This is a genomic window from Micromonospora sp. LHW51205 (assembly GCF_003315815.1).
Taxonomy (GTDB): Bacteria; Actinomycetota; Actinomycetes; order Mycobacteriales; family Micromonosporaceae; genus Micromonospora; species Micromonospora chalcea.
Window position 1 is genome coordinate 57,374 of the sequence record NZ_QMEZ01000011.1, and the last position, 55,226, is coordinate 112,599.

The window sequence follows — 55,226 nt, forward strand, 5'->3', positions numbered from 1 at the left end:
CCCGCCGGCGACCGGCGAACTGGCCCAGGCGGCGGCCCGGGTGCAGACCGCGATCAGCGAGGTCAAGGCCGCGCAGGCGTCCGGCGACTTCGAGCGGTACGGGCGCGCGCTGAAGGCGCTGGACGAGGCGATGAGCGCGTTCCAGCAGGCACAGTCCGCGGCCGGCGGCTCGGGCAACCCGGCGCCGTCGGGCAGCGCCTCACCGCCGGCGCCCACGTCGCCCGCGCCCACGCCGAGCGGCTGACGCCGAGCCGACACCACGAGCCCGTGGTCCGGGACCGCAACGGTCACCCGGACCCGGGCTCGTGTCGTCTTCCGGACTCCCCGCCCGCAACCCCGGACCGCACTGCGCCGTCAACAGTGCAGGTGGACGTGTGGGGGCGGGAGGGCACATGCGGGACGCGAACAGCTTCGACGACTTCTACCGCAGCACGTCGGGGCGGGCCATCCGGTACGGCTACGCGGTGGCCGGCGACCCGGCCGAGGCCCAGGACCTCGTGCAGGAGGCGTACGCGCGGGCCTGGCGGCAGTGGGCGAAGCTCGCCGCCCATCCCGCTCCGGAGGCGTGGCTGCGGCTGGTGATCAGCCGGCTGGCGGCCGACCGGTTCCGGCGGCTGCGCGGGTGGCGCCTCGCGGCCAGCCGCACCGGGCCGCCGCCCGACGTCGGGCCGCCGGGCGAGGACACCGTGCTGCTGGTCGGGGCGCTGCGGCAGCTTCCGCCCCGGCACCGGCAGGCGCTCGCCCTGCACTACCTGTTCGACCTGCCGGTGGAGGAGATCGCCCGGGAGGCCGGGGTTCCCGCCGGCACTGTGAAGTCCTGGCTGTCCCGGGGACGGGCCCGGCTGGCCGAGCTGTTGCCCGGCGTCGCCGCCGAGGAGCTGGAGGTCAACGATGTCGCCTGAACTGCACCGCTACTACCGGTCCCTCGCCGCCGACACGGACGAGCGGGTGCTGCCGGCGCCGGACCGGCTGCGCCGCAGCGCCGACCGCTGGGCCCGCCGCCGGGCCGCGCTGACCGTCCTGGCCGCCGCCGGGCTGGTCGCGGGCACGGTGGCCGGCAGCCAGCTCGTGCTCGCCGCCGGGCCGGGCCCCGACCCGGCTCCACCGCCCGCGGGTACGCCCACCCCGCGGCCGTCGTCCGTCGCGCCTTCGGCCGCGCCGTCGTCGCCGCCCCCGCCGTCGCCGTCCGTCGGCCGTACCCCCGGCTCGCGCAGCCCGGTCGTGACCACCACGCCGCCGGCCGCGAGTACCCCGACCAGCATCCCGGACCGGGCGTTCTTCGTGCTGCCCGCCGCGAACGACGCCGGTACCGGCAACTACTTCGGCCCGGGGCCGGTGCTGCCGGTGCTCTGCGGCGCGAGCCCCGGCGACGAGCGGGTGGTGGCGCGGCGGGCCCGGTCGCTGCCGTACCGGCGGGCCGGGGCCTCGGCCGACGAGGTGCCGTCGGGCAACTACCGGCACAGCATCACGATCTACCGGTCCGGCGGCGCCGGCGCCGCGCTGGCCGAGCTGCGCGCGGCGGTGCGGGCCTGCCCCGAGCAGCCCGCCCGGGGTACGCCGCCGGTGACGGTGCGGCAGCGTCTGCTGCCCGACAGCGGGTACGGCGACGAGTCGGTGCTGTTCGAGACGCGGACGCCGTACCGGGACGCGAACGGCGATCCGAGCGGCGGCGACGAGGTGCACCTGATCCGGGCGGTCCGCGTCGGTGACGTGGTGTCGCTGCTGTGGGAGCAGGGCTGGGAGAGCACCTCGACCGAGCGCGCCCAGTTCGACGCGGACAGCCGCCGGGCGGTCGAGGCGGTCCGGCGGTGGCTGGACTGAGTACCCGTTTTGCGCCTCCCCGGGTCGGTGCGCTACGGTTGTCGAGCCGACGCGGGGTGGAGCAGCTCGGTAGCTCGCTGGGCTCATAACCCAGAGGTCGCAGGTTCAAATCCTGTCCCCGCTACTCGTGACGAAGGGCCCCGGAGTTCTCTCCGGGGCCCTTCGCCGTTTCCGCCTGCCGCCGGTCCGCGCGGGCCGGCGGCAGGATCGGGGACCCGGCTGATCTCCGGGATCGGAGTGCGATAAGCTTTACGAGCCGACGCGGGGTGGAGCAGCTCGGTAGCTCGCTGGGCTCATAACCCAGAGGTCGCAGGTTCAAATCCTGTCCCCGCTACTCGTGACGAAGGGCCCCGGAATTCTTTCCGGGGCCCTTCGCCGTGTCCGGCGACATCCGCCCTCATCCACTGTGCCCCGGTTGCGGGTCTCGGCGAGGATGGGGGGCATGTCTGCATGGAACAAGTGGTGGGGCCGCCTGGGCGCGGTCCTCGGTACGGTCGTGCTCTCGGTGTTCGTGCCGGTCGCGGCCTGGGCGTCGTCGGGCACCGGCGAGATCGTGGTGGAGGCGGCGCGCCGGCGCGGCCGCGGCGGGTTCGGCTTCCTCGGCCTGCTCTGCTGCCTCGTGGTGGTCGGCGGCATCGTCCTGCTGGTGCTGCTGCTCACGCGCGGACGCCGCAACCGCCCTCCGCGCTGACCCCCGGGCCCGCCCGCCCCGGCTGATCATGAAGTTGGCGGTGCGCCGCGTCCGATTTGTCGCCGCCAACCTCATGATCGCCGGGCAGGGCGGTCGGTCGGGCGCGGCGGGCGGGTCAGCTCGCCAGGGCGGCGTTGGCCTGGGCCATGAAGCGCGAGGTGGCGGTGCGGGCGCCGGAGCGCTTGCCGCGGATGCTCTCGGCCGCGTCGATCAGCAGGGTGCGGACCTTGGCGTGTCCCTTGGGCGGCGGCGCGGGTGACGGACCGGCCAGCCCGTCCAGTTCGGCGCCGAGCGCGGCCATCCGCTTCTCGGACCGGTCGGTCAGCTCGCCGGCGACGAACGAGCGCACCTGCTTGCTGGCGTTGAGGCCGCGCTCCACGCCGAGGAGCCGGCCGGCCGCCACGTTCGTGGTCAGGAAGTCGATCACGTTCGCCACCACCTCCGGGTGGCGGGTGCCCTGGAAGCCGGCCCAGTACATCGACGCCCGGGGCCACTGGGCGGCGGGCGTGCCCGGAAAGGCCACCGCCGCCAGCTCGTCGTCGGTCAGGCGTTGCAGCTCCGGCAACTGGTGCGACCAGGCGAACGAGGCCGCTGTGTGCCCGGTGACCACGAGCTGGCGGGCCAGCTCGCCGCTGTCCGCCTGCTCGACCAGCGCGGCGCTCGGGGTGGCCCGGCCGAAGCGGGCCACCTCCCAGAACTCGAACCAGTCGAGCAGCTCGGCCGAGCTGAAACCGAGCTGCCGCCCCCGGTACATCTCGCTGCCCTGGCCGCGCAGCCACAGCCAGAGCGCCCGGTAGTCGCCGGAGGCGTCCATGGTGCCAGCCACCCGGTTGCCGGAGGCGCGGGTCACGCGGGCGGCCCAGGCGACGTACTCCTTCCAGGGCATCCCGGTGCGCGGCTCGGGCTGGCCCAGCCGGCGCAGCAGCGCGCGGTTGAACACCAGCGCCGCGCTGGTCTGCGCGGCCGCCACGCCCACGGTCCGCTCGTCCACCTGGCCGTAGCGGGCCAGCTGCGCCGGCACCTCGCGCAGGTCGATCCGCCCGTCGGTGGCGTACGGGCTGAGGTCGAGCAGGATGTCCCGGCCGGCGTACTCGGCGAGCAGCGTGTCGTCGATCTGGAACAGGTCCGGCGGGTTGCCGCCGGTGGCCTGGGTGGCCAGCCGGTCGTAGTAGCCGCTCAACCCCTGCCAGGTGACCCGGAAGCTGACCCGGGGGTTCTGCTGCGAGTACAGGCGCAGCGCCTGCTCGGTGGCCGCCGCCCGCCGGTCGCCGCCCCACCAGAACACCGACAGCTCGACCGGGCCGTCGTCGACGGCCGCCTCCTCCGGGCTGCACCCGGCCAGTGCCGGCAGCCCGCCGCCGAGCAGCGGCAGCCCGGCGAGCGCGCCGAGAAGCCGTCGCCGGTCCAGGCCGGGACGGGGTACGGACTGCGCAGCGGGCACGGATCTCTCTCCGAACGTCGGTGGACGGATCATTTCACCGGCCCCTACGGCGGGGTGTCAACGCCGGGCGGGACCTCCGGTGGGCGCGCCGGGCGGCCCTCGCCGGTCATGGTGTACTAGCGCCGTGGAACTTCTGCATTCGGGCAAGGTCCGGGACGTCTACGCCGACGGCGAGGACCTGATCCTGGTCGCCACCGACCGCGTCTCCATCTACGACGTGGTGCTGCCGACCCCGATCCCGGACAAGGGCCGCCTGCTCACCGCGCTGTCGCTGTGGTGGTTCGAGCAGCTGTCCGACCTGGTGCCGAACCACGTGATCTCGGCGACGGACGTGCCGGCGGAGTTCGCCGGCCGGGCGATCCGCTGCCGCCGGCTGGACATGGTGCCGGTCGAGTGCGTGGCCCGGGGCTACCTGACCGGCGGCGGCTTCGCCGAGTACCAGCGCACCGGCTCGGTCTCCGGGGTGCCGCTGCCGCGCGGCCTGGTCGAGGCGTCGATCCTGCCCGAGCCGATCTTCACGCCGTCGACGAAGGCGCCGAAGGGCGAGCACGACGAGCCGATCACGTACGAGCAGGTGGTCGATAAGGTCGGCCCGGAGGTCGCGGAGCGGCTGCGGCAGATCACCATCGACGTCTACCGGCGCGGCGCGGAGATCGCCGCCGAGCGGGGCATCCTGATCGCGGACACGAAGCTGGAGCTGGGCTGGGCGGCGGACGGCACGCTGGTTCTCGGCGACGAGGTGCTCACCTCCGACTCGTCCCGGTTCTGGCCGGCCGAGTCGTACCAGCCGGGCCGCGCCCAGTTCTCCTACGACAAGCAGTACGTGCGGGACTGGGCCACGTCCAGCGGCTGGGACAAGCAGCCGCCCGCGCCGGAGGTGCCGGCCGAGGTGATCGAGGCGACCCGGGCCCGCTACGTCGAGGTGTACGAGAAACTCACCGGCAACCGCTGGGACTGACGCTCACTCGGCCCAGTCGAGCGTGCGCTGGACCGCCTTGTGCCACTGACGCAGCTCACGCTCCCGGTGCGCCGGGTCCATCGTCGACTCCCACTGCGCGTCCGAACGCCACTTCTCGCGCAGCGTGGCCAGGTCCGGCCAGAACCCGACGGCCAGGCCGGCGGCGTACGCGGCGCCGAGGCACGTCGTCTCGGTGATCCGGGACCGTACGACCGGCACGGCCAGCACGTCGGCGAGGAACTGCATGAGCAGCTCGTTGCCGGTCATCCCGCCGTCGACCCGCAGCCGGCGCAGCGCCACGTCGGAGTCGGCGTTCATCGCGTCGACCACCTCGCGGGTCTGGAACGCTGACGCCTCCAGCACCGCGCGGGCCAGGTGCCCCTTGGTGATGTAGCCGGTCAGCCCGGCGATCACGCCCCGGGCGTCGCTGCGCCAGTGCGGGGCGAACAGGCCGGAGAAGGCCGGCACCACGTAGCAGCCGCCGTTGTCGTCGACGGTGCGGGCCAGCTCCTCGACCTGCGGGGCGGTGGAGATCAGGCCGAGGTTGTCGCGCAGCCACTGCACCAGCGAGCCGGTGACCGCGATGGCGCCCTCCAGCGCGTACACAGCGGGCTGGCCCTCGATCCGGTACGCCACGGTGGTGAGCAGGCCGTGCCGCGACGGCACCGGGCTGGCCCCGGTGTTGAGCAGCAGGAAGCTGCCGGTGCCGTAGGTGCACTTGGCCTCGCCGGGCTGGAAGCAGGTCTGCCCGAACAACGCGGCCTGCTGGTCGCCGAGCGCGCTCGCCACCGGCACCCCGGCCAGCACCCCCTGCGCGGTGCCGTACACCTCGGCCGAGCTGCGGATCTCGGGCAGCACGGCGGCCGGGACGCGCAGCGCGTCGAGCAGCTCCGGGTCCCAGTCGAGCGTCTCCAGGTCCATCAGCATGGTGCGGCTGGCGTTCGTCACGTCGGTGACGTGCCGGCCGGTCAGCTTCCAGATCAGCCAGCTGTCCATGGTGCCGAACAGCACCTCGCCGCGCTCGGCCCGCTCGCGCAGCCCGTCGACGTGGTCGAGCAGCCAGCGCAGCTTCGGCCCGGCGAAGTAGGTGGCCGGGGTCAGGCCGGTGCGGGCCCGCAGCCGCTCCTGGTCGTACGTCTCGGTCAGCTCCCGCAGCAGCGGGCCGGTGCGGGTGTCCTGCCAGACGATCGCGTTCGCCACCGGGCGGCCGGTCTCCCGGTCCCACACCACAGTGGTCTCCCGCTGGTTGGTGATGCCCACCGCGGCCAGCGACTCGGTGCCGATGTCGGCGCTGGCCAGCGCCTCGCGGACCACGTGCTCGACGTTCGTCCAGATCTCCTCGGCGTCGTGTTCCACCCAGCCGGGCCGGGGGAAGATCTGCCGGTGCTCGCGCTGGGCCACGGCGACGACCTCGCCGGCCCGGTCGAAGACGATGCAGCGCGACGACGTGGTGCCCTGGTCGATGGCGGCGACGAACTCTGCGGTCACGGCAGCACCGTACCCGCCGCGAGTGTCCACCGTCTCCTCCCGGCGGCCCGTACGATCATCAGACGTGCGTGACATTGCCGTGTTCAGCGGGTCGGCCCATCCGGTCCTCGCCGCCGAGATCTGCGCCCACCTCCACGTCCCGTTGCATCCGGTCCGGGTGTCCCGGTTCGCCAACGACTGCCTGGAGGTGCAGTTGCAGGCGAACTGCCGGGAGCGCGACGTCTTCCTCATCCAGCCGCTGGTGCCGCCGGTGCAGGAGCACCTGGTCGAGCTGCTGCTCATGATCGACGCGGCCCGGGGCGCGTCGGCCGCCCGGATCACAGTGGTGCTGCCGCACTACGCGTACGCCCGGTCGGACAAGAAGGACGCGCCGCGCATCTCCATCGGCGGCCGACTCGTCGCCGACCTGCTCACCTCCGCCGGCGCGCACCGGGTGCTGGCCATGACGCTGCACTCGCCGCAGGTGCACGGCTTCTTCAGCGTCCCGGTGGACCACCTGCACGCGCTGCGGGAGCTGGCCGCCCACTTCAAGGGGCACGACCTGGGCAACGCGGTGGTGGTCTCGCCGGACCTGGGCAACGCCAAGGAGGCCGCCGCGTTCGCCCGGATGCTGGGTACGCCGGTGGCGGCCGGCGCGAAGCAGCGCTTCAGCGACGACCGGGTGCAGATCAGCACGATCATCGGCGACGTGACGGACCGGGACGTGATCGTGCTGGACGACGAGATCGCCAAGGGCAGCACCGTGATCGAGCTGATCTCGCACCTGCGCGAGCGGCGGGTCCGTTCGATCCGGCTGGCCTGTACGCACGGCCTGTTCTCCAGCGGGGCGCTGGAGCGGCTCAGCGGGCAGGAGGGCGTACTGGAGATCGTCTGCACCAACACCGTGCCGATCCCGGCGGAGAAGCGGGTGCCGAAGCTGGAGGTGCTGTCGGTGGCGCCGGCTCTGGCCGAGGCGATGCGGCGGATCCACAACGGGGAGTCGGTCAGCGCCCTGTTCGCCTGACGGTGGCGAGCGCGGCGGTGATCCGGACGACGGTGCCGGCGTCGCCGGTCTCCACCTCCATCGTGTCGCTCAGCTCCCGGGCCAGCCAGAGGCCCCAGCCGCCGGCGGTGTCCGGCGCCGGCCGGTCACGGTCGCGCAGCCGCCGCTCGCTGATCCCGGGCCCGTGGTCGGCGACCTGGCAGACCAGCTCGCCGTCGCGCTGCCAGAGTCGCAACCAGCCCTGCCCGCCGCCGTGCCGCACCGCGTTGGTGATCAGCTCGTTGACCGCCAGCACGAAGTCGTCCAGCCGTTGACCGGACAGGCCGGAGTCCTGCGCGCAGGAGGTCACCGAGTGCCGCAGCTCGGTCACCTGCGCCTGACCGAAGGCCGTGGCGAGAAGGAGGGAAGGTTCGATGGGCACAACCGTACGCGGTGCGGGGAGTTCTGCGTCTGTCATGACCCCGTCCCGACGATGGCTCTCGACGACTTTCGCGGCATTTCAACCGTACGTCAGGGTTTCTCGGGCCGCACCGGCCGGGGTCCCCTCGACCGGCTGTGACAGGGTGACGCACATGCCGTCGTCCTCCGGCCTCGAGGGCCCGTTCTGGCGCTCCATCGCGGTGTTCCGGTTCGCCGCGCTCGCGTACGTCGGGCTGGTCGTGCTGCGCGACGCGGACCGCTACGCGCACCCGGTCGCCGCGGGCGGCGTCCTGCTGGCGATGCTGGCCTGGAGCGGCGTGACGGCGGCCGGCTACGGCCGCCCGGCCGGGCGGCGCTGGCCGCTGCTGCTGGCCGACCTCGGCGTGGTGCTGGCGATCATCCTGGTCACGCCCTGGGTGGTCGGGCGCGCGGCGCTCGCCGCCGGCGTGCCGATGCTGACCGCCGCCTGGCTGGCCGGGCCGGTGCTCGCCTGGGCGGTCTCCGGCGGGCGGCGGCGCGGCGCGGTGGCCGCGCTGGTGCTCGGCGGCGCCGACCTCGCCACCCGGGACCGGATCAGCCCGTCCGCGCTGACCGGGGCGATCCTGATGTTGCTCGCCGGTGTGGTGGTCGGGCACGTGGCGCGGCTGGCGGTGCAGGCGGAGGAGCGGTTGCAGCGGGCGGTGGAACTGGAGGCGGCGACCCGGGAACGGGAGCGGCTGGCCCGCGACATCCACGACTCCGTGCTCCAGGTGCTCGCGCTGGTCCGGCGGCGCGGCGCGGACCTGGACGGCGAGGCGGCCGAGCTGGCCCGGCTGGCCGGCGAGCAGGAGGCCGCGCTGCGGGCGCTCATCGGCCGGGCGGGCGCGCCGCCGGACCCGGCCGGGGCCGAGCAGGACCTGCGCGACCTGCTCGACAGGTACGCCTCGGCCACCGTCGTGGTGTCCGCGCCCGCCACCCCGGTGCCGCTGCCCGCGCGGACCGCCGGTGAGCTGGGCGCGGCGGTCGGCGCGGCGCTGGACAACGTGGCCCGGCACGCCGGTGGGCGGGCCTGGGTGCTGATCGAGGACGAGGAGGAGACGGTGACCGTCTCGGTACGCGACGAGGGGCCGGGCATCCCGGACGGGCGGCTGGCGGAGGCCGCCGCGCAGGGGCGGCTCGGGGTGGCGCAGTCCATCCGGGGCCGGGTGGCCGACCTGGGCGGCGAGGTGCGGATCGCGTCCGCGCCGGGCGCCGGCACCGAGATCGAGCTGATCGTGCCGAGGAGCCGCGGGTGAGCATCCGGGTGATGGTGGTCGACGACCACCCGATGTGGCGCGAGGGCGTGGCCCGCGACCTCACCGAGGCGGGTCACCAGGTGGTGGCGACCAGCGGCGAGGGGCGGCAGGCGGTACGGGTGGCCGCGGCGGCCCGCCCCGACCTGGTCGTGCTCGACCTCCAGCTGCCGGACATCTCCGGCGTCGAGGTGATCCGGGGGCTGCGCGCGGCGTTGCCCGAGGTGCGGGTGCTGATGCTCTCGGCCAGCGGCGAGCCGCAGGGCGTGCTGGACGCGGTCAAGGCCGGCGCCACCGGCTACCTGGTCAAGTCGGCCGCCCCGGCGGAGTTCCTGGACGCGGTGCGCCGCACGGCGGCCGGCGAGCCGGTGTTCACGCCGGGCCTGGCCGGGCTGGTGCTGGGGGAGTACCGGCGGCTGGCCGCGGCGCCGCCCGCCCCGGACGACGACGCACCCCGGCTCACCGAGCGGGAGACCGAGGTGCTGCGCCTGGTCGCCAAGGGGCTGTCCTACAAGCAGATCGCCGACCGGCTGGGCCTGTCCCACCGGACCGTGCAGAACCACGTGCAGAACACCCTGGGCAAGCTCCAGTTGCACAACCGGGTCGAGCTGACCCGGTACGCCATCGAGCGGGGCCTGGACGGCTAGCTAGCGGGCGTCCGGAGGGCGGGTCTCGTGCACCGCCAGCTCCTCCGCGCTGGCCCCGCCACCGGCCGCGCCCGCGTCGTAGGCGACGTTGTCGGTCTCCTGGTCGGTGTGCGCGCCCTCGTCCGGCTCGACCAGCCGGCCCACCTGGTGGTCGGCGACGGTGCCGAGCTGACCGTGGTCGTACACGGAGACGGGGGAGTCCGGGTCGGATACCGGGCCCGGGTCGATCACGTCGGCGTCGAGCTGGGCCTGCGCGGCGGCCTCCTCGCTGTCCGCCTCGGCGGCGATGTCCGGGTCGACCGGGCCGGCCAGCGGGTCGTCGGCGGGACGCTCGTACTGCTCGCGCTGGAGCTTGTAGTCCAGCGACTCGCCGTCGAGCTGCTCCTCCGCCGTGGTGCCGAACTCGTCCACCGCGACCGGCGTGCGGTCGCCGGGGAGCTGGGCCGGCTCGGGGCCGTCCGCCTCGCGCCCGGTCAGCACGTCGTCGTTGGCGGTGGAGTCGTCGTCGGCGGTGTCGGGCAGGCCCGCCGCCTCGGGATCGGACACGGGGGTGGGGTACTCGTCGTCGCGCATGCTCGGGAACTACCCACTGCGCTCCCCGCCCTAACCGCAACCGGCCGGGTGGATCGGGAGCAACAGGGCGAAAGGGCGCCTCAGTTGCGGACCGCCGCCTCGTCCTCGACGTACAGCACGCACCACACCACCTTGCCGTCGGGCAGCGGAGTGCTGCCCCAGCGCCGGGCCACCGTGTCGATGAGCAGCAGCCCGCGCCCGCCCAGCGCGTCCGCCGCCGCCGGACCCGCGTACGCGGGCTGCCCGGCCGAGTGGTCGCGGACGGCCACGTGCAGCGCGTTGCCGCGCGGCGCCAGCCGGAGCGTCATCGGGGTCAGCGCGTGCGCCACCACGTTGTTGACCATCTCGGTGACCGCGATGCAGGCCGGTTCGACCAGCTCCGGCAGGCCCCACCGGAGGCACCCGGCGGAGACCAGCGACCGTGCCTCGCGCGCGGCCTCGACCACCGGGGGCAGTTCGACGCCGAGCGGGTCCGGCGGCGGGTCCGGCGGCGTGGCGTCCGGGTCGAGCAGCATCTCGCTGGCCGGCCAGTCGGACACCGCCCGGCAGACCTCGTCCAGCGCGTCGCGGGCCAGCGGGTCGGCGATACGCACCCCGGACAGGTCCACGAGCAGTAGGCCGGGGCGCTGCCACAGCCGGGCCAGCAGCGCGTCCCGCACGGCCTCCACCTCGGCCCGGTCGAGCACGCCGGTCAGCCGGACTCTCGCGGAGGAATCGTCGGTCTCCACCAGGCAACGCGCATCCGTCGGCATGATCGCCCCATTGTGCACCTCGGCCGCCGCCCGCGCACCGGTCCGGTCGGCGGGACTCACGGCCGGCCCGTCCGGGACCGGCGGCTGATCGCCGCCGCCGTGCCGACAGCGGTGCCGGCCGCCAGACCGACGGCCGCGGTGAGCCGCAGCAACTGACCCCGCCGCCCGGACCAGCCGTCGGTCCGCTCCGCCGCCGCGCCGGGGGTGAAGACGGCGCCGGTGGAGTCGGCGCGTACGCCGGGCCCGAACTGGGTGCGCGCGGTGTACCAGCCCATCACCCGCTCGGCCAGCGCCGGGGCGAGCCGCCACTGGAGCCCGATCAGCCGGGCCGCGCCGCCCGCGTACGCCTCCCGCCGGGGCCGGCGCAGCAGCTTCACGATCGTCTCGGCGACCATCTCCGGCGGGTACACCGGCGGTGGCGGGGTCAGTTCCCGGCCGGTGTGGTTGGCCGCGTGCCGGAAGAACGGCGTGTCGATGGTGGCCGGCAGCACCGTGCAGATCGAGATGTTGCCCCGCCCGGTCACCCGCAGCTCCTGCCGGACCGTGTCGGCCAGCCCGCGGATCGCGTGCTTCGTGGCGTTGTACGCCGACTGGTACGGCATCGCCACCTCGGCCAGCACCGAGGCGTTGTTGACCAGCACCCCGCCACCGGCGGCGGTCAGCCAGGGCAGCGCCGCGCGTGTCCCGTACACGGCCCCCAGCAGGTTCACGTCCACCACCCGGCGGAACTCGGCCACCGGGATCTCGTCGAACAGTCCCACGGTGCCGACCGCCGCGTTGTTGACCCAGGCGTCGATCCGGCCGAACTCGGCCACCGCCCGCGCCGCGAGCTGCTCCACCGCCTCCGGGTCGGTCACGTCGGTGGGCACCACCAGGGCCCGTCCGCCCAGTTCCCGGCAGCTCGCCGCCACCCGGCGCAGCGCCGACCCGGTCCGGGCGGCGAGCACCACGTCGGCGCCCCGCTGGGCCAGCGCGTACGCGGTCGCCGCGCCGATCCCGCTGGAGGCGCCGGTGATGACGACCGTGGCGTCGGAGAGGCTGCGGGTGAGCGGCATCCTTTGGCGGTACCCCCGGGCCGCCCGGTCATGCCGACCGATTTCGACGGTGATCGGGTTCGGTCGGCCGTCCCGCTCGCGGGACAGCGGTGGCCCGGTGACCCCGATCTGCCAGGTTTGGGCGCGCCGGACCTGGGTTAATGGGACGCTCTGACCGGAGACCCCGCTACGCGAGAAACGCATGGAGGTGCACCATGCGCGTCGGCCTTGTATGCGCGCACGCCGGCTCGTCCACCGACGGTCCCACCGTCGGGACGCAGGAGCACATTGCGCGCGTGGCGGCGGAGCTCGCCGCCCGGGGTCATGACGTCCGCGTGTACGAGCGCCGTGCCGCCGCCGCCCAGCCCGCCCTGACCGAACTCGACGGCTACCGGGTGGAACGTGTGCCGGTCGGCCCCCCCGACGTGCTCTCCACCGCCGAGCTGGTGCCCTTCGTCGCCGAGTACGGCCGCTGGCTGGCCGGGCAGTGGGCCGGTGACTGGACCCCCGACGTGGTGCACGGCCACTACTGGGTCGGCGGGCTGGCCGCCGCCCACGCGGTACGCGCCACGGACATCCCGGTGGTGCAGACGTTCCACTCGCTCGGCGTGGAGCAGCTTCGGCACCTCGGGCCCCGGTACGGCGGCCCGGGCGAGCGCATCCCGCTGGAACGGGCGCTGACCCGGGCGGTGGACGTGGCGGTGGCCCAGTGCAACGACGAGGTGGACGAGCTGACCCGGATGGGCCTGCAGCGCACGTCGGTGGCGATGGTGCCGACCGGGGTGGACACCGGCCAGTTCCATCCGGACGGCGAGGCGGCGCCCCGCGACCAGCGGGCCCGGATCCTCTCCGTCGGCGGGCTCGCCCCCGGACACGGGCAGGACGACCTGATCCGGGCGATGCGGCTGGTCGGCGACGCGGAGCTGGTGATCGCCGGCGGCCCGCCGGCCGAGCGGCTGGACGGGCACGCCGAGGCGCGCCGGCTGCGGGAGCTGGCCGAGCGGGCCGGTGTGGCGGAGCAGGTGAAGCTGGTCGGCGCGGTGCCGCACGACCAGATGGCGACCTGGTACCGCTCCGCCGACGTGGTGGCCTGCACGCCGCACTACGCGTCGGCCGGGCGGGTGTCGCTGGAGGCGATGGCCTGCGGCGTGCCGGTGGTCGGTTACGCCATGGGCGGCATCGCCGACGCGGTGGTGGACGAGGTGACCGGCAAGCTGGTGCCGCCCGGTGACGTACGCACGCTCGGGGTCACGCTGCGCCGGCTGCTGTCGGACAACGCCGGGCGGTTCGCGTACGGGCACGCCGCGGTGGACCGGGTCCGGTGCAGCTACACGTGGGAACGTACCGCGGCCGCGCTGGAACGTCTCTACGAGCGGGTGATCGGGCGTCGCCGCCCGGCCACGCCGATCGAGCCGACGCCGGTCGAGGTGACGCCGCCGGTCGAGGTGGCCGTCTCGGAACGGGGACCGGTCGAGGCGGCCTGAACCGGCACCATCCCGGCGCCCACTATCGCCTTCTGGCGGGCGCTGGCGTGGTGGTGCTGCGGTTCGGCGTACCGGGTCAGGCCGACCACCGCCGCGAGCGTGACCAGGAAGCCCAGACCGGCCAGCCACTCCCGGCCGGGCCAGATCTTGTCGTTGAGCAGCAGCAGGCCGACGATCGCCGCGGGCACCGCCCCGGCGGCGTCCATCGCGGCCACCGCCGCCGTGGTCGACCCGCGCTGCATGGCCAGGCCGAGCAGCAGCTGGCCGATGACCGAGTGCACGATCAGCAGGTAGAGCAGCGGGTCGCGGACGAACGCCTCCACCGATCCGGCCGAGGCGAGCGGGCGGGCCGCCACCGCGGCGGCGGAGAACGCCATCCCGGCCAGCGAGCCGAGCACCACCGACCCGAGCGCGCCGTGCAGCCGGGCGGCGAAGAACCCGGACCCGGCGATCGCGAACACCGCCACCGCCAGGCCGACCAGCCCGGCGGTGCCGAGCTGCCGCGACGGCGCCGGCTGGGCCGACAGCACCAGCGCGGTGATGCCGGCGAACAGCAGCACCAGCAGCACCACCTCGGCGGCCGGCAACCGCCACTTGAGCACCAGCACGCCGAGTACGGCGGTCACCCCGAGCCCGGCCGCCACGCTCGCCTGCACCAGGAACAGCGGCAGGTCGCGGCGGGCCAGGAACGCCAGCACGAAGCCGACCACCTGGCAGGTCAGGCCGATCAGGTACGTCCGGTGCCCGGCCAGGCGCAGCAGCAGCCCCGGGTCGAACGTGTGGTGCACGGTTGTCCGCGCCGCGGCGACCGACTGGAGAAGGTTGGCGAAGCCGTACGCGACGATCATCGCTGCCAGGAAGCACCAACCGGAGGAAACCACCTGGCGAGGATAGAGGCTCTTCCCGGTTCAGCGCTCGGCTGGACGGCCGAGCCGGGCCAGGATGTCGTCGTGCAGCGCGCCGTTGCTGGCCACGGCGCTGATGTCGGCGGAGTCCGCGCCCGCCGGGGCCGGCCGGCCGGCCAGATCCGTGATCACGCCACCCGCCTCGGTGACGATCGGCACCAGCGCGGCGATGTCCCACAGCGACAGCTCCGGCTCCACCATCACGTCCAGCGCGCCCTCGGCCAGCAGCATGTAACCGTAGAAGTCGCCGTACGCGCGGCTGCGCCAGGTGTCCCGCATGAGCTGGAGGATCGCGTCCAGCCGGCCGGCCTGCTCCCACCCGGTCAGCGACGAGTAGCAGATGCTCGCGTCGCCGAGCGCGGTGACGCCGGAGACCCGGATCGGCGTGCCGTCCGCCGGTCCGGCGCCGGCGAATGCGCCCGCGCCGAGCGCGCCCCACCAGCGGCGGGCCAGCGCCGGGGCGGAGACCAGGCCGAGCACCGGCCGGTCGTGCTCCAGCAGCGCGATCAGGGTGGCCCAGACCGGTACGCCCCGGACGAAGTTCTTCGTGCCGTCGATCGGGTCGATCACCCAGCGCCGCCCGTCCGGCCCGGCCGGCGGCTGCTCGCCGTACTCCTCGCCGAGCAGGCCGTCGCCGGGACGGTGGGTGGCCAGCAGCGCGCGGATCTCCCGCTCCACGGCGGTGTCCGCGTCGGAGACCGGGGTCAGGTCCGGCTTCGACTCGACGCGCAGGTCCAGCGCGCGGAACCGGGCCGAGGAGACCGCGTCCGCGGCGTCGGCGAGCAGGTGGGCGAGGGCGAGATCGTCGGCGTACCCGGTCATGACGGACACGCTAGTGGCGTGACCACGACCGTCGGTCGTCGGGGCGTCACCCGAGCGCTGTCACCGCCTCAGTCGGGGCCGACCAGGAGGACGAAGGTGCGTGCCAGGCCGAAACGGTCGGTGCGCGGCCAGTCCAGAGCGGCGAGCGCGGCGACGGACGGCTCGTGCCGCCGGCCGTTGATCCGCACCTCGCACTCGGTGACGTCACCACCCTGGCCGACCAGCATGCGAACGCCGTTGAGATGTGGACGGTCCAGCCCGGCCGCGATCACCGGCGCCAGGGTCGACCACGGCATCGCCTCGGCGAACCACTCCTGCTTGTGCTGCGATCCGTCGGCGGACCATCCGGTCACGCCGCCGACGATCGCATGCCAGCCGGCGAACCCGCCCTTGTCGCCCGACCTGAAGTGGCTCGCCAGCCGCCCTCGCTGCTCGATCATCTCCAGGACCGTCACCAGGCAGGTCTCGATCCACGCCCCGATCGCCTGACGGGCCGCCTCGACCGGGTCGGCCGCCAGGCCGAGCGTGCAGTCGACGATCGTCGGCACGTCCGGCCGGTCCGCGTTCAGCAGGAGTTCCAGGTCCAGGTGGCGGTAGTCGTCGCTGTCCGGTGGAAGGACCCGGACGCCCAGCGATCCCGACCGCAGCATCGGCCCGTCGGTCATCCGCCACTCGCCACCCACCTCGGCGAGCATCGGCGCGGCCAGCTCCAGCACCCGCTCGGCGGGCAGAGGCCGTGGGGTCGGCCGGGGATCGATCATGGTGGGTCAGCGTACCGGTGAGGCCCGGCGCCGTGGGCCCGGCCGGCGACGCCGGTCAGGACCCGGCGAGCGGATCGCCGGGGTTGCGCTCCGGCTCGCGCGGGTCGCCCTCGCCGCTGCGGGAGGCCAGCAACCGCCGGTACGAGGCGAGCCGGCGCGCGTCCGCCTTCCCGGCGGCCACCCAGGCGTCCAGCGCGCAGTCCGCCTCGTCGGCGGTGTGCGGGCAGTTGGCCGGGCAGTCCACCGTCGCCTCGACGAGGTCCGGGAAGCCGTGCAGCAGGCTCTCGGCGGACACGTGGGCCAGCCCGAAGCTGCGTACCCCCGGGGTGTCGACGATCCAGCCGGTGTCGCCGTCGGCGCCGGGCTCGGCGGGCAGCCGCAACGCCACCGCGCTGGTCGAGGTGTGCCGGCCCCGGCCGATCGCGCTGACCGTGCCCACCGCGCGTGCGGCGTCCGGGACCAGGCGGTTGACCAGCGTCGACTTGCCCACGCCGGAGTGACCCACCATCACCGACACCCGGCCGGCGAGCAGCGCCCGCAGCGCGGCCAGGTCGGAGTCCGGGCGGATCAGCACGTACGGCAGCTCCAGCTCGGTGTAGTAGCCGAGCACCGCCTCCGGGCCGCCCAGGTCGGCCTTGGTGAGGCAGAGCAGCGGCTCGATGTCGGCGTCGTACGCGGCCACCAGGCAGCGGTCGATGAACCCGGTACGCGGCGGCGGGTCGGCGAGCGCGCTGACGATCACCAACTGGTCGGCGTTCGCCACCACCACCCGTTCCAGCCGCCCCTCGGCGGTGGTCTCGTCGTCGTCCGCGGTACGCCGCAGCACCGAGGTCCGTTCGGCGATGCGCACGATCCGGGCCAGCGCGCCCGGCGCGCCGGAGGTGTCCCCGACCAGACCCACCCGGTCACCCACCACCACCGACTTGCGTCCCAGCTCGCGGGCGCGCATGGCGGTGACGAGCGGGGCATCCGGCCCGGCCCCGGGCAGCACGCAGGTGTAGCGGCCCCGGTCGACGGCGATGACGAACCCGTCGACGGCGTCGGCGTGCCGGGGGCGGGTGCGCGTACGCGGCCGCGACGACCGGCCCGGTCGGACCCGGACGTCGTCCTCGTCGTACTCGCGCCGCTTCGTCGCCAGGACGTCCCCCCCGCTGTCAGTTCTTGCCGGTCACCATCCCCGACCATAGTGCCGGGAACTCCGGCATGGTCTTGGAGGTGCACGCCACGTCGTCGACCTCGATGCCGGGGACGGCCAGCCCGGCCACCGCCGCGGCGTGCGCCATCCGGTGGTCGGCGTACGTGCGGAACGTCCCGCCGCGCAGCGGGCGGGGCCGGATGTCCAGCCCGTCGGGGGTCTCGGTGATGTCCGCGCCGAGCGCGGTGAACTCCTTGGCGAGTGCGGTGACCCGGTCGGTCTCGTGGCCCCGGATGTGGCCGATGCCGGTGAGCCGGGACGGGCCGTCGGCCAGCAGCGTGAGCGCGGTCAGCACCGGGGTCAGCTCGCCGACGTCGGAGAGGTCGGCGTCCAGCCCGCGTACCGTGCCGGTGCCCCGCACGGTCAGGCCGTCGGTGCCGAGCGTCACCTCGCCGCCCATCCGGTGCAGCAGCTCCCGCAGCCGCTCGACCGGCTGGAGGCTGCTGCGCGGCCAGTCCTGCAACGTCACCTCGCCGCCGGTGACCAGCGCGGCGGCGAAGAACGGCGCGGCGCCGGAGAGGTCGGGTTCGATCTCCCAGCCCCGCCCGGACAGCGGGCCCGGCTCGACGGCCCAGACGTCCGGCGTGGTGTCGTCCACCGCGGCGCCGGCGGCGCGCAGCATCTGCACCGTCATCCGCAGGTGCGGCGCGGACGGGACCGGGGGACCCTGGTGCCGGACCACCACGCCCCGGTCGAACCGGGGCGCGGCCAGCAGCAGCCCGGAGACGAGCTGGCTGGACGCGGAGGCGTCGATGACCACGTCGCCGCCGGTCACCTGCCCGGCGCCGAGCACGACGAGCGGCAGGCTGCCCGTCGGCGGGGCGTCGATGCGGACGCCGAGCGCCCGCAGCGCGCCGATCAGCGGGCCGAGCGGGCGCGTGCGGGCGTGCGGGTCGCCGTCGAACGTGACCCGGCCGGCGGCCAGCCCCGCCACCGGCGGCAGGAAGCGCATCACCGTGCCGGCCAGGCCGACGTCGACGTGCGCCGGCCCGGCGAGCGGATGCGGGCGGACCAGCCAGCGGTCGTCGTCGGAGATGGACATGTGCGCGCCCAGCTCGCGCAGGCCGCCGGCCATCAGCTCGGTGTCCCGGGCGCGCAGCGGCCGGGACAGTGTCGACGGCCCGCTGGCCAGCGCGCCGAGCACCAGGGCCCGGGCGGTCATCGACTTGGAGCCGGGCAGGCGCAGTGTCGCGGCGACCGGGTCGCTGGCGGTCGGCGCGGTCCACGGTTGCGGCTGACGGGTAGCGATCGGATTCCCCACGGTCACATTCTGCCAAGTTCCCGGCCCGGTGGAACCGTCCGTGGCCGCTGCTCCCGTTGGGCGGGACAGCCGAAACGTCCGGATGGGGCTAGCGTGGGCGCCATGTGCGGGAGGTACGCCACGACCCGGAGCGCCGGTGACCTGAGCGCGCTGTTCTCCTCGGCTGACGAGACCGGCGGGGTGGCGCCGGACTTCAACGTCGCCCCGACCGATCCGGTGCCGCTGGTCCGGCTCGCTCCGGAGGGGCACCGGCTGCTCTCCCTGGGCCGCTGGGGGCTGTTGCCGGGGTGGTCCCGCAGCGCCGCCGGCGCCGCCCGCATGATCAACGCGCGGGCCGAGACGGTCGCGACCAGCCGGGCGTACGCGCCGTCGTTCGCCCGGCGCCGGTGCCTGGTGCCGGCCGACGGGTGGTACGAGTGGGTCCGGCTCGCCGGTGGCGGGCGGCAGCCCTACTTCATGACGCCCCGGGACGGCTCGGTGCTCGCCTTCGCCGGCATCTGGTCGGTGTGGGAGTCGGCCGGGGTGGCCCGGCTCACGTTCAGCGTGCTCACCACCGCTGCGATCGGCGAGCTGGCCGAGGTGCACGACCGGATGCCGCTGCTGCTGGCGCCGGATCGCTGGGCGGATTGGCTCGGCCCAGCCGACGACCCGGCCGGGTTGCTCGCGCCGCCCGACGCCGGCCTGCTCGCCGGGCTGGAGATCCGCCCGGTCTCCCGGGCGGTCGGCGACGTCCGCAACGACGGTCCCGAGCTGATCGCGCGGGTGTCTCCGGAGGGCGTGGAGGCGGTCTCCGGGCCGACCCTGTTCTGATCACGCTCCGCCACATCGACGCGCCCCGTTTGCCGGGGTTGCGCCGGAAAAGTCGCCCGGACGTTCAGTCAGTTTCATTGAAGACTCTTGTCCTTACGTATGCGAATGCGATAGAACACAGCGCCGGTGATGGGCGTTGGTTCGCACGGGGCGACGACACCCATCGATCTTGCTGAAAGATCTCTGCCGGTCCCACGGGGGAGGTGGGTGTATTGACACGGGCACGCATGCCCCGCCCGCACGAGGTCGCCGCGGCACGGCGCGACCCACGACTGCTGCGGGCTCTGCACGAACGACGCCAGGACGAGGCGTGGCGCACCAGAGGCACCTGTCAGAACGTCGATCCGGAGACGTTCTTCCCGGCGCCGAACGAGCCGGCCGACGCGGCGGTGGCGCTCTGCCGCACGTGCGACGTCCAGGGCTCCTGCCTGGCCTGGGCGCTGGAGGTGGGCGACTGCCACGGCGTCTGGGGCGGCACCACGCCGCGCGAGCGCCGAGCCATGCTCGTGGCCTGGCGCAGCGAGGTGCAACCCGATCCGGACGCGATCGACGACGCCGGCCCGCCGGTGCGTGACCGCCTGCTCACCCTGGTGCCGCTGAGCTGATCCCTCGTCGCCCGTGGCCCGTCCGCGGGCCACGGGCGACGACCGGTTCGGCCCGTCCCGGTGCCGCCGGCCGACCGGCACGCGCAGAATGGGCCGGTGCGGCACGACGACGAGATCGACACACTCCGGGGACGGGCCCGGTTCCGCTTCCACCCGCCCGCAGACGGCGCGACAGTGCTGGTGCTGGGCCACGGGGCAGGCGGCGACGTGGACGCGCCGGACCTCACGGCGGTCCGGGACGCGGTGCGCGATGCCGGGGCCGGGGTGGCCCTGGTGACCCAGCCGTACCGGGTCGCCGGGCGGCGCGCGCCCGCTCCCGCCGGGCACCTCGACGAGGCGTGGACGGCGGTGCTGGCCGAGCTTCGCCGGCGCGCCCCGCAGGTGCGCGACTGGGTGGTCGGCGGCCGGTCCAGCGGCGCCCGGGTGGCCTGCCGCACCGCCGCCGCCGTCGGGGCGGCCGGAGTCGTCGCGCTGGCGTTCCCGCTGCACCCGCCGGGCCGGCCGGAACGCTCCCGGGCCGCGGAACTGCTCACCGGGCTGCCCACGCTCGTGGTCAACGGCGACCGGGACCCGTTCGGCGTGCCCGAACCCGGCCCGGGGATCGAGGTGGTGGTCCGGCCGGGACAGCGGCACGACCTGCGGGGCGACCCGGCCGGCACGGCCGCCGTGGTCCGGGACTGGCTGCGCGTACACGGATGGTTGTCCTGAGCGGCGGCGCGCGCCGTGACCGTCGCCCGCGGCGGGTCGTTGCACCGGTTGGTGCCGGCCGCCCGGTTCGGGTGCGCCGGGGCCACCCTCCCAGGCCCTTCCTGGTCCCAGCGGCGGTCGCGGCCGCCGCCGGGGCCAGGATCGGGTGGGACCTGTGGAATGCCGCACCCCGTACCTCGCGTTACCTCCCTGTGGACGACGACAGTGCCAGCGCGAGGGGGGTGACCGGTGCCGATACAGACACGGAGCCGGGAACGGGACGAACGGGACGAGCGGCAGCTCAGGCGGCTGCTCGATGCGCCGGAGTGGCCCGCGGCGCCGGTCGTGAGCACCGGCACAGACTCCGGAAGTGAATCTGCCGGAAAGTGGGTACGCGTATCCTCAGCGGGAAAGCATCCGACGCGAGGGGATGTGCGGTTGACCACCGAGAAGACGGACGAGCGCAGGGCCCGCTTCGAGCGGGACGCTATGCCCTTCGTCGACCAGCTCTACGCCGCCGGTCTGCGGATGACCCGCAACCCGGCCGACGCGGAGGACCTGGTTCAGGAGACGTACCTGAAGGCGTACGCCGCCTTCCACCAGTTCGAGCAGGGCACGAACCTGAAGGCCTGGCTCTACCGGATCCTGACCAACACCTACATCAACACCTACCGTAAGCGGCAGCGGCAGCCCATTCAGGCGCCGACCGAGGAGATCACCGACTGGCAGCTCGCCGAGGCCGAGTCGCACACCTCCAGCGGCCTGCGCTCGGCCGAGACGGAGGCGCTCGACCGGCTCCCGGACAGCGACGTCAAGGAGGCCCTCCAGCAGTTGCCGGAGGAGTTCCGCCTGGCCGTCTACCTGACCGACGTCGAGGGCTTCTCCTACAAGGAGGTCGCCGACATCATGGGCACGCCGATCGGCACCGTGATGTCCCGTCTGCACCGTGGCCGACGTAATCTGCGGAAGCTGCTCGAGCAGTACGCGGCGGAGCGCGGTTTCAGCGCCGCCTCGTCGAAGAAGGGTTCGACCGCCGCCGCCAGCCGGGAGGTGTGACCGTGAGCTGTGGACAACCGCACGAGACGGACTGCCGCGAGGTGCTCGCCGAGGTCTACCTCTACCTCGACCTGGAGTGCGGCGAGGAGCGCCGGCTGCTGATCCGGCACCACCTGGACGAGTGCGGGCCGTGCCTGCGCGAGTACGGCATCGAGCAGGAGGTCAAGGCGCTCGTGGCCCGGTGCTGCGGCAACGACTCGGCGCCGGAGAAGCTGCGTGAGCGGCTGCGTCTGCGGCTGACCGAGCTGGTGGTCTTCGAGACCACCGAGTCCCGCGAACTGGCCGACTGAACAAGCGACGGAACGGCCCGGGTCCGAATGATCGGACCCGGGCCGTCACGCGTTTCCGGCAGGTGCCGCGCTGTTCCCGATGATCAGGAGTTGGGGCGCTTGCCGTGGTTGGCGCTGCTCTTCTTCCGGGCCTTCTTCTTGCGGGCCTTCTTCGCCATGCTCTGCCTCCTTGTGCTGGTCACGGTTCCGTCCGCGGCTGGCCGCGGCGGAGGTCGCGGTGTGGCTCCCCGGCTCGCCGGTGGCCGACCCGCACGATGCTAGTGCCGACGCAGCCCGCCGGAGCGCGGTGGGGCGCATCGCGTGCCCGGTGGTGCGCGGCCCGGCGTGACCGGCGTCATGATTGGATACCGTTCGCAGGACTGTCGGGGAGTCGTCGGGGAGAGGGAGGGCCGGAAGATGGCCGAGGAGATCCGCGCCGAGATGGTGGCGAACGTCTGGAAGGTCGTGGTGTCGGCCGGCGACACCGTGTCCGAGGGCGACACGCTCGTCATCCTGGAGTCGATGAAGATGGAGATCCCGGTGGTCGCCGAGTCCGACGGCGTGGTGCAGCGCCTCGCCGTCAACGAGGGAGACGTGGTGCAGGACGGCGACCTGATCGCGGAGATCGGTTGACCGCCTTGCTGGTGCGCCGCGCCGAGCCGGCGGACTTCCCGGCCGTGGCGCGGCTGACTGTGGCCGCGTACGAGGCGGACGGCCAGCTCAAGGACGAGAGCGGGTACGCGCCGGTGCTCGCCGACGTGGCCACCCGCGCCCAGACCGGCGAGGTGCTGGTGGCCGTCGACGACACCACCGGCCAGGTGCTCGGCGCGGTGACGTTCGTGCTGCCCGGCACCCCGTACGCCGAACTCGCCGGCCCGGGCGAGGCGGAGTTCCGGATGCTCGCGGTGGATCCGGCCGCGCAGGGCCGGGGCGCCGGCGCCGCGCTCGCGGCCGCGTGCGTGACGCGCGCGACGGAGCTGGGATGCACGGCGGTGGTGATCTGCGTACGCGCCGGGATGGCGGCGAACGCGCACCGCCTCTACGAGCGGCTCGGGTTCGTCCGGCTGCCGGAGAAGGACTGGTCGCCGCTGCCCGGCATCGACCTGCTCGGTCTGCGACTGGACCTGACCGCGGCGGGCTGAACCGGCTCAGCCCTGGCCGGTCTCGCCGATCTTGGCGAGCAGCTCGTCGGCCACCTCGAGCGCGATCCGCTTCCGCTCGTCGTCGGTGATGCCGGGCGCGCGGACCGCGAACCAGCTGGTGTGCACCGCGAACAGCGTCAGCGTGGCGCGCAGCTGGGCGGCCGGCGAGTCGTCACCCCGGCACAGCTCGTGGGCCAGCCGCATCATCCGGTCCCGCATCTGCTGGCCGGCGACCAGGCTCTTGAGCACCGTCTGGTTCTGCTCGAAGAAGCGCATCACCTGGGGCAGGTCGCCGGCGAACATGCTGTCGGCGTACCGCCCGAGCAGGGCGCGCCGGGTCGCCAGGGTGGGTGGCTGGTCGGCGGCCCAGGCGATCAGCTCGTCCATCCGGCGCAGCCGGTCGTCGACGAAGCTGGTGACGATCTCGTCCTTGCTCTTGAAGTGGTAGTAGAGCGCCGCCTTCGTGACGCCGAGCCGCTCGGCGATCTCCCGCAGTGACGTCTTCTCGTAGCCCTGCTCGGTGAAGAGTTCCAAGGCGACGGCCTGGATGCGCTGCCGTGTGCCTCCTGTGGTCTCCCTCACCAGCCGACTTCCTTCCAATCCGCTTGACGTCCGACCGTCATCAGCTTACCGTCCGGCTAGTAAGCAAACTAGCCGGGCGGCAAGTAAGTTGATCACATGATCTGCGGGGGAGCCTACCGATGAGTCAACAAGCCCCGGTCGTCGCGAGACCGAACATCCGCGTCGTCCTGTTCGGCCTGATGATCGCGATGATGCTCGCGATGCTCGACAACATGATCGTCAGCACCGCGCTGCCGCGGATCGTCTTCGAGTTCGGGGGCGCCGACCACTTCACCTGGGTGGTCACCGCGTACGTGCTGGGCACGACTGTCTCCACGCCGATCTGGGGCAAACTCGGCGACCTCTACGGACGCAAGGCCGTCTTCCTCACCGCCGTCGTCGTGTTCCTGGTCGGCTCGGCGCTGTGCGGCATGTCCGGCTCCGGAGTCTTCGGCGGCGCCGACAGCGGCATGATCGAGCTGATCGCGTTCCGCGCCGTGCAGGGCCTCGGCGCCGGTGGCCTGATGGTCGGCGTCATGGCGATCATCGGTGACCTGGTGCCGCCCCGCGAGCGGGGCCGCTACCAGGGCATGATCGCCGGCATCATGGCCATCGCCATGGTCGCGGGGCCGCTGGTCGGCGGCTTCATCACCGACAACCTCTCCTGGCGCTGGGCGTTCTACGTCAACCTGCCGCTGGGCGGCGTGGCGCTGCTGGTCCTGGCCACCACCATGCACCTGCCGAAGTACCGTACCGAGCACAAGATCGACTGGCTGGGCGCGGCGCTGCTGTCCGTGGGCATCACCGCGATCGTGCTGGTCACCACCTGGGGCGGCAACCAGTACGACTGGGCCTCGCCGCAGATCCTCGGCCTCGCCGTGCTGGCGGTGGCCGCGCTCGGCGTGTTCGCTCTCGTCGAGCGGCGCGCGCCCGAACCGATCCTGCCGCTGAGCCTGTTCGCCAACCGCAACTTCGCGCTGATCTCGGTGATCGGGTTCCTGCTCGGCTTCGCCATGTTCGGCGCGATGAACTTCCTGCCGCTCTACCAGCAGACCGTCCAGGGCGCCTCGGCCACCAACAGCGGCCTGCTGCTGCTCCCGCTCATGTTCGGCATGCTCGTGGTCTCGCTCGTGGTCGGCCGGACGATCACCAAGACCGGCCGCTACCGGGCCTTCCCGATCGTCGGCGGCGTCGTGATGGCCGCCGGGATGGGCCTGCTCAGCCTGCTCGACGTGGACACCAGCAAGGCGCAGTCCTCGCTCTACATGGTCGTGCTCGGCGTCGGCATGGGCTTCCTGATGCAGACCTCGATGCTGATCGCGCAGAACAGCGTCGAGCAGAAGGACCTCGGCGCCGCCAGCGGCGCCGCCACGTTCTTCCGGTCCATCGGCGGCTCGTTCGGCGTCTCCCTCTTCGGCGCGATCTTCGCCAACCGTCTCGCCGACTCGGCGGCCGGCCCCGCGTTCGCCGGCTCGGGTGGCGGTGAGGGCGGCGCGATGAACCTGGAAGCCCTCAAGAAGCTCACCGGCCCGATGCGCGAGGCGGTGCTCGGCGGTCTCGCCGACGCCATCTCGCACGTCTTCTTCTGGGCGGTCCTCTTCACCGTCGCCGTGCCGGTGCTCGCCTGGTTCATCAAGGAGGTGCCGCTGCGCGCGACGAACGACGTGCGGCCGGCCGGCCCCACGCCGGAGGACGAGGCCGAGGCCGCGCTCGGCAAGGCCCCCGTCGCCTGACTCACCCGCCGCGGCCCCGCGCCCCCACCCCGGGGGTACGCGGGGCCGCCGCGTCTCCACTCCAGCGAGGCACCCGGTGCCTTCCGCCCGCTGCCCGCCACATCGGGGGAGTGGTGGGGTCGGAGGGGAGTTGATCGCGCCACCTCGGCGAAGTGGCGGCGCTCGGCTGGGTGGTGGGGGCCGGGGAGCCGGCCGGAAATGGGGCCCCGGAACGGTCCCGGCGCTCAGCCTCTGCGGAACAGGGCGGTGAGGCGTCGCCAGAGGCGGCGCAGCGGGCCTCCGCCGGCGCCGGCGATGAGCGAGTCGGCGGTGGCGCGGGCGGCCGGGTCGAGGGCCGGGGTCGCCCGCGCCAGATAGGCGAGCGACACCGCCACCGGGGTACGCCGGGCGGCGCCGGATGCCACCTCAGTGAGCCGTCCGGCCACCACGGCGGCCACGTCGGCGCGGGTGGCCGGGTCCACCCAGGCGGCGGTGACCAGGGCGAACAGCGCCGCCTCGGCGGCCGGGCCGGGATCGGTGGCCAGTTCGTGCAGCACCCGCCGCCGGGTCGACGACTCCCACGGCTCGTCGGTGCGGTGGTGCAGCAGGCCGAGGCAGGCCCAGACCTGCGCGCAGCGTCTCCACAGTGCCGGGTCCTGCCCGCCGAGCACGCGGCCCAGCGCGGTGGCGGGTGCCTCCGGCGGGTGCGCCAGCAGTGCGAGCAGGTCGGCGAGGTCCAGTGTGGCCAGCCCGACGGCGGCGTCGTACGCGGCCGGGGGGTGCGCCCACGCCGGGTGCGCCAGGTGCTGGAGGCGGCGTACCGCGGCTGCCGAGGGGGCGGGCCCGTCGGGGGACGGGAAATCGTCGTCTGCCGGTGTGACCTGACCCAGCCAGGGCCGCCCCCGGCAGCATTCGGCGAGGTCGCCGTGCTCGTGCGTGTCGTCCGGATGTTCCCGGACGAAGTCGGCGAGCGCCACCAGGTGGTCCACGTCGCCGTCGCGCAGGTAGCGCAGCCGGTGCGCGGTGTGCACGGCACAGTCGAAGGTGGGGTCCTTCGCCAGCGCCCGGTCGATCCAGCCCAGCGCCGCGTCGAGCCGGCCGTTGTCGGCGAGCGTGCCGGCGATGTCCGCGTAGACGGCGAGGTCGTCGGGGTCGAGCGCGACAGCCCGTTCCAGCGCCGCCAGCGCCTCGCCGGTGCGGCCGGCGCTGCGGTACGCGTACCCGAGCCACACCTCGCCGAGTTTGGTGGGCTGTGCGCGTACCCCCCGGGTGGCCCAGGTGACGGCGAGGGTGACCTCGCCGAGGCGCCGGGCCAGCGCGGACGCCGCGCCCAGCAGCAGCGGGTGGGCCGGATGCACGGTGATCGCGTTGCGGGCCAGCGTGAGGTACGGCGCCAGCGGCTCGCGCAGCCGGCGCGGCGCGGGGTCGGGCGCCGCCGCGCAGACCTGCATGAGGATCCGGGCGGTGCGTTCGGGGTCGAGGCGTTCCGGCAGGTCGGTGGCGGTCACCCAGGGCACGGCGGCCCACGGCGCGGCGGGCGCGTAGCCGGTGGCGGCGGCCAGCAGGTCGAGCCCTTCGGCGGGCCGGCCGGCGGCGGCGAGCAGGTGCGCGCGGGCCACCACGGCGCCGACGAACGCCTGCTGACCGAGCGGGAAGAGGTCCAGGTCGCCGCCGCTGGCCGCGTCCAGCCGGGCGAGCGCTTCGTGCGCCTCGGGCAGCGTGGGGGAGCGGACCAGCGCGGCGGCGATGTGGTCGGCGGCGTGCCGCAGGTCGCCCTCGCCCAGCGCCAGCCGGGCCAGCGCGAGTTCCTCCTCCGCCGAGAGCGCGGCGTCGTCCTCGGGCACGTCGTCCTTCCGCCGGTCGGGGTCGGTCAGCCGGGCAAGCCTAGGGGATCTTCCGTCAATTAGTGATCCACTGCGCACTCCTGCTCGTTGCGTTGATTGAGGCTGCTGAAACGTGCAAGACTGAGCATCGAACGCGCGAGAAACGCGCAGAAGGAGGTCTGGAGTGACGCGAGCAGGGGCCGGTATGGCCGCCGACATCGACGAGCAGCCGGCCGGTTACGAGCGTCTGCTCTCCGCCGAGCACGCCGCGGCGATCGCCGAGGTCGCGGCCGTCGTCGCGCAGCGGCGCCCCCGGCACGTGGTGTTCACCGCGCGGGGCACCTCCGACCACGCCGCGCTCTACGCGGCCTACCTGACCGAGATCCGCCTCGGGCTGCCCGCCGGGCTGGCCTCGCCCAGCGCGATCACCGTCTTCGGCGCCCGGCCCGACCTCTCCGACGCGCTCGTCGTCGGCGTCAGCCAGAGCGGCGGCTCGCCCGACCTCGCCGAGGTGCTGCGGGTCGCCCGCGCCTCCGGCGCGCTCACCCTGGCCGTCACCAACAACCCCGGCTCGCCGCTGGTCGAGACCGCCGAGCTGAGCGTGGACATCGCCGCCGGCCACGAGCGGGCGGTCGCCGCCACCAAGACCTACACCGCCGAACTGCTCGCGCTGCTCATGCTGATCGAGGGGGTACGCGCCGGCGACGGCGTGCTGCCCGCCGAGGAGCGCGCCGCGCTGAGCCGGCTGCCCGAGCTGGCCGCGCAGACGCTCGCCGACGACACCCCGGCCCGGCTCGCGCCGCGCTACCGGTTCGCCGCCCAGCTCGTCACCACCGGCCGGGGGTACGCGTACCCGACCGCGCGCGAGGCGGCGCTGAAGCTGATGGAGACCTCGTACCTGCCGGCGCTCGCCTTCTCCGGCGCCGACCTGCTGCACGGCCCGCTCGCCATGACCGACCCGGACGTACCGGTGCTCGCCGTCGTCGGCTCCGGCCCCGGCGGCACGTCGATGCGCGAAGTGCTGCCCCGCCTCGGCGAGCGCCGCGCCGACGTGGTGGTGGTCGGCTCCGCCGACGTCGGCGAGACCCGGATGGCGGTGCCCGAGGTCGACGAGCGGTACGCGCCGCTGCTCGACATCCTGCCGCTGCAACGGCTCGCGCTGGCCCTGGCGCTGGCCCGGGGCGAGGACCCGGACGCGCCGCGCGGCTTGAAGAAGGTCACGGCGACGATGTGAGGCCCGGCGTGGCACGCTGTGTGGCGTGTCCACCCTCCGTGACCTCGCCGAGGAGCACACCGCGCTCCGCCCGGCCGACATCGACCACCTGCACCGGATCGCCGGCGACTGGCAGCTGCTGTCCGACCTGTCCTTCGCCGACCTGCTGCTCTGGGTGCCGGTGGACGGCGACGGCACGTTCCTCTGCGTGGCCCAGGTCCGTCCCACCACCGCCCCGACCGCCTACCTGGACGACCAGGTCGGGCGGATCGTCGGCGGGGCCGAGGTGGCCCACCTGGAGGTGGCCTACCGGCAGGGACGGATCTGGCGCGAGGGCGACCCGGTCTGGTACGGCGACGTCCCGGCCCGCCACGAGGCGATCCCGGTCCGGCTGCGTACCGGCGACGGTGAAGCCGGCGAGGTGATCGCCGTGGTGGGCCGGGACACCAACCTGTCCACCGCGCGCACCCCCAGCCAGCTGGAACTGAACTACCTGACCACCGCCGACGACCTGGCCCAGATGATCGCCGACGGCACGTTCCCGCCGCCCCGGCACCCCGGCGAGACCACCTCGGCGCCCCGGGTCGGCGACGGCCTGGTGCGGCTCGACGCCAACGGCAAGGTCACCTACGCCAGCCCGAACGCCCAGTCCGCGTACCGCCGCCTCGGCTACGCCTCCCACCTCGTCGGCGAGGACCTGGCCAAGCTGCACCGCCGGCTCGCCGGCGACCCCCTCGAAGGCACCGACGCGGGCAACGCCGTGCTCGCCGCGCTGCGCGGCGAGGCGCCGCCCCGGCGGGAGATCGACGCCCGCGGCGCGACCATGCTCACCCGGGCGCTGCCGCTGATGCCCGCCGGAGTGCCGATCGGCGCGCTGGTGCTGGTCCGCGACATCACCGAGGTACGCCGCCGCGACCGCGCCCTGATCACCAAGGACGCCACCATCCGGGAGATCCACCACCGGGTGAAGAACAACCTCCAGACCGTCGCCGCGCTGCTGCGCCTGCAGGCCCGGCGGGTCTCCATGCCCGAGGCCCGGGTCGCGCTGGAGGAATCGGTACGCCGGGTCGCCTCGATCGCGCTGGTGCACGAGACGCTCTCCATGTCCAGCGACGAGGCGGTCGAGTTCGACGGCATCGTGGACCGGGTCGCCAGCGCCGCCACCGAGGTCGCCGCCACCGAGGTGAGCGTCGGCATGCGCCGCCGCGGCACGTTCGGCGTCCTGCCCGCCGAGATCGCCACCTCGCTGGTGATGGTGCTCAACGAGCTGCTGCTCAACGCCGTCGAGCACGGTTTCCCGTCGGCCGAGGAGGAGGCGGCCGCTCCTCCTGTGGACGTGCCCCGGCCGGAGGCGGGGGTTTCCGCGCCCCGGCCCGAGGTTGTGGTCTCCGCGCACCGGGCGCGCAAGCAACTGCACGTCACGGTGACCGACAACGGCCGGGGGCTGCCCGAGCAGTTCGACGCCGAGCGCGGCGGCAACCTGGGCCTGCAGATCGTCCGGGCGCTGGTCACCGGCGAGCTGCGCGGCACCATCGAGCTGCGTAACGGCGCCGACGGCGGCACCGAGGCGGCCATCGTCGTACCGCTGGCCCGCGGCACCACCGACCGCCTCACCGGACGAGCAGGGCCACTGTGATCCCCGGACGCGGCCACACCTGCCGCACCGTGTAGCCCGCGCGCAGCGCGTCGCCCTTCGCACCCGGCACCGCCGCCAACGGGTCCGCGCGCCGGCCGGTGACCACCAGCCACACCCGGTCCACCCCGGCCAGGCACCGCGCCGGGTCGTCGCACTCCACGGCCCAGAGGCTCGCGTCCTGACGCTGGTCGCGGACCACCAGCACGTCGCGTGGCAGCCTCGACCCCAGGTGGTACGCCATGCCGAGATCCGGGAACAGCCAGCCGTCCCGGGGCGAGTAGACGATCGCGTCGCCCGGCCGCTGCCCGGCGCGGATGATCCCGGCCGCGCCCGCGTAGTCGACGGGTGCGCTGCGCGGCCACTCGTGGGTGCGGCGCAGCGCCACCTGATCGGGCAGCCCGAGCAGTCCGGCCAGGACCACCACCGCGATTCCCGCCGCGACCCGTCCGCGCGGCGACGTCGGCCCTTGCTCTGCTTCCGTGGGCGCGGCAGTGCGGCCGGCTGCGGCGGGTGTCGCCGTGCGCGCTGGTCCAGCGGGCGTTGCTTCAGCGGGCGCTGGTTCAGCGGGCGTTGCTGTTGCCGGCGTTCGGGCCGGTGCGGGAGTGACCCGTGCGGCAGCCAGCGCGGCGCCGGCCAGTACGCAGGCGAACGGCACGGTGAAGACCAGGTAGCGGGTCACCCAGAGCGGCACCATCGTTCCGGCGGCGAACATCAGCAGCACCGGCAGCAGCACGGCGGCGGCCGGCAGCAGCGCCCGGCGACCCAGCCGGGCCACGCCGAGCGCCGCGAGCGCGAGCACGAAACCGCCGACGACGCCGCTCTGCGCCAGCGCACCCGGTAGCGCCGCCAGGTCGGGCAGGCGCGCCGGGTCGACCCAGTCGAGCTGTCGACCGCGCTGCCCCCGGGCGACGAGTGCCAGTGGGGTGACGAGCACGACGGCCGGCACCAGCGCCAGCAGCCACCAGGCCAGCGCCTCCCGAGCCTCGCCGGTCACGTACTGCGGTTCCGCTTCCGGCGCGTCCGTGCCATGCTCCCTGCTCCCGGGATGCGGTGACACCCGTGGCGTTCCACCGGCGTTCGATCTCGTGGCTGGGTGGAACGCCGTGGGTGTCTGCGGGGCGTCGTGACACCCGTGGTGTTCCACTCGCGCTCGATCTCGTGGCTGGGTGGAACGCCACAGGTGTCTGCGGCGTGGCCGGCTCGCGTCGGGCATCTGGGCTCGGGACTGGCCGGGCGGATCGACGACCCCCGCAGGGCCATGTGCGGCGGTCAGCAGCACCACCACGGCGTGCGCGGCGAGCAGGGTGAGCGCGACCAGGTGGAGCAGGCCGAGCGCGGCGACCGCAACGGCGTACCCGGCCCAGCGTCGCCAGGTCGGCCGGCGCAGCGCCTCGACCAGCAGCAGCGTGGCCAGCACGGCGAGCAGCGTGGCTAGGGCGTACGGGCGGGCCTCCTGCCCGTACCGCGAGGTGACCGGCAGGACCGCGAACAGCAGTCCGGCCAGCAGCCCGGCGCGACGGCCGACCAGCACCGCGCCGAGGCGGGCGGTGAGCGCGGCGGCCACGGCCATGGCCAGCGCGGAGGGCAGTCGCAGCGCCGTCGGCGACGTGCCGGCAATCGCCGTCCAGCCGTGCATGAGCAGGTAGTACGGCCCGGTGGCGGCGTCGATGGTGCGGGTCATCCGGGCCAGGTCGGATAGCGGGCGGGTGGCCGCGCTCCAGGTGGCCAGCTCGTCCCGCCACGGCTGGGCGTGCCCGATCCCGGCCAGCGTCACCACGAGCGTGAGCAGCCCCGGCGTCACCCACACCGCCCAGCCGGGAAGGGCGCGAACAGACGCGGGCCCGAACCTCCTCACCCCCGCAGCGTCACACGCCCGCTCCCGCTCACCCCCCAGCTCCCCCATTTCCCACCCACCCGGCCCACCCCACCCCGGCCCCCGCCCCGTCGATCATGAGGTTGACGGCACTTACCGTCCCTTTTGTCCCTGCCAACTTCATGATCAACGGTGCGGTGACGGGGGTGGACGGGGACCGGCGGTGTCGACCAAGGAGATTGCGGCCTGATGTGGCGGGTTGGGGGACGTCAACTCCTTGATCAACGGGAGAGGGCGGGGAGGGGCGGCGGGGGCAGGGATGGGAGTCGATCCCGGTTGGGGCCCGTGATGTGGGATCACAGTGCGGAGCTGTGGTCCGGCCGGGCGTGGTGTGGCAGCATGAGGCACATGACCGCCGCTGTCGTCCGCCGCTTCGTGGCTCGCCGCCACGTCGATTACGGCCGCGTGCGCAGCGCGATCTGTCCGGCCCACTGACGACGCCCGACCCTTCCGTCTCGGGCGCGCACTCGCGCCGGCCGTCATCGACATCGCCGTCCACGGCCCACTCCCGGGCCGGCCGCCGCGTCCGCGCTCGCAGGCACCGCAGCAAGCAATGGAGGACGCCGCGATGGCGGTCAGCAGCACCCCGACCCGTCCCGACTCCCCGGCGCCCGCCGCCCGTGCGCCCCGCCGGCCACGCGGCGAGGGCCAGTGGGCGCTCGGGCACAAAGAGCCGCTCAACCCCAACGAGCGGATCAAGAAGGACGACGACCCGCTGAACGTGCGGGACCGGATCGAGAACATCTACGCCCATCGCGGTTTCGCCTCGATCGACCCGCAGGACCTGCGCGGCCGGTTCCGCTGGTGGGGCCTCTACACCCAGCGTAAGGCCGGCATCGACGGCGGGCGTACCGCAGTCCTGGAGCCGCACGAGCTGGAGGACGAGTTCTTCATGCTCCGCGTCCGGGTGGACGGCGGCCAGCTCAACCTGGCCCAGCTCCGCGTGATCGCGGACATCTCCCGCGAGTTCGCCCGGGACACCGCCGACATCACCGACCGGCAGAACATCCAGTACCACTGGATCCGGGTCGAGGACATGCCGGAGATCTGGCGCCGGCTGGAGGCGGTCGGCCTGCAGACCACCGAGGCGTGCGGCGACTGCCCCCGGATCGTGCTGGGCAGCCCGGTCGCCGGGGTGGCCCGGGACGAGGTGCTCGACCCGACTCCGGCGATCGACGAGATCGTCCGCCGGTACGTCGGCGACAAGGCGTACTCCAACCTGCCCCGCAAGTTCAAGACCTCGATCTCCTGGCTGGTCGACACGCCGTACGAGGCGAACGACATCGCGTTCCTCGGCGTGGAGCACCCGGAGCACGGTCCCGGCTTCGACGTCTGGGTCGGCGGCGGGCTCTCCACCAACCCGATGCTCGCCAAGCGGCTCGGCGTCTGGGTGCCGCTGAACGAGGTGCCGGACGTGTGGGCCGGTGTGGTCGGCATCTTCCGCGACTACGGCTACCGCCGGCTGCGTAACCGGGCCCGGCTGAAGTTCCTGGTCGCCGACTGGGGCGTGGAGCGGTTCCGGGAGGTGCTGGAGAAGGAGTACCTGGGCCGCACGCTGCTGGACGGTCCGGCCGCGGAACTGCCGGCGAAGCCGGTCGACCACATCGGTGTGCACGCCCAGCGTGACGGCGCGAACTACGTCGGCGCGGCCCCGGTGGTGGGCCGGGTCTCCGGCACCCAGCTGGCGCAGCTCGCCGACGTGGTCGAGGCGCACGGCAGCGGCCGGGTGCGGCTCACCCCGTACCAGAAGCTGCTGGTGCTCGACGTGGCGCCGGAGCGGACCGAGGAGCTGGTCACGGCGCTGCGCGGGATCGGCCTGGAGGCCCGGCCGTCGGCGTGGCGGCGCGGCACGATGGCCTGCACCGGCATCGAGTTCTGCAAGCTCGCCATCGTCGAGACCAAGCGGCGCGGCGAGGAACTGGTCGCGCGCCTGGAGGAGCGGCTGCGCGACTTCGACGCGGACATCTCCATCCACCTCAACGGCTGCCCGAACGCCTGCGCCCGCACCCAGGTCGCGGACATCGGGCTCAAGGGCCAGCTCGTGGTCGGCCCGGACGGCCGGCAGGTCGAGGGTTTCCAGGTGCACCTCGGCGGCGGCCTCGGCATGGCCCAGGGCCAGACCGCCGGTTTCGGCCGCAAGCTGCGCGGCCTGAAGACCACCGCCGAGGAGCTTCCGGAGTACGTGGAACGGCTCGCCCGCCGCTACCTGGCCGGCCGGACCGAGGGTGAGACGTTCGCCAACTGGGTGATCAGAGCCGACGAGGAGGAGCTCCGATGAGCGATGCCCGATCTGCGCCTCTCTACTGCCCGTACTGCGGGGAGGAGGACCTGCGACCGCACGAGGCCGGACACGGCGCCTGGGAGTGCCACGCCTGCGCGCGGGTCTTCGCGGTCAAGTTCACCGGTCTGCTGAGCCGGGCGGTGACCCGGTGAGCGGCCTCGTCTCCGCCGCCGGCCTCGGCCTGATCGGCGAGGCCGGGCCGGCCCGCCGTGACCCGGAGGAGTTGCGCGCGCTGGCCGAGGAGGCCGGCCGGGAGCTGGCGGACGCGCCGGCGATCGAGATCGCCCGGTGGGCGGCCGAGACGTTCGGCGAGCGGTTCTGCGTGACCAGCTCGATGGCCGACGGGGTGGTGGCGCACCTGGTCTCCCGGGTCGCGCCCGGCGTCGACGTGGTGTTCCTGGACACCGGGCTGCACTTCCCGGAGACGCTGCGGGTGCGTGACGAGGTGGCCCGCCGGATGCCGGTGCGGGTGCGCTCGATCCGGCCTCGGATGACCGTGGGCCAGCAGGACGGCCAGTACGGTCCGCGGCTGTTCAACAGGTCCCCGGACGACTGCTGCCAGCTGCGCAAGGTCGAGCCGCTGGAGCGGGCGCTGTCCGGGTACGACGCGTGGGCCGCCGGGCTGCGCCGGGACGAGTCGCCGACCCGGGCGAACACGCCGGTGGTGGGCTTCGACGCGCGGCGCGGCAAGGTCAAGGTGAACCCGATCGCGGCGTGGACGCAGCGGGAGGTGGACGCGTACGTGGCCCGGTACGACATCCCGGTCAACGAGCTGTTCGCCCGTGGCTACGGCTCGATCGGCTGCTGGCCGTGCACCCGGCGGACGAAGGCGGGGGAGGACCCGCGGTCCGGTCGCTGGGCGATGTTCGAGAAGACCGAGTGCGGCCTGCACACCTGAGGGCCGGGCCACCCGTGGTGCTGGTGGCGCACGGGAGCCGTGACCCTCGGGCGGCGGAGGCGACCCGGGCGCTGGCCCGGGCCGTGGCGGACACCTGGCCCGGTCGTGCGGTGCTGCCGAGCTGGCTGGACCACACCGATCCCGGCCCGGCCGAGGTGCTGCGCGGGCTTGCCGCCGCCGGCCATTCCCGGGCGGTTCTGGTGCCGCTGCTGCTGACCGCCGCGTACCACCGGAAGGTCGACATCCCGGCGGCGGTCGCGGCGGCCGGCGCCGAGATCGAGGTACGGGTGACCGACGTGCTGGGCCCGGCCGGCTCCGGCGTGGACGGCGGGTTGCTGGACGGGCTGCGCCGCCGCCTGGCGGAGGCGACCGGCGACGAGCCGGGCGGGCTGGACGCGGTGGTGCTGGCGGCGGCCGGTACCCGGGATCCGGCCGCTCGTGCTTCGGTGGGCCGGGTCGCGGCGGCGTTCGGCGCCGGGCTGGGCGTGCCGTGCCGCGTGTCGTACGCCTCGGCGGCGCCGCCGGAGGTCGGCGGCGCGGTGGCGCGACTGCGCGCGGCGGGGGCCCGCCGGGTCGCGGTGGCGGCCTACTTCCTGGCGCCGGGCCGGTTCCACGACGGGGTACGCGCGGCGGCCCGGTCGGCGGGCGCGGTGGCGGTGGCGGAGCCGCTGAACGACCTGCCGGAGTTGGCGGATCTGGTCCGGCGGCGCGTGGACACGGTTGCGGCCTGACGGGTGAGGACAACGCAACGCCCCGGCCGGAATCCCGGCCGGGGCGTTGTCGTGTGGTACGGGTCAGGCGGAGTGAGCGCGCAGCACCCGGAGACCGCCGCGGCGCTTCACCGCGCGGCGCTCCTCCTCGCTCATCCCGCCCCAGACGCCGGCGTCCTGACCGGACTCCAGCGCCCACTGCAGGCACTGGTCGGTCACGGGGCAGCGCCGGCAGACGGCCTTCGCCTGCTCCACCTGAAGGAGGGCCGGGCCGGACGTCCCGATGGGGAAGAACAGCTCCGGGTCCTCGTCGCGGCAGACCGAATCGTGGCGCCAGTCCATGGCGGCAACACTCCTCATTCTTAGTGGGTGGCCAGTAAACGCTTCGTTGCTATTCCTATTTGCGTCCGCATTGCCGAAGGGTGACGGTCAGCATCCATCAATTCGGCGCAGCGTGAGCAGGCTGTGGGGTGCCTGGACCTGCTGGAACAGCTCAACCGAACGAGCATATCCAGGCAATGTCCCGGCAACACGAGTTCGCTTGTGAATACTTTCACGAACTACAGCGATGTCAAGGGTGCCGCTCGGAAAAACTCCGAACAGTGAGCGGGCTCACCACCCATTTGTCCGGGTTTACCAGGGTCCTGGTTACCCGGCGTGCCACAGTCGATAATCAATGTAGTACGGTCTGCGTGACGTTGCTGACATTTCCGGCCCCTTCCTCGGCGTGGCGGCCACCGCGCCCGCGCGGCGGGGGGATCCGCGTCAGCCGACTGGAGTACCCGAGACCTAGCAGATTACTCTCAGTGCCGCCGGCACGGAGGTGAATCGGACTTTCTCCCGCTCGCCGAGGTAGTCCCCGTCCATCTGGAACGGCAGTGGGCGCTCCGAGCGCAGGGTGAACTCCGCCAGGTCGTGCAGGCGCAGCACCTGCTTGCCGTGCGGGTCCGGCTTCCGGGAGAAGAACTGCGCCGCCGTACGGGCCGTGCTGGCCACCCGCAGCCGCCGCAGCGCGAGCACGTCGAGCCCGAGATCGAACGAGGCTTCCGGGTTCGGGTTGATCTCCCGGTCGCCCAGGTACGTCCACGGCGCGGTGTTCTGGATGATCGCCGTGGCCAGCTCCGTGTCCGGCGCCTCACCCGGACGCTCCAGCGTGATCGACGGGTGGCGGCGGTCCGAGCCGACGAAGTACTGGCTCGCGGTGGACCGGAAGTAGAGCGCCGGCGTGGAGACGCGCCCCTTCTTGCGGGACTGTTCCACCCGGCGGATGACCGCCGCGTCCAGCCCGAAGCCGGCGCAGAACGTGAAGTAGCGGTCGTCGGCACGGCCCAGCCCGATCGTGCGGGACCGGCCCAGCCGCAGTCCCTCCAGGATCATGCTGGTGCCGTCCGGCCATTCCCGGGGCAGTCCGAGCGCGCGGGCGAAGACGTTCGTCGAGCCGCCGGGCACGGTGGCCAGCGCGGGCAGCCGCTCGGCCGAGGTCTGCCCGGTCCGGAACGTCGGCGGCTCCGCCGCCATCAGGCCGTTTACCACCTCGTTGACGGTGCCGTCGCCACCGAGCGTGACCACCAGGTCGACGCCCTCCTGGGCGGCCTCCCGGGCCAGGTCCATGGCATGGCCCCGCCGGCGCGTGTAGCGCACCGACAGGTCGACTTCACTGCGCAACGCCCGGACCAGCACGTCCCGGCTGCGCTCGCTGGTGGTGGTGGCCTTCGGATTGACCACCAGGACGGCCCGCATGGGCGGCACTGTACCGCGACTACCCACCGGTATCGTGGCGCCCGTGACGATCGACTCCGACCCGGTCCCCGGCACGCTGCGCGCCGCGGTGCTCCTGCTACGCGCGGAGGCGGTGGCGCTCGGGCTGATCGCGGTGTGGCTCATCTGGTCCGACCTCACCGCTGAGACGACAGACCTGATCTCGGCGCTGTGGGTGACCGCGTTCGCGATCGGCGGCGCGGTGGCGCTCTGGGCGCTCGGCGGCGCGTTGTCCCGCCGTCGCGCCGGCGCACGCGCGCCCGCGATCGTGCTTCAGCTCATGCTGCTGCCGGTCGGCTGGTTCATGATCGAGGGCGGCATGGGCTGGCTCGGGCTGCCGCTCATGGCATTCGGTATCGGCATGGTCGGGTTGCTGGTGAGCGGCCCGACCAACCGCGCGCTCGGCTTCGGCGACCCGGCCCGCTGAACGCCGGACGGCCGCCGGAGCGGTGGCCGCGACCCGGTCAGTAGCCGCCCGCGCGGCGGGTCAGCAGCGAGATGGTGGCCCGGCCGTCGGTCGCGTGGGCGTTGGCCCCGGTGGTCAGCGCGGTGAGCACCTTCCAGGCGAAGGACGACTCCGACGGCAGCGTCGCGCCCCGGACCGTCGGCACCGTGACCTCGACGGTGAGCGCGTCCTCGGTGACCGCGAACCGGCACTCCAGCTCGGCGTCGCGGGTGGCGATGGCGAGCAGCATGGCGCACGCCTCGTCGACGGCGATGCGCAGGTCCTCGATCTCGTCGAGGGCGAACTGCAGCCGGGCCGCGAGGCCGGCCGTGGCGGTGCGGAGCACGCCGAGGTATCCACCGTCGGCGGGCACGGTGAGGTGGACGACGTCGTCGTCAGTCGTCGGGTGCCCGGTCAGTTGAGTCACGGCTCCTCCCCCCGGTGCGGGACTCTACCCGGTCAGGGGGCCGACCGCGTGGGCGCGGCCGTCGCGTGCGTGGCGAGCTCGCGCAACGCGGGCCCGGCCAGGCGGTACGGGGTCCACTCGTCCATCGGCGTGGCGCCGATCGCGGCGTAGAAGCGGGCTGCCGGGTTCCAGTTGATCATCCACCACTCCAGCCGCTGGTAGCCGCGCTCGACGCAGATCGCGGCGAGGGTGGCCAGCAGCATCCGGCCCGCGCCGGTGCCCCGGGCGGACGGGCGGACGTACAGGTCCTCCAGGTAGATGCCGTGCACGCCGGCCCAGGTGGAGAAGTTGAGGAACCAGAGCGCGAAGCCGACCGGCTGGTCCGCCGCGTCGACGGCCACGTGACCGAAGAGCGCCGGCGCCGGCCCGAACAAGGCCGCCTCCAGCTGCTCGGCGGTGAGGTGGCACTGCTCCGGGGCGCGCTCATACTCGGCGAGTTCGTGCACCATCGCGACGACGGCCGGTACGTCCCCAGGACGTACCGGCCGGATCGTCGGAGTGCCGTCGGGCGACGTCACGCCTGCTTGGTCTCCCAGAAGATCTTCGAGATCTCGTCGATCTTCGCTAGCAGCTCGTCCGCCTTGGCCGGGTCGGTCGCGCCCTTGGCGCCGGCCGCGCCGGCCAGCTTGGTGGCCTCGTTGAACAGCTGGTGCAGGTGCGGGTACTTCTCGAAGTGCGGCGGCTTGAAGTAGTCGGTCCAGAGCACCCACAGGTGGTGCTTGACCAGCTCCGCCCGCTGCTCCTTGATCAGGATGGCGCGGGTGCGGAACTCCGGGTCGGTGTTGGCCTGGTACTTCTCACAGATCATTTTGACCGACTCGGCCTCGATCCGGGCCTGGGCCGGGTCGTATACGCCGCAGGGCAGGTCGCAGTGAGCGCTGGCCGTCACCCGGGGCGTGAGGATGCGGGGAAGGCGCATCAGGGTCCTCCATGGGTTGTTTGCGATGATCCAAGACGACATTACTCCTGGAGACGCCCTCGGGGGCTGGGAGGTGACATGGCGCCCACCGGCGAACCTCCGGCGCTGCGCGGCCCGCTGACGCCGGTGCTGGTGACCGGCCCCTCCATGTCCCCCACGCTGCGGCACGGCGACGCGGTGCTGGTCCGCACCGGCGGCCGGGCGGTGCGCCCCGGTGACGTGGTCGTCGCGGTCTTCCGCAGCCGTCCCGACCTGCTCGTCGTCAAGCGGGCGGTGGAACCGCGCGACGGCGGCTGGTGGTTGCGCGGCGACAACGAGTTCGTCGCCGACGACTCCCGCGCGTACGGGGTGGCCGACGTCCGCGGCCGGGTGGTGGCCCGCTGGTGGCCGCGTCCGGGACTGGTCAGGGGCCGGTAACGACCGGAGCGGATATGACCCCGCTCACATACTGGCTGCCGAAGCGTGACTATGCTCGGAAAGTGCCCGGGTGACCCCCGCACCGCCGCGCCGCCGGTCGCTGACCACCGCTGACCACGCCGGCCGGTCCGTCTGCTCGACAGATCCTGGAGTCACCATGTCTTCGTCCACCCCGGACCCCGCCGATCCCGTCTTCCGCCTGCACGTCGGCGGCAAGATGGCAGTCGCCTCCACCGTCCCGCTGACCAGCCGCGAGGACCTCTCCCTCGCGTACACCCCGGGGGTTGCCCGGGTGTGCGAGGCGATCGCCGCCGACCCCGCGCTCGCCGACACCTACACCTGGGTGTCGCACACCGTCGCGGTCGTCACCGACGGCTCCGCCGTACTCGGTCTGGGCAACATCGGCCCGCGCGCCGCGCTGCCCGTGATGGAGGGCAAGGCGGTGCTGTTCAAGCAGTTCGCCGGCGTCGACGCGGTGCCGGTCTGCCTGGACACGCAGGACGTGGACGAGATCGTCGCGACGGTCAAGGCGCTCGCGCCCTCGTTCGGCGGGATCAACCTGGAGGACATCAGCGCTCCGCGCTGCTTCGAGGTGGAGCGGCGGCTCGACGAGGCGCTGGACATCCCGGTCTTCCACGACGACCAGCACGGCACCGCGATCGTGGTGCTCGCCGCGCTGCGCAACGCCGCCACGCTGCTCAACCGCAAGCTCGGCGACCTGCGGGTGGCCGTCAGCGGCGCGGGCGCGGCCGGTGTCGCGGTGACCAAGATGCTGATCGCCGGCGGCGTCGACCCGGCCGGGGTGGTGGTGTGCGACTCGCGCGGCATCATCGGCCGGCACCGCGAGCTGACCGGCACCAAGGCCGAGCTGGCCGAACTCACAAACGCCGAGGGGCGCCAGGGCGACATCACCGAGGCGCTGCGCGGCGCGGACGTGCTCATCGGCGTCTCCGGTGGCCAGATCCCCGAGGCGGCGGTGGCCGGCATGGCGCCCGGCGGCATCGTGTTCGCGCTGGCCAACCCCACCCCGGAGGTGCACCCCGAGGTGGCCGCCCGGCACGTGGCAGTGGTCGCCACCGGGCGCAGCGACTACCCGAACCAGATCAACAACGTGCTCGCGTTCCCCGGCGTGTTCCGGGGCGCGCTGGACGCCGGCGCCACCCGGATCACCGACTCGATGAAGGTGGCCGCCGCCGACGCCATCGCGAACGTGGTGGCCGAGTCGCTCACCGCCGACGCGATCGTGCCCTCGCCGCTGGACCCCCGGGTCGCGCCGGCGGTGGCCGAGGCGGTCGCCGAAGCCGCCCGCCGCGACGGCGTCGCCCGCCGCTGAGATGTAAGGAAGGGGCCCTTCTTAACGCCTCCGGTAGAGGAAGGGCCCCTTCTTAACTGCTGCTCAGCTTGTTACCGTGCCGATCATGCGTGCTGCCTTCGCCTCGGCCTTCGACACCGACAACCCGCTCGCCGCGCTCGCCGTCGGCGACCGTCCCGAGCCGACCCACCCGCAGGACGACTGGGTCACCGTGCGGGTCCGGGCCAGCTCGCTCAACCACCACGACCTCTGGTCGCTGCGCGGTGTGGGCCTGACCGCCGACCAGCTCCCGATGATCCTCGGCTGCGACGCGGTCGGCACCGACCCGGACGGCAACGAGGTCGTCATCTACCCGGTGGTGCCCACCCCGGGCGACCCGCGCGGGGTCTCCATCCTCTCCGAGCACTACCAGGGCACGTTCGCCGAGCTGGTCGCCGTACCCCGGATGAACCTCCTGCCGCTGCCCGACGGCCTGTCGGCCACCGACGCGGCGTGCCTGCCCACGGCCTGGCTCACCGCCTGGCGGATGCTGACCACCAAGGGCCGGGTCGCCGACGGCGAGTCGGTGCTGGTCCAGGGCGCCGGCGGTGGCGTGGCCACCGCGGCTGTTGCACTCGGCGTCGCGCTCGGCAAGCGGGTGTACGCGACCAGCCGCGACGCCGCCAAGCGGGAGCGGATCGCCGAGCTGGGCGCGACCGCGCTGGAGCCCGGCGCGCGGCTGCCGGAACGGGTCGACGTGGTGATCGAGACGGTCGGCGCGGCCACGTTCGACCACTCGCTGAAGTCGGCCGCGCCGATGGCCCGGATCGTGGTCTCCGGCGCCACCTCCGGCCACGAGCCGAAGGTCAACCTGCGCCGGGTCTTCGCCATGCAACTGGAGATCCTCGGCACCTCGATGGGCACCCCCGACGAGCTGACCGAGCTGCTCGCGTTCTGCGCCGAGCACGAGGTGCGGCCGGTGGTCGACCGGGTGGTGCCGTTCAGCGAGATCACCGAGGCGTTCGCCCGGCTGCAGTCCGGCGACGTCTTCGGCAAGGTGGTCGTCGACCACACCGCCTGAGGCGCGCGGCGCGGATGGTGCTCGGCGCTGGCGGCGCTCGGCGCTGGCGGCGCGCGGCGCGGCGTGTTAAGAAGGGGCCCCTTCTCTACCGGAGGCGTTAATAAGGGGCCCTTCCTTACAGCCGGTCGTCGAGCGTGGCCACACCGCCGCGGGCCGCGGCGGCGGGGAGGCGCTCCTTCGCCGCCGGGTCGCCGTAGAGCGTCCACCGGAGGAACTCGATCGTGGTGTCCGCGACCACGCCGAGCGCCTTGCCGTCGCCGAGCAGCGCCCGGCCGTGGTCGCCCTTCGGCAGGCTGAGCATCGCCTTCGGCCACGGCACCGCGTCGAAGACGGCCTTGCCCGCGGCGTACGACACCACCTCGTCGGCCTCACCGTGCACGTACAACTGCGGCGCGACGGTGCCGGCGAACGCGGTGCCCACGCCGAGCGCGGTGCCGGCGAAGACGATGCCCGCGTCCAGCCGCGCGTCCCGGCCCGCGGTGAACAGGCCGATAGTGGTCACGCCACCGGCGCTGTGCCCGGTCGCGGCCACCCGCTCCGGGTCCAGCCGGCCACGCAGCGGATCGCCCGCCTTCTCGCCGAGCGCGAGCACCCGGGTCAGCACGTACGACACGTCGGCCGGCTGGTTCAGCACGTCCAGCGCGTTGCCGTCGGTGCCCCGCGAGGTGTGCGGAAATCGTGGCGCGGCGACCACGAAACCGGCCGCCGCCCAGCGCGTGAGCAGCACCTGGTAGTCCTCCGGCCGGGCGGTCAGCCCATGGCTGAACAGCACCACCGGGAACCGCCCGGCCGCCGCCGGGGCGGAGCGCTCGACCGCGCCACCGGCCGCGCCCGCCGCCGGGTACCAGAGCGTCACCGGCAACGGCCGGTTGCCGTCCCGGTTGAGCTTCACCTGGCGTACGCCGACCGCGAAGCTCTCCGTGGGCGCCTTGCCGGCGGGTACGCGCGGGGTCGGTGTGACGCTTGTCGGTGCGGTGTCCGGAGCGGGCCGCCCGGCCGGGGCGGCGGGCTGCTCCGAGCAGCCGGCGAGGGCGGCGCCGAGGACGGCGGCGGTGAGCAGGGCGACGGGACGACGGCGCATGAACTGAATTGTGCCTCGCGATCGCCTGTGACCCCGCCCGGTCAGCCCCTCGGGTGGTCGCACGCCGATGCGCGGAGCCGGGCCAGGTCGGCGGCGTCCTTGGCATGGCGGGGCCGCTCCGGCATCCAGACCGGGAACATCTCCTTGAACTCGATCTGTGCGGCGATGCTGATCACCGGGGCCGCTAGCGGACCGATCCGGCCGGGTGGGGCGCTCAGCATGCCCTCGGGCAGGACGGTGCCCGCCCACGGTCCGGCGCCCACGACGACCCGGCCCGCCGCGTCCCGGTCGAGGTACGCGAAGCTCAGCTCGACGTCGTCCCGGACCAGGTCGAGCTGGAGCGTTGCCGGCATTCGGGGGTCGGGCCGCCAGCTGAGCGCGCCGAGCCGGTCGGCCAGCAGGTCGGCGTCCCGCCGCCAGCAGTACCAGTCGACATCGACGTGGGGGCGGCTCACCGCTCCGAGGTGGAAGTCCATCGCCCAGCCGCCGCGCAGCCAGACGTCGATCCCGGCCGCTCCGGCCACCTCGACGACCTCACGGATGGCGCCCAGTTGCCGCCCTTCCAGCCCGTCCACGCCCGCACCCTACCCACCGCCGTGGGTCGCGTCGATCATGAAGTTGGCGGCATCTGCTGTCCGGTTTGTCGCCGTCAACTTCATGATCAACGGCGCTGGGCCGGGTGCGGTCACGTGGGGAGGGAGTGGGTCGTGAAAGTTGTGCCGGGGGCTGTCGCGTCGGCGGGGAGGCGGCGCAGCGCTGCCCGGTCGGCGTAGAGCGTCCAGCGCAGGAAGTCGGTGGTGGTGGCGAGCACCTGGGGGAAACCGGCCCGGCCCGGCGTCAGATACTCGCCGTGGCCCTGACCGCGCAGGCTCAGGAAGGCGGCCGGTCCGAGGCAGCGGGCGTACGCGGCCCGGCCGATCGACTCCGGCACGATCCGGTCGGCGCTCCCGTGCACGAACAGCATCGGCGCGAGCGGACGGGAGAAGCCGGCGACCATCCGGCCACCGGCGATCACGATCCCGGCCCGTAGCGGGGTCGGTTGCCCGGAGGCGAACATTCCGAGGCTGGTGTGACCACCGGCCGAGTGCCCGGCGGCGGCGAACCGGTCCACGGCCAGGTGCGCGCCGAGCGGGTCACCGGGGCGGGTGCCCAGACGGACCAGGTGACGGACCAGCCGCCAGGCGTCGGCCGGCTGGTTGCGTACGTCGTCGCGGGTGTAGCTGCGGGCGCGCAGGCTCGTACGCGGGTAGGTGGGCGCTACCACCACGAACCCGGCGGCCGCCCAGCGGCTGGTCAGGGCGGCGTGCAGCGCGGGCAGGCTGCGCAGCCCGTGGCTGTAGAGGACCACCGGGAACCGGCCCGCCGCGAACGGCGCGCCCGGCCGCACCCGTGGCCCGTCCAGCGTGCCGGTGCCGGACGGCCCGGCGGCGGGGCCGGTCGAGGTGGCGGCGTCACGTGCGGGGGCGGAGCCGGGTAGCGCGGTGGTGTGGGCTGGTGCGGCGGGACCTGCGGAAGTGGACGGGGTCGCCTGCGTGGGCAGGTCGGCCGGGTACCAGACGGTGACCGGCAGCGGCCGCGCGCCCTCCGGGTCGAGCGTGAACTGGCGCATCCCCACCGCGTACTGGCGATCGGGCGCGGGCCGGACACCGGCCGGTACGGGATCGGTGGTGGCGACGGCCTGGCCGCAGCCGGCCAGCAGCGCCGTCATCAGCGCGGCCACCAGCCGCTGCCCCCTCACACCTGCACGGTAGGCAGCCGAGTGGTCGGTCCGCGCCCGCCGTCCGGATCGGCTGCCGTCACCACCCGGCCGGGCGACGCCTCCACCGGCCGGGCGGGTTTGCGCGGGCCGGGTGAGCCGGATGTCGAGCTCCGGCCTGGCGGGGCGGCCTGGTCCGGCCGGTTTCGCTAGGGTCACCCGCATGGCTGAGAACTACACCGACCCGAGTGGCAACACAGCGCAGTTCCGCGCGTTCGTCGATTCGCCCGAGCCGGCCGCGTCGGCGTCGGCGCCGTCCCGGGTGCCGCTGATCGCCGGTGTGGCCGTCGCCGTCGTCGTGGTGGTCGCGCTGGTCGCCTGGATCGCCCTGGGCTGACCCGGCCGCCGCGCGCCGGTCGCCGGCAGCGGCAGGGTCGGCACCTGAGGCGCTGGGGTCACGCCAGTTCGCCGAGGTGGCGGCATCGGAGGGGCCGGGATCGCGCCACTTCCCCGAGGTGGCGGCATCGGAGGGGCCGGGATCGCGCCACTTCCCCGAGGTGGCGGCACCGTCGCCCCGAACGCGGTCAGACGCCCAGCACCTCGCGGGTCTCGCGGGCGATCTCCCGCTCCTCGTCGGTGCCGACCACGAGCACCGCCACCTCCGCGCCGTCCGGCGAGACGATCCGGTCGCCGTGGCCGTCGTTGCGCGCCGGGTCGACGGCGATGCCGAGCCGCTCCAGCCCGGCCAGCGACGCGGAACGCACCGGCGCGGCGTGCTCGCCCACCCCGGCGGTGAACGCGATCGCGTCGACCCGGCCGAGCAGCGCGTAGTACGCGCCGACGTAGCCGGTGATGCGCCGGCAGTAGACGTCGAAGGCCAGTGTCGCGTCCGGGTCACCGGCGGCACGCCGGGCCAGCACCTCACGCATGTCGTTGGCGCCGGTCAGCCCGAGCAGGCCGCTGCGGTGGTTGAGCAGGTCGTCGATGTCGTCGACGCCCATGCCGCCCTCGCGGCGCAGGTGGAAGATGACTGTCGGGTCGAGGTCGCCGCTGCGGGTGCCCATCACCAGGCCCTCCAGCGGTGACATGCCCATCGAGGTGGCCACGCTGCGGCCACCCTGGACGGCACACGCGCTCGCCCCGTTGCCCAGGTGCAGCGTGATGGTGTTGAGCTGGTCGTACGGGCGGTCGAGCAGGTCCGCCGTGCGCCGCGAGACGTACGCGTGCGAGGTGCCGTGGAAGCCGTACCGGCGGACGCCGTACCGCTCGGCGGTGGCCTTGTCGATCGCGTACGTGGCGGCGGCCTCGGGCAGCGTGTGGTGGAACGCGGTGTCGAAGACGGCCACCTGCGGGACGTCCGGCAGCGCCTCCAGCGCGACGCGGATGCCGGCCAGGTTGGCCGGGTTGTGCAGCGGGGCCAACGGCACCAGGTCCTCGATGGCGGCGACCACCGCGTCGTCGATGCGTACCGGCTCGCTGAACTTCCGCCCGCCGTGCACCACCCGGTGGCCGACGCCGGCCAGCCCGGTCAGGTCGAGCCGACCGATGATCTCCCGGACCGCGCTCTCGTGGTCGGCCGGCCCGCCGCCGGGTTCGCCGATCCGTTCGACGGTGCCCTTGTCCAGGACGTCGTCGCCGTCGTACAGCCGGTACTTGACCGACGAGGATCCGCTGTTGAGGACCAGGATGCGGCTCATTCCGACGCCTCCGCGGCGGCCTGGATGGCGGTGATCGCCACCGTGTTGACGATGTCGGGCACGGTGGCGCCGCGGGACAGGTCGTTCACCGGCCGCCGCAGGCCCTGCATGACCGGCCCGACCGCCACCGCGCCGGCCGACCGCTGCACCGCCTTGTACGTGTTGTTGCCGGTGTTCAGGTCCGGGAAGATGAACACCGTGGCGCGCCCGGCGACCGGGCTGTCCGGCAGCTTGGTGGCGGCCACCTGCGGGTCGATCGCCGCGTCGTACTGGATCGGGCCCTCGACCAGCAGGTCGGGCCGGCGTTCCCGGACCAGCTCGGTGGCCGCCGCGACCTTCTCCACGTCGGCGCCCGCGCCGGAGCTGCCGGTGGAGTAGGACAGCATCGCCACCCGCGGCTCGATGCCGAACCGGGCCGCGGTGTCGGCCGACGAGATGGCGATGTCGGCGAGCTGGTCGGCGTCCGGGTCGGGGTTGACGGCGCAGTCGCCGTAGACGAGCACCCGGTCGGCGAGCAGCATGAAGAAGACGCTGGAGGCGACCGAGACGCCCGGCACGGTCCGGATGATCTCGAACGCGGGCCGGATGGTGGCGGCTGTGGTGTGGGTGGCGCCGGACACCATGCCGTCGGCGTGGCCGGTCTGCACCATCATCGTGCCGAAGTAGTTGGGCTGCGCCACGATGTCGTGCGCCAGTTCCACGGTGACGCCGCGGTGGGCGCGCAACTGCGCGTACGCCTGCGCGAACTCGTCCCGCCACGGGCTGGTCGCCGGGTCGACCACCTGCGCGTCGCCGAGGTCCACGCCCAGTTCCCGGGTGCGGCGGGCGATCTCGTCCGGGCGGCCGAGCAGCGTGATCTCGGCGACGCTCCGGCGCAGCAGCACCTCGGTCGCGCGCAGGATCCGTTCGTCGGCGCCCTCGGGCAGCACGAGCCGGCGGCGCTGGGCGCGGGCCCGGTCGATCAGGTCGTTCTCGAACATCAGCGGGGTGACCCGCGCGGACCGGCTGACCCGCAGCCGGCGGGCCAGGTCGTCGGTGTCCACGCAGCGTTCGAACGCGCCGAGCGCTGCTTCGACCTTGCGCGGGTTGGCGGTGCTGGGGCGGCCCTCGATCCGGCTGGACGCGGACACCGTGTCGTAGCTGTCGCTGGGCACCGACAGCACCGGGAGCCCGGTGTTCATCCGTTCGACCAGGCGCATGGCCCGCGGGTCGGGCTGTTCGCCGAGCGTGAGCACCAGCCCGGCCAGCGACACCTGCCCGGCGACGTGCGCGGCTCCGGCGGCCACCAGCAGGTCGGCGCGGTCGCCCGGGGTGATCACCAGCGCCCCGTCGGTGAGGTGGTCCAGCAGCGTCGGCACGTGCGCCGCGCCGACCACGTAGTCGAGCACGTCACGGTCGAGCGCGGTCTCGTCGCCGGTGAGCACGGTGCCGCGCAGCGCCGCGGCGACCTCGGCCACCGTCGGCGCCGACACGGTCGGCACCTCCGGGATCGCGTACGCGGGCACCGGCAGCTCGGGCAGCGTCATCGGCTCCGGCACGCGGTTGGCCAGCGCCGCGATCACCGTCGCGCCGAGGTCGACCAGATCGTGGTACGCGCCGCGCAGCGCCGCCGCGATCGTCTCGGGCGTCTGCCCGAAACCGTCGACCACCGGGACCACGACGCTGCTGAACTCGGTCGCGAGCCGGGCGTTGAAGGCCAGCTCACGCGGGCCGGTGCCGTCGCCGTAGGCGAAGTCGCTGCCGACCACCACTATCGCCGGGCAGCGGCGCTCGACCTCCCGGTAGCGGGTGACGATCCGGGAGATCAGCTCCTCCCGGCGGCCGTCCGCGACGAGCGCGCTCGCTTCGGCGTACGTGGCGCCGTACAGCTCGTCGACCGGCAGATCCATCCGGTAGCGCTCGGTGAGCAGGGCCAGGATCGGGTCGGTGCCGTCGCCGGTGACGAGCGGCCGGAACGCGCCGATTCGTTCCACCTGGCGGGACAACAGCTCGGCCAGCCCGAGCGCCACTGTCGATTTTCCCCCGCCCGAGCCAACGCCGGTCAGGTACACGCTGCGCGCCACGGCACCCAACCTACAAGATCGAGGTCGGTGCTGTCCGTTCTGCCTGGTCAGCACGGCTAGCCGGGGGAGAAGGCGGAAATTTCTCGCATCTACACTTGGCCGTGTGGAAGGCCCGACAGCACTGATTCCCGTCGTACCGGAATCGCCCCCCGTCTTCGTCGACCCGAGCGGGCGGCGACGTCGGCGGCTGCGCCGTCTCGCCTACTGCGCCGGCGCGGCCGGCGTGATCTACACGGTCATGGTGGGGGTCAGCTTCGCCGGCGGGCCGATCACCCCGGACACCGTCATCCCGTTCGTCGAGCCGACCAGCGAGCAGCGGCTGCCCTCGCCGAAACCGTCGGACACCCCCGCGCCGACCCGTGCCACGCCGGACACGCCCACCGACATCCGCACCGCGCCGGTGCGGGTGCCGGCAACCTCCGTCGCCCCCGCCGCCACGGTCCCGCCGAGCCCTCGGTATCCCCGGCCGACCCGCACCGCACCGACCGCGCCCCGGCCCGTCCAGACGCCGGCCACCACCGCGCCGCCCACCGCCCCCACCGCCGAGGTGCCGCCGCCCGTTGTCGACCCGCCGGCGGTTGTCGACCCGCCCGCCGCGCCGGTCGCGCCCGCCGATGAGTGACCAGGCGCCCGCCCGCCCGAACCCGCAGACAAGTGAGCAGCCCACAGTCACGCTGGACCCCCGCCGTGTGCGGGCCGCCCGCCGGCACCGGGCCGGGCGGCAGCCGGACGACGCGCCCACAGCCGTGCTGGACGTCCGGCAGATCCCCGGCGTGCGGCAGATCCCCGGCGCGCGCCGGTCCCGTGGGCGGCGTCTCCTGCCCCGGCCGAGCTGGGCCCTGGTCGCCATGGTCGTGGTCGTCCTGGGCGGTCTGCTGGTCGTCGAGGCGTACACGAACGCCGCGTTCGTACCGGACAACCGGGTGACGCCCGGCAGCCAGCGGGAGGTCCCCAGCTCGGTGGTCGGCGGCGGCCCGATCGTCAACGTCGGCGCGGAGGGCCGGACCCAGTCGCACCGCCTGCCGCCGCGGACCGTCGCGCTCACCTTCGACGACGGACCCGACCCGCGGTGGACGCCGGAGGTGCTGCGCGTCCTGGACAAGTACCAGGTCAAGGGCACCTTCTTCGTCATCGGTTCGCAGGTCGTCAGAAACCCGGAGGTGACCCGCCGGCTGGTGGCCGAGGGCCACGAGCTGGGCGTGCACACGTTCACCCATCCCGACCTCGCCGCGCTGCCGGAGTGGCGGCGCGAACTGGAGTACGCGCAGACGCAGCTCGCCATCGCCAGCACCACAGGTGTCCGGACGTCGCTGCTGCGCTTCCCGTACTCGTCCCGGGCGGACGCGTACACCGACCGGGACTGGCCGATGCTGCGGCAGGCGGGCGAGCTCGGCTACCTCACGGTCGTCAACGACGTGGACAGCCGGGACTGGGAGCTGCTCCCGGTCGAGGAGATGATCGCGAACGCCACGCCGGACGGGACGGCCGGCACCATCGCGCTGTGGCACGACTCGGGCGGCGACCGGGCCGGCACCGTGGCCGCGCTGGAGCGGTACATCCCGGCGATGCTGGAACGCGGCTACCGCTTCACCACCGTCAGCGAGGGACTCAACCAGACGTTCGCGGCCGCGGGTGTGTCCGGCCCGGTGGGCGGGCACACGGCGGCCCCGCTCGACGAGCGGTTGCGGGGCCACGTCCTGGTCGGCGCGGTACGCGTCGCCGACGGCATGTTCGGGGTGCTCGGCGTCTTCTTCGTTCTCGTCGGGGTGCTCACGATCGGCCGTACCCTGCTGCTGTTCGTCGTGGCCCCGCGGCACGCGCGCCGCCGCCGACGCCGCGACTGGTCCTGGGGCCCGCCGGTCACCGAACCGGTCTCGGTGATCGTGCCCGCGTACAACGAGCGGGAGGGCATCGCCGCGGCGGTCCGCTCGCTGGCCCTGGGTGACCACCCCGGCGGCATCGAGGTGGTGGTGGTCGACGACGGCTCGACCGACGGCACCGCCGACATCGTCGCGGCGCTGCGCCTGCCGAACGTGCGGGTCGTGCGCAAGCCCAACGGCGGCAAGCCCAGCGCGCTGAACACCGGCGTCGCGCTGGCCCGGCACGACCTGATCGTCATGGTCGACGGCGACACGATCTTCGAGCCGGACTCGGTCCGCCGGCTGGTCCAGCCGTTCGCCGACCCCCGGGTCGGCGTGGTCGCCGGCAACGTCAAGGTCGGCAACCGCCGCGGCCTGATCGCCAAGTGGCAGCACATCGAGTACGTCATCGGCTTCAACCTCGACCGCCGCCTCTACGAGACGCTGCGCTGCATGCCCACCGTCCCCGGCGCGATCGGCGCGTTCCGGCGGCAGGCGCTGGAGCAGGTGGGCGGCCTGACCGACGACACGCTCGCCGAGGACACCGACGTCACCATCGCCGTCGGCCGCGCCGGCTGGCACATCGTGTACGAGGAGAGCGCCCGCGCCTGGACCGAGGCGCCGACCACCATTGGCCAGTTGTGGAAGCAGCGGTACCGGTGGAGCTACGGCACCATGCAGGCGATGTGGAAGCACCGGCGCTCGGTGATCGAGAGCGGTCCGTCGGGCCGGTTCGGCCGCCGGTGCCTGTCGTTCCTGACGCTGTTCGGCGTGCTGCTGCCGCTGGCCGCCCCGGTGATCGACCTGCTCGCCATCTACGGGCTGATCTTCCTGGACCGCAGCGACACGGTGGTGGCCTGGCTGGTGATGCTCGCGCTCCAGTTCCTCACCGCGGTGCTCGCCTTCCGGCTGGACCGGGAGAAGCTCGGCGTGCTCTGGGTGCTGCCGTTGCAGCAGTTCGTCTACCGGCAGGTCATGTACCTGGTACTGCTCCAGGCGGTCGGCACCGCGCTGACCGGCGGCCGGCTGGGCTGGCAGAAGCTGCGGCGTACCGGGGACCTGCGGGTCGCCGGGCGGGGCGCGGCCGGCTGAGGCCGCGCCCGGCCGCGCGCGTCAGTCGTCGTCCGGGTCGTCGAGGCGGGCCAGCCAGGTGGCGAACCGCTCGATCGGGGTCTCGAACTCCGGGTTCAGGTCGACGAAGTCACGCAGCCGCTCGCCCAGCCACTCCAGGCTGACCTGCTCGTCACCCCGGCGCTCGACCAGCTCCTCGATGCCACGGTCGGTGAAGTACACGGTGTTCCTCTCGTCGTACGGCAACGGCCCGCCCCGGGTCGGGACGGGCCGCTGCCGGTGGTGTCACGGGCGGGGGAGAGCCGCCTCGATCAGCGCGTTCTGCTCGACCTCGTGCATCTTCGCCGAGCCCACCGCCGGGGCGGCGGCGGCCGGCCGGGAGATGCGGCGCAGCCGGACCTCGGGCAGGTGCTCCAGCAGGTTGAGCGCGACGAACGACCAGGCGCCCTGGTTGGCCGGCTCCTCCTGGACCCAGGCGAAGTCCTCGGCGTTCGGGTACTGCGCGAGCGCGGCCCGGACCTCCTCGACGGGCAGCGGGTAGAGCTGCTCCATCCGGATGATCGCGGTGTCCGTCACGCCCCGCTCCTGCCGGGCCTGGAACAGGTCGTAGTAGACCTTGCCCGAGCAGAGCAGCACCCGCTTCACCTGCTCCGGCGCCGGAGCCGCGGTGTCGGCCAGCACGGGCTGGAACGTCCCGGTGGTGAAGTCCTCCACCGGCGACACGCAGAGCTTGTGCCGCAGCAGCGACTTCGGCGTGAACACCACCAGCGGCTTGCGCTTGGGCGACATGGCCTGGCGGCGCAGCAGGTGGAAGTAGTTCGCCGGGGTGGTCGGGATGGCCACCCGCATGTTGTCCTCGGCGCAGAGCTGGAGGAACCGCTCCGGGCGGCCGGACGTGTGGTCCGGGCCCTGGCCCTCGTGGCCGTGCGGCAGCAGCAGCGTCACCGCGGAGCGCTGACCCCACTTCACCTCGCCGGACGAGATGAACTCGTCGATCACCGACTGGGCGCCGTTGACGAAGTCACCGAACTGGGCCTCCCAGGCCACCAGCGCGTTGATGTTCTCCACCGAGTAGCCGTACTCGAAGCCCATGGCCGCGTACTCGGAGAGCAGCGAGTCGTGGACGAAGAAGCGCGACCGCTCGCCGTCGGCGGTGAGCGACATCAGCGGCAGGTAGTCCTCGCCGGTCTTGGCGTCGACCACCGAGGCGTGCCGCTGGACGAACGTGCCGCGGCGCGAGTCCTGCCCGGCGAGCCGGACGGTGACGCCGTCGTGCAGCAGCGTGCCGAACGCGATGATCTCGGCGAAGCCCCAGTCGATGCCGCCCTCGACGGACATCTTGCGGCGCCGCTCCAGCAGCTGCTGGATCCGCTTGTGCGGGGTGAAGCCCTCCGGCAGGTTGACGTGCGCCTCGCCGATCGCCTTGACCACCGCGGCGTCGGTGGCGGTGTCGACATGCGGCTCCGGCTCCTCCTCCCGCGGCGGGCGGCTGAGCTGACGCGGTGTGGTCGCGGCGTCCCGGGTGGCCTTGAAGACCCGCTCCAGCTGCCCCTGGTAGTCGCGCAGCAGCTCCTCCGCGTCCTCCACGGTGATGTCGCCGCGCCCGATCAGCTCCTCGGTGTAGAGCTTCCGGACCGACCGCTTCGAGTCGATGATCTTGTACATCTCCGGGTTGGACATCGACGGGTCGTCGCCCTCGTTGTGCCCGCGCCGGCGGTAGCAGACCATGTCGATCACGACGTCCTTGTTGAACGCCTGCCGGTACTCGAACGCGAGGCGGGCCACCCGGACCACTGCCTCCGGGTCGTCGCCGTTCACGTGGAAGATCGGCGCCTGGATCATCCGGGCCACATCGGTGCTGTAGAGGCTGGACCGGCTGTACTCCGGGGCGGTGGTGAAGCCGACCTGGTTGTTGACGACCACGTGCACGGTGCCGCCGGTGCGGTAGCCGCGCAGCTGGGACAGGTTGAGCGTCTCCGCGACCACGCCCTGGCCGGCGAAGGCGGCGTCACCGTGCACCGCCAGCGGCAGCACGGTGTAGCCCTCCAGCTTGAGATCGATCCGGTCCTGCTTGGCCCGGACTATCCCCTCCAGCACCGGGTCGACGGCCTCCAGGTGCGACGGGTTCGCCACCACCGACACCTTGACCGCGTGCTCGCCGTCCGGAGTGGTGAACTTGCCGTTCTGGCCGAGGTGGTACTTCACGTCGCCCGAGCCCTGCGTGGAGCGCGGGTCGAGGTGCCCCTCGAACTCGGAGAAGATCTTCTCGTACGGCTTGCCGACGATGTTCGCCAGCACGTTGAGCCGGCCGCGGTGGGCCATGCCGATGACGACCTCGTCCAGCCCGGCCTCGGCGGAGCACTCCAGCACCTCGCCGAGCAGCGGGATCAGCGACTCGCCGCCCTCCAGCGAGAAGCGCTTCTGGCCGACGTACTTGGTCTGCAGGAACGTCTCGAACGCCTCGGCGGCGTTGAGCCGGTTCAGCACGTGCTTCTGCTCGTCCTGGCTCGGCTTCTCGTACTTGCGCTCGACCCGCTCCTGGATCCAGCGCCGCTCCTCCGGGTCCTGGATGTGCATGTACTCGATGCCGACGCGGCGGCAGTACGAGTCGCGCAGCACGCCGAGGATCGAGCGCAGCTTCATCCGCTGCTGGCCGGCGAAGCCGTTGACCGGGAAGACGCGGTCGAGGTCCCAGAGCGTGAGCCCGTGCTGGAGGACGTCCAGGTCCGGGTGCTTCCGGATCTTGAACTCCAGCGGGTCGGTGTCGGCCATCAGGTGGCCGCGCACCCGGTACGCGTGGATCAGCTCGTGCACCCGCGCGGTCTTGTTGATCTGGCCTTCGCTGTCGACTGCGACGTCGCGCATCCAGCGCACCGGCTCGTACGGGATGCGCAGCGAGGTGAAGATGTCGTCGTAGAAGCCGCGCTCGCCGAGCAGCAGCTCGTGCATGACCTTCAGGAACTCGCCGGACTGCGCGCCCTGGATGATCCGGTGGTCGTACGTGCTGGTCAGCGTGATGACCTTGCTGACCGCGAGCTGGGCCAGGGTGGCCTCGCTCATGCCCTGGTAGGGGGCCGGGTACTCCATCGCGCCGACGCCGATGATGGCGCTCTGCCCCTGCATCAGGCGCGGGATCGAGTGCACCGTGCCGATGCCGCCCGGGTTGGTCAGCGAGATCGTGGTGCCGGAGTAGTCCTCCATGGTCAGCTCGTTGCGGCGGGCGCGCCGGACCACGTCCTCGTACGCCTGCCAGAACTGCCGGAAGTCCATCTGCTCGCAGCCCTTGATGGACGGCACCACCAGGTTGCGGGAGCCGTCCGGCTTGACCAGGTCGATCGCGATGCCCAGGTTGACGTGCTCCGGGCGGACCATCGCCGGCTTGCCGTCGACCTCGGCGAAGGAGTTGTTCATCTCCGGGTGCTCGACGACGGCGCGCACGAGCGCGTACCCGATCAGGTGGGTGAAGCTGACCTTGCCGCCGCGACCCCGGGTCAGGTGGTTGTTGATCACGATGCGGTTGTCAACGAGCAGCTTGGCCGGGACGGCGCGCACGCTGGTGGCGGTCGGGACCGACAGCGACGCGTCCATGTTCTGCACGAT

57 protein-coding genes and 2 tRNA genes (2 of these 59 running past the window's edge) are annotated in these 55,226 nt (G+C 73.6%); 32 read left to right on the forward strand and 27 right to left on the reverse strand.

The genetic code is table 11. The features are described 5' to 3' along the window. The 6 genes from DQE82_RS28255 to DQE82_RS28280 all read left to right on the forward strand — a co-directional run. A protein-coding gene (locus tag DQE82_RS28255; protein WP_233514814.1) for a UPF0182 family protein crosses the window boundary here: on the forward strand, positions 1–244 show its end. 2,759 nt of this gene lie to the left of the window's left edge; the window shows 244 of its 3,003 coding nt (coding positions 2,760–3,003); the start codon falls outside the window, past its left edge; it ends in the stop codon at positions 242–244. Positions 245–392: 148 nt separating this feature from the next. After that, the gene (locus DQE82_RS28260; RefSeq protein ID WP_043328470.1) at positions 393–902 is read left to right on the forward strand and encodes an RNA polymerase sigma factor; all 510 of its coding nucleotides are present in this window, start codon (positions 393–395) and stop codon (positions 900–902) included. After that, the gene (locus tag DQE82_RS28265) at positions 892–1,821 is read left to right on the forward strand and encodes a hypothetical protein (RefSeq protein WP_113974684.1); all 930 of its coding nucleotides are present in this window, start codon (positions 892–894) and stop codon (positions 1,819–1,821) included. The genes DQE82_RS28260 and DQE82_RS28265 overlap by 11 nt, the downstream gene beginning before the upstream one ends. Before the next feature lie 50 nt (positions 1,822–1,871). Further along, positions 1,872–1,945 (forward strand) — tRNA-Met (locus DQE82_RS28270). Between the two features lie 136 nt (positions 1,946–2,081). Continuing rightward, positions 2,082–2,155 (forward strand) — tRNA-Met (locus tag DQE82_RS28275). Between the two features lie 108 nt (positions 2,156–2,263). Further along, positions 2,264–2,512 carry a hypothetical protein gene (locus DQE82_RS28280; protein WP_043328474.1) on the forward strand — a complete coding sequence of 83 codons (249 nt, stop codon included), beginning with the start codon at positions 2,264–2,266 and terminating at the stop codon, positions 2,510–2,512. A gap of 115 nt (positions 2,513–2,627) precedes the next feature. Here DQE82_RS28280 and DQE82_RS28285 read toward each other — a convergent pair whose 3' ends face one another. Then, a complete protein-coding gene (locus tag DQE82_RS28285) occupies positions 2,628–3,953 on the reverse strand; it encodes an ABC transporter substrate-binding protein (RefSeq protein ID WP_043328476.1) in 1,326 nt (441 codons plus the stop codon). Between the two features lie 124 nt (positions 3,954–4,077). Between DQE82_RS28285 and DQE82_RS28290 the strand changes: the two genes are divergently transcribed. Beyond that, entirely contained in the window at positions 4,078–4,911 is an 834-nt protein-coding gene (locus DQE82_RS28290; RefSeq protein WP_043328477.1) for a phosphoribosylaminoimidazolesuccinocarboxamide synthase, read from the forward strand. Between the two features lie 3 nt (positions 4,912–4,914). On the opposite strand, the gene glpK is transcribed toward DQE82_RS28290, so the two are convergent. After that, positions 4,915–6,399, reverse strand: a complete 1,485-nt coding sequence (gene glpK / locus DQE82_RS28295; protein ID WP_199496147.1) for a glycerol kinase GlpK — start codon at positions 6,397–6,399, stop codon at positions 4,915–4,917. A 64-nt stretch (positions 6,400–6,463) separates the two neighbouring features. On the opposite strand from glpK, the gene DQE82_RS28300 reads away from it, so the two are divergent. Further along, complete coding sequence (locus DQE82_RS28300; RefSeq protein WP_069087346.1) at positions 6,464–7,402, forward strand: ribose-phosphate pyrophosphokinase; 939 nt, start codon at positions 6,464–6,466, stop codon at positions 7,400–7,402. Here the strand turns inward: DQE82_RS28300 and DQE82_RS28305 are convergent. After that, positions 7,383–7,838, reverse strand: coding sequence for an ATP-binding protein (locus DQE82_RS28305; RefSeq protein ID WP_043328481.1), 456 nt, complete (start codon positions 7,836–7,838; stop codon positions 7,383–7,385). The two genes, DQE82_RS28300 and DQE82_RS28305, sit on opposite strands and share 20 nt — an antisense overlap. Before the next feature lie 115 nt (positions 7,839–7,953). Here DQE82_RS28305 and macS point away from each other — a divergent pair, with 115 nt between their 5' ends. Together macS and DQE82_RS28315 are read left to right on the forward strand one after the other, a co-directional pair. Next, positions 7,954–9,075, forward strand: coding sequence for a MacS family sensor histidine kinase (gene macS / locus DQE82_RS28310; protein ID WP_113974686.1), 1,122 nt, complete (start codon positions 7,954–7,956; stop codon positions 9,073–9,075). An 11-nt stretch (positions 9,076–9,086) separates the two neighbouring features. Next, on the forward strand, positions 9,087–9,719 hold the full coding sequence (locus tag DQE82_RS28315; RefSeq protein ID WP_176722742.1) for a response regulator transcription factor: 633 nt from the start codon (positions 9,087–9,089) through the stop codon (positions 9,717–9,719). Here the strand turns inward: DQE82_RS28315 and DQE82_RS28320 are convergent, their stop codons facing one another. The 3 genes from DQE82_RS28320 to DQE82_RS28330 all read right to left on the reverse strand — a co-directional run bounded on the left by DQE82_RS28320 (position 9,720) and on the right by DQE82_RS28330 (position 12,099). After that, positions 9,720–10,292 (reverse strand): DUF5709 domain-containing protein, encoded by a 573-nt coding sequence (locus DQE82_RS28320; protein ID WP_043328485.1) that lies wholly within the window; start codon positions 10,290–10,292, stop codon positions 9,720–9,722. 80 nt (positions 10,293–10,372) lie between these two features. Next, positions 10,373–11,044 carry an ATP-binding protein gene (locus DQE82_RS28325; RefSeq protein ID WP_051611585.1) on the reverse strand — a complete coding sequence of 224 codons (672 nt, stop codon included), beginning with the start codon at positions 11,042–11,044 and terminating at the stop codon, positions 10,373–10,375. A 56-nt stretch (positions 11,045–11,100) separates the two neighbouring features. Continuing rightward, positions 11,101–12,099 carry an SDR family oxidoreductase gene (locus DQE82_RS28330; protein WP_043328486.1) on the reverse strand — a complete coding sequence of 333 codons (999 nt, stop codon included), beginning with the start codon at positions 12,097–12,099 and terminating at the stop codon, positions 11,101–11,103. Positions 12,100–12,293: 194 nt separating this feature from the next. Here DQE82_RS28330 and DQE82_RS28335 point away from each other — a divergent pair, with 194 nt between their 5' ends. Beyond that, on the forward strand, positions 12,294–13,562 hold the full coding sequence (locus DQE82_RS28335; RefSeq protein ID WP_064447891.1) for a glycosyltransferase: 1,269 nt from the start codon (positions 12,294–12,296) through the stop codon (positions 13,560–13,562). On the opposite strand, the gene DQE82_RS28340 is transcribed toward DQE82_RS28335, so the two are convergent. The 5 genes from DQE82_RS28340 to aroA all read right to left on the reverse strand — a co-directional run bounded on the left by DQE82_RS28340 (position 13,445) and on the right by aroA (position 18,506). Further along, entirely contained in the window at positions 13,445–14,410 is a 966-nt protein-coding gene (locus DQE82_RS28340) for a hypothetical protein (protein WP_176722743.1), read from the reverse strand. The genes DQE82_RS28335 and DQE82_RS28340 overlap by 118 nt on opposite strands. 60 nt (positions 14,411–14,470) lie before the next feature. After that, positions 14,471–15,289, reverse strand: coding sequence for a histidinol-phosphatase (gene hisN, locus DQE82_RS28345; protein WP_113974687.1), 819 nt, complete (start codon positions 15,287–15,289; stop codon positions 14,471–14,473). A gap of 68 nt (positions 15,290–15,357) precedes the next feature. Further along, positions 15,358–16,050, reverse strand: a complete 693-nt coding sequence (locus DQE82_RS28350; protein ID WP_113974688.1) for a DUF6348 family protein — start codon at positions 16,048–16,050, stop codon at positions 15,358–15,360. Positions 16,051–16,105: 55 nt separating this feature from the next. Next, positions 16,106–16,999: a ribosome small subunit-dependent GTPase A gene (rsgA, locus tag DQE82_RS28355; protein WP_231915597.1), complete on the reverse strand. Its 894-nt coding sequence runs from the start codon at positions 16,997–16,999 to the stop codon at positions 16,106–16,108. Positions 17,000–17,204: 205 nt separating this feature from the next. Then, entirely contained in the window at positions 17,205–18,506 is a 1,302-nt protein-coding gene (gene aroA, locus DQE82_RS28360) for a 3-phosphoshikimate 1-carboxyvinyltransferase (RefSeq protein WP_113974727.1), read from the reverse strand. Between the two features lie 102 nt (positions 18,507–18,608). On the opposite strand from aroA, the gene DQE82_RS28365 reads away from it, so the two are divergent. The 5 genes from DQE82_RS28365 (at position 18,609) to rsrA (ending at position 21,954) form a co-directional block, all read left to right on the forward strand. Then, on the forward strand, positions 18,609–19,316 hold the full coding sequence (locus tag DQE82_RS28365) for an SOS response-associated peptidase (protein WP_113974689.1): 708 nt from the start codon (positions 18,609–18,611) through the stop codon (positions 19,314–19,316). 212 nt (positions 19,317–19,528) lie between these two features. Continuing rightward, positions 19,529–19,921, forward strand: coding sequence for a WhiB family transcriptional regulator (locus DQE82_RS28370; RefSeq protein WP_030503699.1), 393 nt, complete (start codon positions 19,529–19,531; stop codon positions 19,919–19,921). Between the two features lie 96 nt (positions 19,922–20,017). Then, positions 20,018–20,629: an alpha/beta family hydrolase gene (locus DQE82_RS28375; RefSeq protein WP_113974728.1), complete on the forward strand. Its 612-nt coding sequence runs from the start codon at positions 20,018–20,020 to the stop codon at positions 20,627–20,629. A gap of 228 nt (positions 20,630–20,857) precedes the next feature. Continuing rightward, the gene (locus tag DQE82_RS28380; RefSeq protein ID WP_113974690.1) at positions 20,858–21,664 is read left to right on the forward strand and encodes a sigma-70 family RNA polymerase sigma factor; all 807 of its coding nucleotides are present in this window, start codon (positions 20,858–20,860) and stop codon (positions 21,662–21,664) included. Between the two features lie 2 nt (positions 21,665–21,666). Continuing rightward, positions 21,667–21,954, forward strand: coding sequence for a mycothiol system anti-sigma-R factor (gene rsrA / locus DQE82_RS28385; RefSeq protein ID WP_043330951.1), 288 nt, complete (start codon positions 21,667–21,669; stop codon positions 21,952–21,954). Between the two features lie 83 nt (positions 21,955–22,037). On the opposite strand, the gene DQE82_RS31530 is transcribed toward rsrA, so the two are convergent. Continuing rightward, complete coding sequence (locus DQE82_RS31530; RefSeq protein ID WP_369752275.1) at positions 22,038–22,112, reverse strand: 50S ribosomal protein bL37; 75 nt, start codon at positions 22,110–22,112, stop codon at positions 22,038–22,040. Positions 22,113–22,350: 238 nt separating this feature from the next. Between DQE82_RS31530 and DQE82_RS28390 the strand changes: the two genes are divergently transcribed. Both DQE82_RS28390 and DQE82_RS28395 read left to right on the forward strand, forming a co-directional pair. Further along, complete coding sequence (locus DQE82_RS28390) at positions 22,351–22,566, forward strand: biotin/lipoyl-binding carrier protein (protein ID WP_043328500.1); 216 nt, start codon at positions 22,351–22,353, stop codon at positions 22,564–22,566. Then, positions 22,563–23,075, forward strand: coding sequence for a GNAT family N-acetyltransferase (locus tag DQE82_RS28395; protein ID WP_064447885.1), 513 nt, complete (start codon positions 22,563–22,565; stop codon positions 23,073–23,075). The genes DQE82_RS28390 and DQE82_RS28395 overlap by 4 nt, the downstream gene beginning before the upstream one ends. Before the next feature lie 6 nt (positions 23,076–23,081). Here the strand turns inward: DQE82_RS28395 and DQE82_RS28400 are convergent, their stop codons facing one another. Beyond that, positions 23,082–23,657 carry a TetR/AcrR family transcriptional regulator gene (locus tag DQE82_RS28400; protein WP_064447884.1) on the reverse strand — a complete coding sequence of 192 codons (576 nt, stop codon included), beginning with the start codon at positions 23,655–23,657 and terminating at the stop codon, positions 23,082–23,084. A 119-nt stretch (positions 23,658–23,776) separates the two neighbouring features. Here DQE82_RS28400 and DQE82_RS28405 point away from each other — a divergent pair, with 119 nt between their 5' ends. Then, positions 23,777–25,369, forward strand: a complete 1,593-nt coding sequence (locus DQE82_RS28405) for an MDR family MFS transporter (protein ID WP_064447883.1) — start codon at positions 23,777–23,779, stop codon at positions 25,367–25,369. Between the two features lie 224 nt (positions 25,370–25,593). Here DQE82_RS28405 and DQE82_RS28410 read toward each other — a convergent pair whose 3' ends face one another. Further along, on the reverse strand, positions 25,594–27,192 hold the full coding sequence (locus tag DQE82_RS28410) for a tetratricopeptide repeat protein (protein WP_043328508.1): 1,599 nt from the start codon (positions 27,190–27,192) through the stop codon (positions 25,594–25,596). A 184-nt stretch (positions 27,193–27,376) separates the two neighbouring features. Here DQE82_RS28410 and DQE82_RS28415 point away from each other — a divergent pair, with 184 nt between their 5' ends. After that, the gene (locus tag DQE82_RS28415; RefSeq protein ID WP_043328510.1) at positions 27,377–28,405 is read left to right on the forward strand and encodes an SIS domain-containing protein; all 1,029 of its coding nucleotides are present in this window, start codon (positions 27,377–27,379) and stop codon (positions 28,403–28,405) included. A gap of 25 nt (positions 28,406–28,430) precedes the next feature. Further along, on the forward strand, positions 28,431–30,020 hold the full coding sequence (locus tag DQE82_RS28420) for a PAS domain-containing sensor histidine kinase (RefSeq protein ID WP_064447882.1): 1,590 nt from the start codon (positions 28,431–28,433) through the stop codon (positions 30,018–30,020). On the opposite strand, the gene DQE82_RS28425 is transcribed toward DQE82_RS28420, so the two are convergent. Continuing rightward, a complete protein-coding gene (locus tag DQE82_RS28425) occupies positions 29,995–31,875 on the reverse strand; it encodes a glycosyltransferase family 39 protein (RefSeq protein ID WP_113974691.1) in 1,881 nt (626 codons plus the stop codon). The two genes, DQE82_RS28420 and DQE82_RS28425, sit on opposite strands and share 26 nt — an antisense overlap. Before the next feature lie 586 nt (positions 31,876–32,461). Between DQE82_RS28425 and DQE82_RS28430 the strand changes: the two genes are divergently transcribed. The 4 genes from DQE82_RS28430 to DQE82_RS28440 are packed head-to-tail and all read left to right on the forward strand — an operon-like array spanning position 32,462 to position 35,803. After that, positions 32,462–34,171: a nitrite/sulfite reductase gene (locus DQE82_RS28430; RefSeq protein ID WP_043330952.1), complete on the forward strand. Its 1,710-nt coding sequence runs from the start codon at positions 32,462–32,464 to the stop codon at positions 34,169–34,171. After that, a complete protein-coding gene (locus DQE82_RS30930) occupies positions 34,168–34,326 on the forward strand; it encodes a hypothetical protein (RefSeq protein WP_013288361.1) in 159 nt (52 codons plus the stop codon). The genes DQE82_RS28430 and DQE82_RS30930 overlap by 4 nt, the downstream gene beginning before the upstream one ends. Then, positions 34,323–35,072: a phosphoadenylyl-sulfate reductase gene (locus DQE82_RS28435; protein WP_043328516.1), complete on the forward strand. Its 750-nt coding sequence runs from the start codon at positions 34,323–34,325 to the stop codon at positions 35,070–35,072. Before DQE82_RS30930 ends, DQE82_RS28435 begins: the two co-directional genes overlap by 4 nt. After that, positions 35,054–35,803 carry a sirohydrochlorin chelatase gene (locus DQE82_RS28440; RefSeq protein ID WP_199496149.1) on the forward strand — a complete coding sequence of 250 codons (750 nt, stop codon included), beginning with the start codon at positions 35,054–35,056 and terminating at the stop codon, positions 35,801–35,803. The genes DQE82_RS28435 and DQE82_RS28440 overlap by 19 nt, the downstream gene beginning before the upstream one ends. 63 nt (positions 35,804–35,866) lie before the next feature. Here the strand turns inward: DQE82_RS28440 and DQE82_RS28445 are convergent, their stop codons facing one another. Then, complete coding sequence (locus DQE82_RS28445; protein ID WP_013288358.1) at positions 35,867–36,124, reverse strand: WhiB family transcriptional regulator; 258 nt, start codon at positions 36,122–36,124, stop codon at positions 35,867–35,869. Between the two features lie 447 nt (positions 36,125–36,571). Continuing rightward, positions 36,572–37,522 (reverse strand): diacylglycerol kinase family protein, encoded by a 951-nt coding sequence (locus DQE82_RS28450; RefSeq protein ID WP_030503232.1) that lies wholly within the window; start codon positions 37,520–37,522, stop codon positions 36,572–36,574. Between the two features lie 43 nt (positions 37,523–37,565). On the opposite strand from DQE82_RS28450, the gene DQE82_RS28455 reads away from it, so the two are divergent. Continuing rightward, positions 37,566–37,967, forward strand: coding sequence for a hypothetical protein (locus tag DQE82_RS28455; RefSeq protein ID WP_104116001.1), 402 nt, complete (start codon positions 37,566–37,568; stop codon positions 37,965–37,967). Between the two features lie 37 nt (positions 37,968–38,004). Here the strand turns inward: DQE82_RS28455 and DQE82_RS28460 are convergent, their stop codons facing one another. From DQE82_RS28460 to sodN, 3 genes are read right to left on the reverse strand one after another with little or no spacing between them, the layout of a single operon-like run. After that, the gene (locus DQE82_RS28460) at positions 38,005–38,412 is read right to left on the reverse strand and encodes an ATP-binding protein (protein ID WP_030503230.1); all 408 of its coding nucleotides are present in this window, start codon (positions 38,410–38,412) and stop codon (positions 38,005–38,007) included. Between the two features lie 32 nt (positions 38,413–38,444). Next, positions 38,445–38,969, reverse strand: a complete 525-nt coding sequence (locus tag DQE82_RS28465) for a GNAT family N-acetyltransferase (protein WP_113974693.1) — start codon at positions 38,967–38,969, stop codon at positions 38,445–38,447. Next, on the reverse strand, positions 38,966–39,370 hold the full coding sequence (sodN, locus tag DQE82_RS28470; RefSeq protein WP_043328527.1) for a superoxide dismutase, Ni: 405 nt from the start codon (positions 39,368–39,370) through the stop codon (positions 38,966–38,968). The genes DQE82_RS28465 and sodN overlap by 4 nt, the downstream gene beginning before the upstream one ends. 78 nt (positions 39,371–39,448) lie before the next feature. Between sodN and DQE82_RS28475 the strand changes: the two genes are divergently transcribed. The 3 genes from DQE82_RS28475 to DQE82_RS28485 all read left to right on the forward strand — a co-directional run bounded on the left by DQE82_RS28475 (position 39,449) and on the right by DQE82_RS28485 (position 42,159). Beyond that, positions 39,449–39,787: a S24 family peptidase gene (locus tag DQE82_RS28475; RefSeq protein WP_043328529.1), complete on the forward strand. Its 339-nt coding sequence runs from the start codon at positions 39,449–39,451 to the stop codon at positions 39,785–39,787. 157 nt (positions 39,788–39,944) lie between these two features. Next, positions 39,945–41,120 (forward strand): NADP-dependent malic enzyme, encoded by a 1,176-nt coding sequence (locus DQE82_RS28480; protein WP_043328531.1) that lies wholly within the window; start codon positions 39,945–39,947, stop codon positions 41,118–41,120. A gap of 85 nt (positions 41,121–41,205) precedes the next feature. Then, positions 41,206–42,159, forward strand: coding sequence for a zinc-binding dehydrogenase (locus tag DQE82_RS28485; RefSeq protein WP_030503225.1), 954 nt, complete (start codon positions 41,206–41,208; stop codon positions 42,157–42,159). A 115-nt stretch (positions 42,160–42,274) separates the two neighbouring features. On the opposite strand, the gene DQE82_RS28490 is transcribed toward DQE82_RS28485, so the two are convergent. The 3 genes from DQE82_RS28490 to DQE82_RS28500 all read right to left on the reverse strand — a co-directional run bounded on the left by DQE82_RS28490 (position 42,275) and on the right by DQE82_RS28500 (position 44,978). Then, positions 42,275–43,240, reverse strand: a complete 966-nt coding sequence (locus DQE82_RS28490; RefSeq protein WP_064447876.1) for a chlorophyllase — start codon at positions 43,238–43,240, stop codon at positions 42,275–42,277. A 41-nt stretch (positions 43,241–43,281) separates the two neighbouring features. After that, positions 43,282–43,815, reverse strand: a complete 534-nt coding sequence (locus DQE82_RS28495; protein ID WP_113974694.1) for a nucleotidyltransferase domain-containing protein — start codon at positions 43,813–43,815, stop codon at positions 43,282–43,284. A gap of 110 nt (positions 43,816–43,925) precedes the next feature. Next, positions 43,926–44,978, reverse strand: coding sequence for an alpha/beta hydrolase (locus DQE82_RS28500; protein WP_113974695.1), 1,053 nt, complete (start codon positions 44,976–44,978; stop codon positions 43,926–43,928). A gap of 181 nt (positions 44,979–45,159) precedes the next feature. On the opposite strand from DQE82_RS28500, the gene DQE82_RS30935 reads away from it, so the two are divergent. Next, on the forward strand, positions 45,160–45,333 hold the full coding sequence (locus tag DQE82_RS30935) for a hypothetical protein (protein WP_166457193.1): 174 nt from the start codon (positions 45,160–45,162) through the stop codon (positions 45,331–45,333). Positions 45,334–45,520: 187 nt separating this feature from the next. Here the strand turns inward: DQE82_RS30935 and DQE82_RS28505 are convergent, their stop codons facing one another. Further along, the gene (locus tag DQE82_RS28505) at positions 45,521–46,633 is read right to left on the reverse strand and encodes an acetate/propionate family kinase (RefSeq protein WP_113974696.1); all 1,113 of its coding nucleotides are present in this window, start codon (positions 46,631–46,633) and stop codon (positions 45,521–45,523) included. Continuing rightward, on the reverse strand, positions 46,630–48,705 hold the full coding sequence (gene pta / locus DQE82_RS28510; protein WP_113974697.1) for a phosphate acetyltransferase: 2,076 nt from the start codon (positions 48,703–48,705) through the stop codon (positions 46,630–46,632). The genes DQE82_RS28505 and pta overlap by 4 nt, the downstream gene beginning before the upstream one ends. Positions 48,706–48,799: 94 nt before the next feature. Here pta and DQE82_RS30940 point away from each other — a divergent pair, with 94 nt between their 5' ends. Both DQE82_RS30940 and DQE82_RS28520 read left to right on the forward strand, forming a co-directional pair. Continuing rightward, entirely contained in the window at positions 48,800–49,318 is a 519-nt protein-coding gene (locus DQE82_RS30940) for a hypothetical protein (RefSeq protein WP_069087363.1), read from the forward strand. Next, positions 49,311–51,647, forward strand: coding sequence for a bifunctional polysaccharide deacetylase/glycosyltransferase family 2 protein (locus DQE82_RS28520; RefSeq protein WP_113974698.1), 2,337 nt, complete (start codon positions 49,311–49,313; stop codon positions 51,645–51,647). The genes DQE82_RS30940 and DQE82_RS28520 overlap by 8 nt, the downstream gene beginning before the upstream one ends. A 21-nt stretch (positions 51,648–51,668) precedes the next feature. Here DQE82_RS28520 and DQE82_RS28525 read toward each other — a convergent pair whose 3' ends face one another. After that, on the reverse strand, positions 51,669–51,848 hold the full coding sequence (locus DQE82_RS28525; RefSeq protein ID WP_030503218.1) for a DUF6104 family protein: 180 nt from the start codon (positions 51,846–51,848) through the stop codon (positions 51,669–51,671). Between the two features lie 63 nt (positions 51,849–51,911). Further along, positions 51,912–55,226, reverse strand: the 3' portion of a protein-coding gene (locus tag DQE82_RS28530; protein ID WP_113974699.1) for a multifunctional oxoglutarate decarboxylase/oxoglutarate dehydrogenase thiamine pyrophosphate-binding subunit/dihydrolipoyllysine-residue succinyltransferase subunit. 429 nt of this gene lie beyond the right edge of the window; the window shows 3,315 of its 3,744 coding nt (coding positions 430–3,744); the start codon falls outside the window, past its right edge; its stop codon occupies positions 51,912–51,914.

Coding starts and splice junctions, on each gene's coding strand:
- DQE82_RS28260 (WP_043328470.1), top strand. CDS start 393: ATGCGGGACGCGAACAGCTTCGACGACTTCTACCGCAGCACGTCGGGG.
- DQE82_RS28265 (WP_113974684.1), top strand. CDS start 892: ATGTCGCCTGAACTGCACCGCTACTACCGGTCCCTCGCCGCCGACACG.
- DQE82_RS28280 (WP_043328474.1), top strand. CDS start 2,264: ATGTCTGCATGGAACAAGTGGTGGGGCCGCCTGGGCGCGGTCCTCGGT.
- DQE82_RS28305 (WP_043328481.1), bottom strand. CDS start 7,838: ATGACAGACGCAGAACTCCCCGCACCGCGTACGGTTGTGCCCATCGAA.
- macS (WP_113974686.1), top strand. CDS start 7,954: ATGCCGTCGTCCTCCGGCCTCGAGGGCCCGTTCTGGCGCTCCATCGCG.
- DQE82_RS28315 (WP_176722742.1), top strand. CDS start 9,087: ATGGTGGTCGACGACCACCCGATGTGGCGCGAGGGCGTGGCCCGCGAC.
- DQE82_RS28320 (WP_043328485.1), bottom strand. CDS start 10,292: ATGCGCGACGACGAGTACCCCACCCCCGTGTCCGATCCCGAGGCGGCG.
- DQE82_RS28325 (WP_051611585.1), bottom strand. CDS start 11,044: ATGCCGACGGATGCGCGTTGCCTGGTGGAGACCGACGATTCCTCCGCG.
- DQE82_RS28330 (WP_043328486.1), bottom strand. CDS start 12,099: ATGCCGCTCACCCGCAGCCTCTCCGACGCCACGGTCGTCATCACCGGC.
- DQE82_RS28335 (WP_064447891.1), top strand. CDS start 12,294: ATGCGCGTCGGCCTTGTATGCGCGCACGCCGGCTCGTCCACCGACGGT.
- DQE82_RS28340 (WP_176722743.1), bottom strand. CDS start 14,410: ATGATCGTCGCGTACGGCTTCGCCAACCTTCTCCAGTCGGTCGCCGCG.
- hisN (WP_113974687.1), bottom strand. CDS start 15,289: ATGACCGGGTACGCCGACGATCTCGCCCTCGCCCACCTGCTCGCCGAC.
- DQE82_RS28350 (WP_113974688.1), bottom strand. CDS start 16,050: ATGATCGATCCCCGGCCGACCCCACGGCCTCTGCCCGCCGAGCGGGTG.
- rsgA (WP_231915597.1), bottom strand. CDS start 16,999: ATGCGCGCCCGCGAGCTGGGACGCAAGTCGGTGGTGGTGGGTGACCGG.
- DQE82_RS28365 (WP_113974689.1), top strand. CDS start 18,609: ATGTGCGGGAGGTACGCCACGACCCGGAGCGCCGGTGACCTGAGCGCG.
- DQE82_RS28390 (WP_043328500.1), top strand. CDS start 22,351: ATGGCCGAGGAGATCCGCGCCGAGATGGTGGCGAACGTCTGGAAGGTC.
- DQE82_RS28405 (WP_064447883.1), top strand. CDS start 23,777: ATGAGTCAACAAGCCCCGGTCGTCGCGAGACCGAACATCCGCGTCGTC.
- DQE82_RS28415 (WP_043328510.1), top strand. CDS start 27,377: ATGGCCGCCGACATCGACGAGCAGCCGGCCGGTTACGAGCGTCTGCTC.
- DQE82_RS28430 (WP_043330952.1), top strand. CDS start 32,462: ATGGCGGTCAGCAGCACCCCGACCCGTCCCGACTCCCCGGCGCCCGCC.
- DQE82_RS30930 (WP_013288361.1), top strand. CDS start 34,168: ATGAGCGATGCCCGATCTGCGCCTCTCTACTGCCCGTACTGCGGGGAG.
- DQE82_RS28445 (WP_013288358.1), bottom strand. CDS start 36,124: ATGGACTGGCGCCACGATTCGGTCTGCCGCGACGAGGACCCGGAGCTG.
- DQE82_RS28450 (WP_030503232.1), bottom strand. CDS start 37,522: ATGCGGGCCGTCCTGGTGGTCAATCCGAAGGCCACCACCACCAGCGAG.
- sodN (WP_043328527.1), bottom strand. CDS start 39,370: ATGCGCCTTCCCCGCATCCTCACGCCCCGGGTGACGGCCAGCGCTCAC.
- DQE82_RS28475 (WP_043328529.1), top strand. CDS start 39,449: ATGGCGCCCACCGGCGAACCTCCGGCGCTGCGCGGCCCGCTGACGCCG.
- DQE82_RS28480 (WP_043328531.1), top strand. CDS start 39,945: ATGTCTTCGTCCACCCCGGACCCCGCCGATCCCGTCTTCCGCCTGCAC.
- DQE82_RS28485 (WP_030503225.1), top strand. CDS start 41,206: ATGCGTGCTGCCTTCGCCTCGGCCTTCGACACCGACAACCCGCTCGCC.
- DQE82_RS28490 (WP_064447876.1), bottom strand. CDS start 43,240: ATGCGCCGTCGTCCCGTCGCCCTGCTCACCGCCGCCGTCCTCGGCGCC.
- DQE82_RS30935 (WP_166457193.1), top strand. CDS start 45,160: ATGGCTGAGAACTACACCGACCCGAGTGGCAACACAGCGCAGTTCCGC.
- DQE82_RS28505 (WP_113974696.1), bottom strand. CDS start 46,633: ATGAGCCGCATCCTGGTCCTCAACAGCGGATCCTCGTCGGTCAAGTAC.
- DQE82_RS28520 (WP_113974698.1), top strand. CDS start 49,311: ATGAGTGACCAGGCGCCCGCCCGCCCGAACCCGCAGACAAGTGAGCAG.